48 protein-coding genes, 1 pseudogene and 1 riboswitch (1 of these 50 running past the window's edge) are annotated in these 57671 nt (G+C 70.9%); of the genes and pseudogenes, 27 read left to right on the top strand and 22 right to left on the bottom strand.

Annotated elements, in window-relative coordinates:
* From AB0I68_RS27300 to AB0I68_RS27280, 5 genes are all read left to right on the top strand, one after another.
* Window positions 1-1353, top strand: partial view of a copper resistance protein CopC gene (locus AB0I68_RS27300; RefSeq protein ID WP_363180019.1) — the 3' portion only. The gene continues 612 nt to the left of window position 1, outside the view; only the last 1353 of its 1965 coding nucleotides appear in the window; the start codon falls outside the window, past its left edge; the stop codon is at window positions 1351-1353.
* 5 nt (window positions 1354-1358) lie between these two features.
* The gene (efeB, locus tag AB0I68_RS27295; RefSeq protein ID WP_363180018.1) at window positions 1359-2633 is read left to right on the top strand and encodes an iron uptake transporter deferrochelatase/peroxidase subunit; all 1275 of its coding nucleotides are present in this window, start codon (window positions 1359-1361) and stop codon (window positions 2631-2633) included.
* Window positions 2634-2675: 42 nt separating this feature from the next.
* The gene (gene pheA, locus AB0I68_RS27290) at window positions 2676-3611 is read left to right on the top strand and encodes a prephenate dehydratase (protein ID WP_363180017.1); all 936 of its coding nucleotides are present in this window, start codon (window positions 2676-2678) and stop codon (window positions 3609-3611) included.
* A gap of 526 nt (window positions 3612-4137) precedes the next feature.
* Complete coding sequence (gene serS, locus AB0I68_RS27285; RefSeq protein WP_363180016.1) at window positions 4138-5415, top strand: serine--tRNA ligase; 1278 nt, start codon at window positions 4138-4140, stop codon at window positions 5413-5415.
* Window positions 5412-6224, top strand: a complete 813-nt coding sequence (locus AB0I68_RS27280; protein WP_363180015.1) for an HAD family hydrolase — start codon at window positions 5412-5414, stop codon at window positions 6222-6224. The genes serS and AB0I68_RS27280 overlap by 4 nt, the downstream gene beginning before the upstream one ends.
* A gap of 143 nt (window positions 6225-6367) precedes the next feature.
* Here AB0I68_RS27280 and AB0I68_RS27275 read toward each other — a convergent pair whose 3' ends face one another.
* The 5 genes from AB0I68_RS27275 to AB0I68_RS27255 all read right to left on the bottom strand — a co-directional run bounded on the left by AB0I68_RS27275 (window position 6368) and on the right by AB0I68_RS27255 (window position 10624).
* Window positions 6368-7036, bottom strand: coding sequence for a rhomboid-like protein (locus tag AB0I68_RS27275; protein WP_363180014.1), 669 nt, complete (start codon window positions 7034-7036; stop codon window positions 6368-6370).
* A gap of 85 nt (window positions 7037-7121) precedes the next feature.
* A complete protein-coding gene (locus AB0I68_RS27270) occupies window positions 7122-7841 on the bottom strand; it encodes an ABC transporter permease subunit (RefSeq protein ID WP_363180013.1) in 720 nt (239 codons plus the stop codon).
* A 14-nt stretch (window positions 7842-7855) separates the two neighbouring features.
* Window positions 7856-8767 carry an ABC transporter ATP-binding protein gene (locus AB0I68_RS27265; RefSeq protein WP_363180012.1) on the bottom strand — a complete coding sequence of 304 codons (912 nt, stop codon included), beginning with the start codon at window positions 8765-8767 and terminating at the stop codon, window positions 7856-7858.
* The gene (locus AB0I68_RS27260) at window positions 8764-9651 is read right to left on the bottom strand and encodes an ABC transporter permease subunit (RefSeq protein WP_363180011.1); all 888 of its coding nucleotides are present in this window, start codon (window positions 9649-9651) and stop codon (window positions 8764-8766) included. The genes AB0I68_RS27265 and AB0I68_RS27260 overlap by 4 nt, the downstream gene beginning before the upstream one ends.
* Complete coding sequence (locus AB0I68_RS27255; RefSeq protein WP_363180010.1) at window positions 9641-10624, bottom strand: ABC transporter ATP-binding protein; 984 nt, start codon at window positions 10622-10624, stop codon at window positions 9641-9643. The genes AB0I68_RS27260 and AB0I68_RS27255 overlap by 11 nt, the downstream gene beginning before the upstream one ends.
* Before the next feature lie 216 nt (window positions 10625-10840).
* Between AB0I68_RS27255 and AB0I68_RS27250 the strand changes: the two genes are divergently transcribed.
* From AB0I68_RS27250 to AB0I68_RS27235, 4 genes and pseudogenes are all read left to right on the top strand, one after another.
* Window positions 10841-11698, top strand: a complete 858-nt coding sequence (locus AB0I68_RS27250; protein ID WP_363180009.1) for a M24 family metallopeptidase — start codon at window positions 10841-10843, stop codon at window positions 11696-11698.
* A gap of 80 nt (window positions 11699-11778) precedes the next feature.
* The gene (locus tag AB0I68_RS27245) at window positions 11779-13551 is read left to right on the top strand and encodes an SDR family oxidoreductase (RefSeq protein WP_363180069.1); all 1773 of its coding nucleotides are present in this window, start codon (window positions 11779-11781) and stop codon (window positions 13549-13551) included.
* A gap of 2 nt (window positions 13552-13553) precedes the next feature.
* Window positions 13554-13946, top strand: a pseudogene (locus AB0I68_RS27240) (metal-dependent hydrolase); the annotation flags it as partial.
* 10 nt (window positions 13947-13956) lie between these two features.
* Window positions 13957-14895 carry a MerR family transcriptional regulator gene (locus tag AB0I68_RS27235; RefSeq protein ID WP_363180007.1) on the top strand — a complete coding sequence of 313 codons (939 nt, stop codon included), beginning with the start codon at window positions 13957-13959 and terminating at the stop codon, window positions 14893-14895.
* A 90-nt stretch (window positions 14896-14985) separates the two neighbouring features.
* Here AB0I68_RS27235 and AB0I68_RS27230 read toward each other — a convergent pair whose 3' ends face one another.
* Entirely contained in the window at window positions 14986-15840 is an 855-nt protein-coding gene (locus AB0I68_RS27230; protein WP_363180006.1) for an aquaporin, read from the bottom strand.
* 133 nt (window positions 15841-15973) lie between these two features.
* Between AB0I68_RS27230 and AB0I68_RS27225 the strand changes: the two genes are divergently transcribed.
* From AB0I68_RS27225 to AB0I68_RS27215, 3 genes are all read left to right on the top strand, one after another.
* Window positions 15974-16513, top strand: a complete 540-nt coding sequence (locus tag AB0I68_RS27225) for an RNA 2'-phosphotransferase (RefSeq protein ID WP_363180005.1) — start codon at window positions 15974-15976, stop codon at window positions 16511-16513.
* Window positions 16514-16742: 229 nt separating this feature from the next.
* The gene (locus AB0I68_RS27220; RefSeq protein WP_363180004.1) at window positions 16743-18617 is read left to right on the top strand and encodes an HSP90 family protein; all 1875 of its coding nucleotides are present in this window, start codon (window positions 16743-16745) and stop codon (window positions 18615-18617) included.
* Complete coding sequence (locus tag AB0I68_RS27215; protein WP_363180003.1) at window positions 18614-21649, top strand: tetratricopeptide repeat protein; 3036 nt, start codon at window positions 18614-18616, stop codon at window positions 21647-21649. The genes AB0I68_RS27220 and AB0I68_RS27215 overlap by 4 nt, the downstream gene beginning before the upstream one ends.
* 99 nt (window positions 21650-21748) lie before the next feature.
* On the opposite strand, the gene AB0I68_RS27210 is transcribed toward AB0I68_RS27215, so the two are convergent.
* On the bottom strand, window positions 21749-22654 hold the full coding sequence (locus tag AB0I68_RS27210; RefSeq protein WP_363180002.1) for an LLM class flavin-dependent oxidoreductase: 906 nt from the start codon (window positions 22652-22654) through the stop codon (window positions 21749-21751).
* A 147-nt stretch (window positions 22655-22801) separates the two neighbouring features.
* Between AB0I68_RS27210 and AB0I68_RS27205 the strand changes: the two genes are divergently transcribed.
* Entirely contained in the window at window positions 22802-23686 is an 885-nt protein-coding gene (locus tag AB0I68_RS27205) for a Cof-type HAD-IIB family hydrolase (RefSeq protein WP_363180001.1), read from the top strand.
* Window positions 23687-23705: 19 nt separating this feature from the next.
* Here the strand turns inward: AB0I68_RS27205 and AB0I68_RS27200 are convergent, their stop codons facing one another.
* From AB0I68_RS27200 to AB0I68_RS27185, 4 genes are read right to left on the bottom strand one after another with little or no spacing between them, the layout of a single operon-like run.
* Window positions 23706-25442 (bottom strand): GAF domain-containing protein, encoded by a 1737-nt coding sequence (locus tag AB0I68_RS27200; RefSeq protein ID WP_363179999.1) that lies wholly within the window; start codon window positions 25440-25442, stop codon window positions 23706-23708.
* 24 nt (window positions 25443-25466) lie between these two features.
* Window positions 25467-29018 carry a thiol reductant ABC exporter subunit CydD gene (gene cydD / locus AB0I68_RS27195; RefSeq protein ID WP_363179998.1) on the bottom strand — a complete coding sequence of 1184 codons (3552 nt, stop codon included), beginning with the start codon at window positions 29016-29018 and terminating at the stop codon, window positions 25467-25469.
* A gap of 43 nt (window positions 29019-29061) precedes the next feature.
* Window positions 29062-30063 (bottom strand): cytochrome d ubiquinol oxidase subunit II, encoded by a 1002-nt coding sequence (gene cydB / locus AB0I68_RS27190; RefSeq protein WP_363179997.1) that lies wholly within the window; start codon window positions 30061-30063, stop codon window positions 29062-29064.
* 18 nt (window positions 30064-30081) lie between these two features.
* Window positions 30082-31587 (bottom strand): cytochrome ubiquinol oxidase subunit I, encoded by a 1506-nt coding sequence (locus AB0I68_RS27185; RefSeq protein WP_363179996.1) that lies wholly within the window; start codon window positions 31585-31587, stop codon window positions 30082-30084.
* 189 nt (window positions 31588-31776) lie between these two features.
* On the opposite strand from AB0I68_RS27185, the gene AB0I68_RS27180 reads away from it, so the two are divergent.
* The gene (locus AB0I68_RS27180) at window positions 31777-32145 is read left to right on the top strand and encodes a cyclophilin-like fold protein (RefSeq protein ID WP_363179995.1); all 369 of its coding nucleotides are present in this window, start codon (window positions 31777-31779) and stop codon (window positions 32143-32145) included.
* A gap of 29 nt (window positions 32146-32174) precedes the next feature.
* Here the strand turns inward: AB0I68_RS27180 and hisC are convergent, their stop codons facing one another.
* On the bottom strand, window positions 32175-33257 hold the full coding sequence (gene hisC, locus AB0I68_RS27175) for a histidinol-phosphate transaminase (RefSeq protein ID WP_363179994.1): 1083 nt from the start codon (window positions 33255-33257) through the stop codon (window positions 32175-32177).
* A gap of 361 nt (window positions 33258-33618) precedes the next feature.
* Between hisC and AB0I68_RS27170 the strand changes: the two genes are divergently transcribed.
* The 3 genes from AB0I68_RS27170 (at window position 33619) to AB0I68_RS27160 (ending at window position 37101) form a co-directional block, all read left to right on the top strand.
* Window positions 33619-34734 (top strand): LacI family DNA-binding transcriptional regulator, encoded by a 1116-nt coding sequence (locus tag AB0I68_RS27170; RefSeq protein ID WP_363179993.1) that lies wholly within the window; start codon window positions 33619-33621, stop codon window positions 34732-34734.
* Between the two features lie 216 nt (window positions 34735-34950).
* The gene (locus AB0I68_RS27165) at window positions 34951-36126 is read left to right on the top strand and encodes a metallophosphoesterase (protein WP_363180068.1); all 1176 of its coding nucleotides are present in this window, start codon (window positions 34951-34953) and stop codon (window positions 36124-36126) included.
* Between the two features lie 150 nt (window positions 36127-36276).
* Window positions 36277-37101 (top strand): hypothetical protein, encoded by an 825-nt coding sequence (locus AB0I68_RS27160; RefSeq protein WP_363179992.1) that lies wholly within the window; start codon window positions 36277-36279, stop codon window positions 37099-37101.
* Window positions 37102-37226: 125 nt separating this feature from the next.
* Here AB0I68_RS27160 and AB0I68_RS27155 read toward each other — a convergent pair whose 3' ends face one another.
* Window positions 37227-38276, bottom strand: coding sequence for an aldo/keto reductase (locus AB0I68_RS27155; RefSeq protein ID WP_363180067.1), 1050 nt, complete (start codon window positions 38274-38276; stop codon window positions 37227-37229).
* 118 nt (window positions 38277-38394) lie between these two features.
* Window positions 38395-40182, bottom strand: coding sequence for a phosphomethylpyrimidine synthase ThiC (thiC, locus tag AB0I68_RS27150; RefSeq protein ID WP_030292556.1), 1788 nt, complete (start codon window positions 40180-40182; stop codon window positions 38395-38397).
* A riboswitch (TPP riboswitch) is annotated at window positions 40177-40322 on the bottom strand. (Overlaps the previous gene by 6 nt.)
* 72 nt (window positions 40323-40394) lie before the next feature.
* Here thiC and AB0I68_RS27145 point away from each other — a divergent pair.
* Window positions 40395-41804, top strand: coding sequence for a YibE/F family protein (locus AB0I68_RS27145; protein WP_363179991.1), 1410 nt, complete (start codon window positions 40395-40397; stop codon window positions 41802-41804).
* Between the two features lie 49 nt (window positions 41805-41853).
* On the opposite strand, the gene AB0I68_RS27140 is transcribed toward AB0I68_RS27145, so the two are convergent.
* From AB0I68_RS27140 to AB0I68_RS27125, 4 genes are all read right to left on the bottom strand, one after another.
* The gene (locus AB0I68_RS27140; RefSeq protein ID WP_363179989.1) at window positions 41854-42312 is read right to left on the bottom strand and encodes an SsgA family sporulation/cell division regulator; all 459 of its coding nucleotides are present in this window, start codon (window positions 42310-42312) and stop codon (window positions 41854-41856) included.
* Window positions 42313-42409: 97 nt separating this feature from the next.
* On the bottom strand, window positions 42410-43180 hold the full coding sequence (locus AB0I68_RS27135) for a helix-turn-helix domain-containing protein (protein WP_363179988.1): 771 nt from the start codon (window positions 43178-43180) through the stop codon (window positions 42410-42412).
* Window positions 43181-43443: 263 nt separating this feature from the next.
* Complete coding sequence (locus tag AB0I68_RS27130; RefSeq protein WP_363179986.1) at window positions 43444-43671, bottom strand: DUF5326 family protein; 228 nt, start codon at window positions 43669-43671, stop codon at window positions 43444-43446.
* 145 nt (window positions 43672-43816) lie between these two features.
* Window positions 43817-44134: a cupin domain-containing protein gene (locus AB0I68_RS27125; RefSeq protein ID WP_363179985.1), complete on the bottom strand. Its 318-nt coding sequence runs from the start codon at window positions 44132-44134 to the stop codon at window positions 43817-43819.
* Window positions 44135-44223: 89 nt separating this feature from the next.
* Between AB0I68_RS27125 and AB0I68_RS27120 the strand changes: the two genes are divergently transcribed.
* The 5 genes from AB0I68_RS27120 to AB0I68_RS27100 all read left to right on the top strand — a co-directional run bounded on the left by AB0I68_RS27120 (window position 44224) and on the right by AB0I68_RS27100 (window position 47953).
* Window positions 44224-44604 (top strand): phage holin family protein, encoded by a 381-nt coding sequence (locus AB0I68_RS27120; RefSeq protein WP_363179984.1) that lies wholly within the window; start codon window positions 44224-44226, stop codon window positions 44602-44604.
* Window positions 44605-44615: 11 nt separating this feature from the next.
* Window positions 44616-45107, top strand: a complete 492-nt coding sequence (locus AB0I68_RS27115; protein WP_363179983.1) for a low molecular weight protein-tyrosine-phosphatase — start codon at window positions 44616-44618, stop codon at window positions 45105-45107.
* The gene (locus AB0I68_RS27110; RefSeq protein ID WP_363179982.1) at window positions 45104-46315 is read left to right on the top strand and encodes a cystathionine gamma-lyase; all 1212 of its coding nucleotides are present in this window, start codon (window positions 45104-45106) and stop codon (window positions 46313-46315) included. The genes AB0I68_RS27115 and AB0I68_RS27110 overlap by 4 nt, the downstream gene beginning before the upstream one ends.
* A 178-nt stretch (window positions 46316-46493) precedes the next feature.
* Window positions 46494-47399 carry a LysR family transcriptional regulator gene (locus AB0I68_RS27105; protein WP_363179981.1) on the top strand — a complete coding sequence of 302 codons (906 nt, stop codon included), beginning with the start codon at window positions 46494-46496 and terminating at the stop codon, window positions 47397-47399.
* A gap of 74 nt (window positions 47400-47473) precedes the next feature.
* Window positions 47474-47953: an NUDIX hydrolase gene (locus AB0I68_RS27100; RefSeq protein WP_053785465.1), complete on the top strand. Its 480-nt coding sequence runs from the start codon at window positions 47474-47476 to the stop codon at window positions 47951-47953.
* A 75-nt stretch (window positions 47954-48028) separates the two neighbouring features.
* Here AB0I68_RS27100 and AB0I68_RS27095 read toward each other — a convergent pair whose 3' ends face one another.
* Together AB0I68_RS27095 and AB0I68_RS27090 are read right to left on the bottom strand one after the other, a co-directional pair.
* Entirely contained in the window at window positions 48029-49213 is a 1185-nt protein-coding gene (locus AB0I68_RS27095; protein WP_363179980.1) for a globin domain-containing protein, read from the bottom strand.
* Between the two features lie 140 nt (window positions 49214-49353).
* Window positions 49354-50004, bottom strand: coding sequence for an HAD-IB family phosphatase (locus AB0I68_RS27090; RefSeq protein WP_363179979.1), 651 nt, complete (start codon window positions 50002-50004; stop codon window positions 49354-49356).
* A 203-nt stretch (window positions 50005-50207) separates the two neighbouring features.
* Here AB0I68_RS27090 and AB0I68_RS27085 point away from each other — a divergent pair, with 203 nt between their 5' ends.
* The 3 genes from AB0I68_RS27085 to AB0I68_RS27075 are packed head-to-tail and all read left to right on the top strand — an operon-like array spanning window position 50208 to window position 52802.
* Complete coding sequence (locus tag AB0I68_RS27085) at window positions 50208-51095, top strand: GNAT family N-acetyltransferase (RefSeq protein WP_363179978.1); 888 nt, start codon at window positions 50208-50210, stop codon at window positions 51093-51095.
* Between the two features lie 15 nt (window positions 51096-51110).
* Window positions 51111-51572, top strand: coding sequence for a GNAT family N-acetyltransferase (locus AB0I68_RS27080; RefSeq protein ID WP_363179977.1), 462 nt, complete (start codon window positions 51111-51113; stop codon window positions 51570-51572).
* 54 nt (window positions 51573-51626) lie between these two features.
* The gene (locus tag AB0I68_RS27075; protein WP_363179976.1) at window positions 51627-52802 is read left to right on the top strand and encodes a winged helix DNA-binding domain-containing protein; all 1176 of its coding nucleotides are present in this window, start codon (window positions 51627-51629) and stop codon (window positions 52800-52802) included.
* Between the two features lie 71 nt (window positions 52803-52873).
* Here the strand turns inward: AB0I68_RS27075 and AB0I68_RS27070 are convergent, their stop codons facing one another.
* Window positions 52874-54259, bottom strand: coding sequence for a serine hydrolase domain-containing protein (locus tag AB0I68_RS27070; RefSeq protein ID WP_363179975.1), 1386 nt, complete (start codon window positions 54257-54259; stop codon window positions 52874-52876).
* Between the two features lie 9 nt (window positions 54260-54268).
* Window positions 54269-55732: a replicative DNA helicase gene (dnaB, locus tag AB0I68_RS27065; protein WP_363180065.1), complete on the bottom strand. Its 1464-nt coding sequence runs from the start codon at window positions 55730-55732 to the stop codon at window positions 54269-54271.
* A gap of 452 nt (window positions 55733-56184) precedes the next feature.
* Between dnaB and AB0I68_RS27060 the strand changes: the two genes are divergently transcribed.
* Complete coding sequence (locus AB0I68_RS27060) at window positions 56185-57522, top strand: MATE family efflux transporter (RefSeq protein ID WP_363179974.1); 1338 nt, start codon at window positions 56185-56187, stop codon at window positions 57520-57522.
* Window positions 57523-57671 lie beyond the last annotated feature (149 nt).

The raw sequence follows: 57671 nt of genomic DNA, 5'->3' as shown, positions 1-57671 counted from the left end.
GTCACGCTCACCGCCGCCACCCTCGCGATGCTGGTCCTTCGCAACCCGTACACCGGGTCGGGGAAGTTCGCCGACGCGCTGGACCTCGACGGCCTCAAGGCCGTTCTGGAGACCAAGCCCGGCGCCTCCCTCGTCTCCCGGCTGCTCCTCCTCGGTGCCGCCGCGTTGTTCATCGCCGTGCTGTTCGGCGCGTACGCGCGCAGGACAGCCGAGACCCGGGACGTCGGCAAGAACAAGAGCAAGGACAAGAACAAGGCGGCCGACAAGGAGGCCAACGACCTGCTCTTCGGCCTCGGCATCGGCGGTACCGTCGTCGCCGGCGGGATCGCCGCCACCTGGGCCCTGTCCGAACACGCCTCGACCGGCATCCAGCCCGGTATCGCCATGCCCGCCGACATCCTGCACCTGCTGGCCGTCGCCGCCTGGCTCGGCGGACTCACCGCACTGCTCGTCGCCCTCCACAAGGTCCCCGGGATCGAGCGCGAGGCGGTCCAGCGGTTCTCCCGGGTCGCGTTCGTCAGCGTCCTGGTCCTGGCCGTCACCGGCATCTACCAGTCCTGGCGCCAGGTCGGCAGCTGGTCGGCCCTCACCGGTACCAGCTACGGACAGCTCCTGTTGCTGAAGGTCGGGCTCGTCGCCGTCCTCGTAGGCATCGCCTATGTCTCCCGCTCGTGGACCGCACGGCTCACCGATGCGCCCGCCGGGAAGCCGGCCAAGATCGCCCGGCAGCGCGATGTTTCACGTGAAACACAGCCGGCCGCCGTCACCGTCCCCGAGGACCCCAAGCGCGCCGCCCAGCTCGCCCGGCAGCGTGCCGCCCTCGAGAGCGCACGCGAGAAGCAGGTCCGCGACGCCGATCCGAACCGGGCGTGCCTGCGCCGCTCCGTCCTCGCCGAGGCCGGGGTCGCCGTGGTCCTGCTCGCCGTGACCACCGTGCTCACCAGCACCGAACCCGGCCGGACCGCCGAGCAGGCGAGCGGGCGCGACTACGCGGCCACCGCCGTCCCCAACCGCGCCATCAAGATCACCCTGCCGTTCGACACCGGCGGCGAGAACGGCAAGGGATCGGTCCGGGTGGAGCTCGACCCGGGCCGGGTCGGCGCCAACTCGCTCCACGTCTGGGTCGACGACCCCGAAGGCAAGCCTCTCGACATCCCCGAGATCAAGGTCGCCTTCACCCTCTCCGCCAAGGACATCGGCCCCCTCCCACTCATCCCGGAGCGCGCGGCCCCCGGACACTGGAGCGCATCCGGCGTCCAGCTGCCGCTCCCCGGGGAATGGCGGATCGACGTGATCGTCCGTACCTCCGACATCGACCAGACGACCGTGCAGAAGAACGTGAAGATCGGCTGACCAGCGTGACCGAGATCAACCCCGACATCGAGATCTCCCGGCGCCGGCTGCTGGGCACCGTCGGCGCCGCAGGCGCCGCCGGGCTCGCGCTCGGCGCCACCGGCGGCGCCTTCGTGCACTCCGCACTCGCCGATTCCCCGGTCGGCGCTCCAGGCGCCGCCGGGAGCCTCGCCTCCCTCGGCGCCACCAAGGTCGCCTTCCACGGCGACCACCAGGCCGGCATCACCGCCCCCCTGCAGGCCAAAGGCCATGTCCTCGCCTTCGACCTGGCTCCCGGAGCCGGGCGCAAGGAGGCCGCCGCCCTGATGCGCCGCTGGTCCGACACCGCCCGCCTGCTGATGGCGGGCGAGGCCGCCTCGGCCGCGGACACCGGGATCGCCCTCGACGCGGGGCCGTCCTCCCTCACCGTCACCTTCGGCTTCGGGCACTCCTTCTTCGAGCGCACCGGGCTCACCGCCCGCCGCCCCACCGCCCTCGACCCGCTGCCCGACTTCTCCGCCGACCGGCTCGACGCCCAGCGCAGCAACGGCGACCTGTGGGTCCAGATCGGCGCCGACGACGGGCTCGTCGCCTTCCATGCCCTGCGCGCCCTGCAGAAGGACGCGGGGGAAGCCGCCCGCGTGCGCTGGCAGATGAACGGCTTCAACCGGTCCCCCGGCGCCACCGCCGCCCCGATGACCGCCCGCAACCTCATGGGCCAGATCGACGGCACCGGCAACCCGAAGCCCGCGCAGCCCGACTTCGACAAGCGGATCTTCGTCCCCGCCACCGGCCCCGGGCCCGCCGAACACGCCTGGATGGGCGGGGGCTCGTACGCCGTCGTACGGCGCATCCGGATGCTCCTCGACGACTGGGACAAGCAGTCCCTGGCCCAGCAGGAGCAGGTCATAGGCCGTACGAAGGCCACCGGCGCGCCCCTCACCGGCGGCACCGAGACCACCGAGATGGCCCTCGACAAGATCGGCCCCGACGGAAAGCCGGTCATTCCCTCCAACGCGCACGCCCGGATCTCCGCCCCCGAGCAGAACGGCGGGGCCGCCATGCTCCGGCGCCCCTTCTCCTTCCACGACGGGATCGCCGCCGACGGCACTCCGGACGCCGGGCTCCTCTTCATCTGCTGGCAGGCCGATCCGCTCCGCGGTTTCGTCCCCGTCCAGCGCAAGCTCGACCGCGGAGACGCCCTGTCGGAGTTCATCCGGCACGAGTCCAGCGGCCTGTACGCGGTGCCGCCCGGCCCCCGCGACGGGGAGTACGTGGGGCAGCGGCTGCTCGAAGGATGAACAGCACCCCGGCGGTCGGGGACCCGGCATTAGGCTGATCACATGTCGGCCACCCGCTTCACCTATCTCGGTCCCGAGGGCACCTTCACCGAAGCCGCCCTCCGCACACTGCCGGAAGCCGCGACCCGGGAGCTCGTCCCGATGGTGTCGGTCCCGGCCGCCCTGGACGCCGTACGCAACGGGGAGGCCGCGGCCGCCCTGGTGCCGATCGAGAACTCGGTGGAGGGTGGGGTCACCGCCACTTTGGACGAGCTGGCCTCCGGCGAACCGCTGATGATCTACCGCGAGGTGCTGCTGCCCATCGCGTTCGCGCTGCTCGTGCGGCCCGGGACCAAGCTGTCGGACCTCAAGACCGTCACCGGGCACCCGGTCGCCCAGCCCCAGGTGCGCAACTGGCTGCGGGCGAACCTGCCCGACGCGGTGTGGGAGTCGGCCGCCTCCAACGCCGACGGTGCCCGGCTGGTCCAGGAGGGCCGCTTCGACGCCGCCTTCGCGGGCGAGTTCGCGGCCGCCACGTACGGGCTCGTCCCGCTGGTCACCGAGATCCACGACGCGGAGAACGCCGAGACCCGGTTCGTGCTCGTCGGGCGCCCCGCCCGGCCCGCCGCACCGACCGGCGCCGACAAGACCTCCGTCGTGCTGTGGCTCGGCGACGACCACCCCGGTGCGCTGCTCGAGCTCCTCCAGGAGTTCGCCGTCCGCGGGGTCAACCTGATGCTGATCCAGTCCCGGCCGACGGGCGAGGGCATCGGCAACTACTGCTTCGCCGTCGACGCGGAGGGCCACATCTCCGACCGGAGGGTCAGCGAGGCGCTCATGGGGCTCAAGCGCACCTGCCCCCAGGTCCGCTTCCTCGGCTCCTACCCGCGGGCCGGCGTCGCTCAGGGTGACGTGCGCGCTCCGCGGCCCGGTACCTCGGACGGTGACTTCACGGCCGCTTCCGACTGGCTGACGCGCTGCCTCGACGGCCGGGCGTAGCTCTTTCTCCACTGTCCACAGAGTTATCCACAGGCCGAGATGGGGACCTGTGGACTAGTCGACATCGCGGCGCGACAAGGTCGACAAATCGGTCGGCGGGCCCAGGTTTCGCGCTGGGGAGCGGGAGGTGAACGGCGTCACCCCCGCATCGCCGATCAACTCTTTGGAGCGAGTCATTCCCACCCGAATGAGTGTGTGAGGGTGGTTTGAACCTTGATTCATCCGGACGCGGCCCCGGTGGGGATTGATCTCATTCCGTGTCCACAGATCCGGCGCACAGCCTGTGGAAAAGTCCCCGCGGTGGACAATTCCTGTGGACAAGGAAGGCCTTCCCGCCCTGCTCAGGAGGCGCCCGGATACCCCGGTTGCGCCCCTTTTCATGGAATGGGCCACTTTTATTGACCGCCCGGCAAGGGCCACTTCCGGCCAGTCGGCCGGAGTTTTCCATTCTCCGCAATTAGGACATAGCGACACGCAGCGTGATATCGGTGTGAGTCCAGGAAGCCCAGCCCGGTAGCCTGGAGGGGTGATTGACCTCCGGCTGCTCCGTGAAGACCCTGACCGTGTCCGCGCCTCGCAGCGCGCCCGTGGAGAGGACGTCGAACTCGTCGACGCACTGCTCTCCGCCGACGAGCGCCGCAGGTCCTCCGGCATGCGCTTCGACGAACTGCGCAACGAGCAGAAGTCGCTCGGCAAGCTCATCCCCAAGGCCTCCCCGGATGAGCGGGCAGAGCTGCTGAAGAAGGCCGAGCAGCTCAAGTCGGACGTCAAGGCGGCCGAAGCCGAGCAGAACGAAGCCGACGAGGCCGCCAAGCGACTGCTGCTCCAGCTCGGCAACATCGTCCACGAGGACGTCCCGGTCGGCGGCGAGGAGGACTTCACCGTCCTCGAGACGCACGGCACGATCCGCGACTTCGGGGCCGAGGGCTTCGAGCCCAAGGACCACCTGGAGCTCGGCGAGCTGCTGGGCGCCATCGACGTCGAGCGCGGCGCCAAGGTGTCGGGCTCGCGCTTCTACTACCTGACCGGTGTCGGCGCCCTGCTGGAGCTCGCCCTGGTCAACGCGGCGATCGCGCAGGCCACCGAGGCCGGCTTCATCCCGATGCTGACCCCGGCGCTGGTCCGCCCGCGCGCCATGGAGGGCACCGGCTTCCTCGGCCAGGCCGCGGAGAACGTGTACCACCTCGAGAAGGACGACTACTACCTGGTCGGCACCTCCGAGGTCCCGCTCGCCGCGTACCACATGGACGAGATCATCGATGCCGACAAGCTGCCGCTGCGGTACGCCGGCTTCTCGCCGTGCTTCCGCCGCGAGGCCGGTACGTACGGCAAGGACACCCGCGGCATCTTCCGCGTCCACCAGTTCGACAAGGTCGAGATGTTCTCGTACGTCGCGCCGGAGGAGGCCGAGGCCGAGCACCAGCGTCTCCTGCAGTGGGAGAAGCAGTGGCTGACCAGCCTGGAGCTGCCCTTCCAGGTGATCGACGTCGCCACCGGTGACCTGGGCTCCTCCGCCTCGCGCAAGTTCGACTGCGAGGCGTGGATCCCGACGCAGGGCAAGTACCGCGAGCTGACCTCCGCTTCGAACTGCGACGGCTTCCAGGCCCGCCGCCTGTCGATCCGCTACCGCGACGGCAAGAAGACCGCGCCGCTCTCGACGCTGAACGGCACGCTGTGCGCCGTACCGCGCACGATCGTCGCGATTCTGGAGAACCACCAGCAGGCCGACGGATCGGTGCGGGTGCCCGCGGCGCTCCGTCCGTACCTGGGCGGCCGCGAGGTCCTGGAGCCGATCACCAAGTGAGCCCGGCCCCGTTCCCGTACAAGCTCGTCGCGACCGACCTCGACGGCACGCTGCTGCGTGGCGACGACACTGTTTCGGAACGCACCCGTGAAGCGCTCACCGCAGCCACCGCCGCGGGCGCGGCGCACATCATCGTCACCGGCCGGGCCGTGCCCTGGACCCGGGGCGTGCTGGACGATCTCGGCTACAAGGGGATCGCGGTGTGCGGGCAGGGCGCGCAGGTCTACGACGCGGGGGCGCACCGGCTGCTGACCTCGGTGACGCTCGACCGGCAGCTGGCCGGCCTGGCGCTGTCGAAGCTCGAGGCCGAAGTGGGTCCGCTGGCGCTCGCGGCCAGCCGGGACGGGGTGGACGGCGATGTGCTGTTCGGGCCCGGCTACCAGGTGCAGGAAGGCCTGCCGGCGCTCTACCTGGAGGACACGGCGGCGGTGTGGACGGCTCCGCTGAACAAGCTGTACATCCAGCACCCGGAGCTCGGCGACGACGCACTGGTGAAGGTGGCCCGGGAGACGGTGGGTTCCTTGGTGGACATCGTCATGGCCGGCCCGGGCATAGTGGAGATCCTGCCGCTGGGGCTGACGAAGGCCACCGGCCTCTCGCTGGCCGCGCGCCGGCTGGGCGTGAAGGCTGCGGAGACGATCGCTTTCGGCGACATGCCCAACGACATCCCGCTGTTCGGCTGGGCGGCGCACGGAGTGGCGATGGCCAATGCCCATACGGAGCTGAAGGCGGTGGCCGACGAGGTGACGACCTCCAACGAGGAGGACGGCATCGCGGTGGTGCTGGAGCGCCTGCTGGGCGCTGCCTGACGGCTCCGCCCGAGAACGGGGAAGGCCCGGAACAGCCCGCGCCGCAAGGCGCGCTCGAAGTGGCTGCTCCGGGCCTTTTTGTTGCTCCCCGCGCGACTCACTCTGCCCGGGGCGCACGTCCCGTACCAGTGAATTTCCCTGCATCAGCCGTGGTCGGCGCGGTGCTCTGTTTCACGTGAAACATTCCCGGGGTGGGGGTGGCGGGTCAGCGGCCAGGCGAGCAGGCCGACGGAGAGCGAAATGGCGTGCCCGAGGTCGGTGAAGGTGCCTCCGGTGAGGAGAGGGAGCCCGAAGAAGGCGACGACACAGGCGAGGTAGAGCCAGCGCAAGGGGTTCGGGAGCCGGTAGGTGAGGACCCCGATCGAGGCCGCGAGTCCGTAGCTGACGCCGACGTCGACGACGTGGACCATGCTGTGCGGGGCTCGATGGTCCTGAATGGCCATCAGGACCACCTTCTGGCTGATCAGGGTGGCCGTGATGTGGGCGGTCGCGACGATGGCGAGCCAGCGCAGGGTGCCGAGCCAGCGTTCGACGGGGGCGTGGAAGAGCTCGAAGAGGACGGCGTACAGGGCGAGCGAGGCCGGGTTCTCGATCCAGAAGGCGCTGGAGAGCAGGGCTCGCACGGGGTGCCGGGTGAGCTCGTGGATATTGCTGCTGTGGCGGTGGAGCAGGACGTGCTCGAGGTGGTCGGGCGCGATCACGACGATGATGCTCGTGATGGCGATGATCAGCAGCCATATGTGCGTACCGGGCGAGGAGCGTATCCAGGACCGTACGGGCCTGGACGGCTCGGGCTCGGTGTGCTCGATCATGCACTGATTTTGCCCCGTACGACGGTGCCCCGCCTGGCCGGTGGGCCGGGCGGGGCACTGGACGCGGGGCCGGTGCGGCAGGGGCTTACTCCTCACCCGCCAGGGTGAGGCGGCGCAGCTTCTGGCCGGCGTAGACGGTGGCGCCGACGGTGACCACCGAGAGCAGGATCACCGCGGTGGGCAGGCCGACGGTGGCGTCGACGTAGCCTTGGCCGGCGACCTTCTCGGCGAGGGCCAGGGCCCACTGCTGGACGCTGAGGGTCTTCGCCCCGGAGACCAGGCTGCCGAAGAGCGACTCCCAGATCAGGGCGTAGACCAGGCCGAAGACGACCGCGTGCCGGCTGATGGTGCCCAGCAGCAGGAACAGGGCGCTGTAGGCGATCGAGGCGACGAGGGCGGCGACGGTGTAGGCGACGGCGATCTGCTGGCCGTTGCCGTTGAGGATGAAGCCGGCGATCAGGGTCGGGATCGCGGAGAAGGCCATGGTGACGGCGATCGCGACGATCAGCTTGGTCATGATGATCGTCGGGCGCTTCACCGGCTTGGAGAGCAGGTAGACGATCGAGCCGTCGTCGATCTCGGGGCCGATGGCGCCAGTGCCGGCGATGACACCGATCAGCGGAACCATGGTGGCGAGGGCGAAGCCGCCCAGGAGGTCGGCGGCGACCTTGTCGTCCAGACCGGTGAAGGCGCGGACGGCGAGGGAGATGACGATCAGCAGGGCGGGCAGCGCGAAGAGGATCAGCGCGCGGCGGCGGCCGAGCAGCGCGCGGTAGGTGAGCCGGGCGACGGTGGGGTTGTACATGGGTGCCAGCTCCTTCAGGCCGCGACGAGGTAGGAGAAGACCGACTCGAGGGACTCGTCGGAGGGCGAGACCGTCAGCAGCCGGATGCCGTGCGCACGGGCGACCCGCGGCAGCAGCTCGGTGAAGCGGCCGAAGTCGACGGCCTGGATGCGCAGGGCGCCTTCCTTGAGGTCGATCTCGATGCCTGCGGTGGAGGGGTCGGCGATCAGGGCCGCGGCAAGGGCCCGGTCGTCGGAAGAGCGGACCACGTAGCGGTGCGGGCGGTCCGTCATCAGGCGGCGGATCTTGCGGAAGTCGCCGGAGGCGGCGTGCCGGCCGGCGACGACCACCTCGATGTGGGAGGCGAGCTGTTCGACCTCCTCCAGGATGTGGGAGGAGAACAGCACGGTGCGGCCGTCGTCGCCCATGCGCCGCAGCAGGTCCATGAGCTGCATGCGCTGACGCGGGTCCATGCCGTTGAACGGCTCGTCGAGGAGCAGCACGGACGGCTCGTGGACGAGGGCCGAGGCCATCTTCACGCGCTGCCTCATGCCCTTGGAGTACGTGGAGATCTTGCGGTCCTGGGCGTACTCCATCTCGACGGTGGCGAGCGCCCGCTGGGCGGCCGCGTCGTCGAGGCCGTGGAGCTCGGCGTTGGCGACGACGAACTCCCGGCCGGTGAGGAAGTCGTACATGGCCTCGCGCTCGGGCACGACGCCGATCTGCTTGTAGACCTGCTCGTTCTGCCAGATCGGCGCGCCGTCGAGGGTGACGGTGCCCGTGGAGGGGGCGAGGAAGCCGCCCATCATGTTGATGAGGGTGGACTTTCCGGCGCCGTTGGGGCCCAGGAGCCCGGTGACGCCGGGGCCGATACGCATGGTCACGTCGTTGACGGCGACGACGTTCCCGAACCAGCGGGAGGTGTGGTCGATGTCGATGGTGGTCACAGCCCGGCCTTCCGGTAGCGGGCCATCAGGGCGGCGTAGGAGCCGGCGATGAGGGCGAGGACGACGAGCAGGTAGACGAAGCCGACACCGGCCGAGGGGCCGTCTCCGCCTGGGAAGGCGGAGGTGCCGCCGAGGAACGCGGACTGGACCCCGTCGATCAGGCTGACCGGGGAGAACAGGCCCATCCACTCGATGGCACCGGTCGAACCGGTGTTGTACGCGATGCCCTGGACGGCGGTCACCGCGCCGTAGGGGATCAGGAGCACGGCGATGATGGCGGCGACGCCGAAGCCGCGGCGCGGGGTGAGCGCGGCCATGATCAGGCCGAGGCCGGCGAACAGCACCGAGAGCAGCAGCACGGAGACCAGTCCCTGGGCGAACCCCTTGGTCTGGTCCGCGAAGTCGAATTTGGCCAGCAGCGAGCCGATCCACATGATCAGCAGCGGTGTGGCGGTGAGGATGAACAGGGCCGAGGCCATCGCCGCGAACTTCGCGAGGACGTAGTCGACGCGCTCGATGGGCCGCGAGAAGTAGAGCGGCACGGTCTTGAAGCGCAGGTCCCGGGAGACCGACTGGGGCGCCTGCGAGGCGAGGTAGAGGCCGATGACCACCTGGGTGGTCAGGGCGTACGTCGTGTACTTGATCGGCAGGCTGGTGGAGCCGGGCACCGCGATGGCGATCGCGACGATGATCAGCGCGGGGACGCACATCACCGCGAAGAGGATCATCGGGAGGACCTTGGACTTGGCGGACCGGCCGAGTCCGTAGGCGCCGCGCAGGGACTGCGAGAACAGCGAGGTGCGGGCGTAGGCGCGGCCGAGCCGGGCCCCCTCGTAGGACCGGTAGCCGATGTTGTGGATCTGGGTCGAGGTGTCAGGCGCCATCGGAACCGGCTCCCTTCCGGACGAGCTGCTGCTGGTCGTTGTCGCGGAAGACCTCCGCGATGTGGTGGCGGCGCTGTTCCATGCGGACCAGGCCGAGGCCGAGGTCGGCGACGGTGTCGCGCACGGTGTCGTAGGTGTCCTCGCCGGTGGCCTCGACGAGCAGGATGTGGCCGGCTCCGGGCAGGCCCTGCTCCTCGCCCGCGTGCAGGGTGATGCCCGCCTCGGCGAGCGCCTTGCGCAGGACGGCGGTGCCGTCCGGGTGGGCGTCGGTGTCGGTGACCTCGACCGCGAGGGTCGTGGTGATCTGCGTGAAGTCGCTGGTGGAGCTGGAACGCAGCAGCTTGCCGCCGTCGACGACCACGACGTGGTCGCAGGTCCGCTCCAGCTCACCGAGGAGGTGGGAGGTGACCAGGACGGAGATGCCGAAGTCGGTGTAGACGCGGCGGATCAGGCCGAGCATCTCGTCGCGGCCGACGGGATCGAGGCCGTTGGTGGGCTCGTCCAGGAGGACCAGCTGGGGGTCGTGGACGAGCGCTTGGGCCAGCTTGACCCGCTGCTTCATGCCGGTGGAGTAACCGCCGATGGGGCGGTAGCGCTCCTCGTACAGGCCCACGTGGCGCAGGGTGTCGGCGGTCCGCTCGCGGGCGGCGGTGGGCGGGAGCCCGGACATGCGCGCCATGTGCACGACGAACTCGGTGGCCGAGACGTCGGGCGGCAGGCAGTCGTGCTCGGGCATGTAGCCGACGCGTTCACGGATGGCGCTGCCATGGGTGGCGACGTCGAGTCCGAGCACGGCGGCATGGCCCTCGGTGGCGGGGGACAGTCCAAGCAGGATCTTGATGAGCGTGGACTTGCCGGCTCCGTTGGCACCCACGAGGCCGGTCACTCCGGGCCCGATGTCCAGGGAGAGCCGGTCGATTGCGGTCACTCGGGGGTACCGCTTGCTCAGGCTTTCGGTCGCGATGACAGTCACGGCTTCGACGTTAGTGGCGCGGGTCGCGCGGATCGTCAGACCTGGAGCGTCATCCCGTCTCCGCCTTCAGGACTACGGACCCTGACGAAAGGCTGATGCGGACCGGACAAGTTTGTCCACAGGTCCGTGCACGGCCCTTGACGTGATCTCCGGTCATTGTCACATTCATCAGTGTCAAGTTACGGGCGCGTACGGTTCTACGGACGGACGGCTGTCATGGCTGGGGACACCAGGCAACGCACCGCGCAACTCTCTGCGGACCTGCGCGGGTTCAGGGAAGTGCAACGCCTCTCGTACGAGTGCGCGGAGACCGTCGCGGCGCAGCTGCGGCCGGGGATGACCGAGCGCGAGGCGGCACGGATGCAGCGCGAGTGGCTGCGCGAGCGCGGGGTGCGGGACTGGTTCCACCTGCCGTTCGCGTGGTTCGGGGACCGCACCGCGTTCGCGAACTTCAAGATCCCCCTGCAGTTCTTCCCGACGAACCGGAAGCTGGAGCCGGGGATGCCGTTCATCCTCGACATGGCCCCGGTCTACAAGGGGTACGCGGCCGACATCGGGTACTCGGGCAGCCTCGGGCTGAACCCCGTACAGGACCGGCTCATGTCCGATCTGCGCGTGCACCGCGAGCTGATCCTGGAGCAGGTCCGCGAGCGCCGCCCGCTGCGCGAGATCTACGAGAACGTCGAGCGGCTGATGATCCGCCAGGGGTACGCCAACCGGCACCGCGCCTACCCCTTCGGTGTGATCGCCCACAAGATAGACCGGGTCAGGGAGCGGCGCTGGTCACCGACCGCCTTCGGGTTCGGGACGCAGTCCCTCAAGGGGCTGGCCTCCGACGCCCTGCGCGGGCACCGCGAGGGCTGGTCCCCGCTCTGGAGCCCGTACCGCTTCTCCGACCACCCGCCGCAGCCCGGCCTGTGGGCGATGGAACCGCACCTGGGCTTCCGGGGCACCGGCGCGAAGTTCGAGGAGATCCTGGTCGTCACCGGCTCGCGGGATCCCGAGGAGAGCGCGTTCTGGCTGGACGACGATCTGCCGCACGTGCGGCGCTGGGCCGAGGAGAAGGCAGCATGAGCGGCATGAGCGGAGCGGACGGCATCAACGGGACGGGCCTCGGCGGGGCGGCCCCGGGCGGAGTGGGCCCGGGCGGGGCGCTGGAGGGCACGGGCCTCGCGGGGGCGCGCGAGCGCCGGGTGAGCACCGGCGGCATCGAGCTGTGCGTCGTCGAGCTCGGCGACACGGACCGGCCGACCGTGGTGCTCGTGCACGGGTACCCGGACAGCAAGGAGGTCTGGTCGGAGGTCGCGGAGCGGCTGGCGGCCCGCTTCCACGTGGTGCTCTACGACGTACGCGGCCACGGGCGCTCCACGGCGCCGGTGCCGCTGCGCGGCGGCTTCACCCTGGAGAAGCTGACCGACGACTTCCTGGCGGTGGCGGACGCGGTCAGCCCGGACCGGCCGGTGCACCTGGTCGGCCACGACTGGGGCTCCGTACAGGGCTGGGAGTTCGCGACCGTCGCCCGCACCGAGGGCCGGATCGCCTCCTTCACTTCGATGTCCGGCCCCTCTCTGGACCACTTCGGGCACTGGATCAAGAAGCGGATGTCCCGGCCCACCCCGCGCCGGGCCGCGCAGCTCCTCGGCCAGGGCGCCAAGTCCTGGTACGTGTACCTGCTGCACACCCCCGTACTGCCGGAGCTCGCCTGGCGCGGGCCGCTCGGCAAGCGGTGGCCGGGCATCCTGGAGCGAGTGGAGAAGGTCCCGGCCGGCTCCTACCCCACGGCCTCGCTGCCCTCCGACGCCGCTCACGGAGCCTGGCTCTACCGCGACAACGTACGGCCCCGGCTGCGCCGGCCGCGCCCCGACGCGTACGCGCACGCACCGGTCCAGCTGATCACCCCGACCGGGGACGCCTTCCTCTCCGAGCGGCTCTACGACGAGCTGGAACTGTGGGCCCCCGACCTGGTGCGGCGCACCCTGCCCGCCAAGCACTGGGTGCCGCGGACCCGGCCCGACCAGCTGGCCGCGTGGATCACCGAGTTCGTCACCGCCCGGGAGGAGCCCGCGACCCGGGCGCCGGAGCAGAAGGCTCCGGGCCGGTACGCCGACCGGTTCGGCGGCCAGCTGGTGCTGGTCACCGGAGCCGCCAGCGGCATCGGACGGGCCACCGCGTTCGCGTTCGCCGAGGCCGGGGCCCGGGTGGTGTGCGTGGACCGGGACGCCGAGGGCGCGGCGCGCACGGCCGACATGGCGCGGCTCGTCGGGGCCCCCGAGGCCTGGGGCGAGTGCGTCGACGTGAGCGACGAGCAGGCGATGGAGAAGCTCGCGGCGAAGACCGCCGCCGAGTACGGAATCGTGGACGTCCTGGTCAACAACGCGGGGATCGGCCTGTCGGGGCCGTTCCTGGAAACCACCTCGGAGGACTGGAAGAAGGTCCTCGACGTCAACCTGTGGGGCGTCATCCACGGCTGCCGGATCTTCGGCCGGCAGATGGCCGAGCGCGGCCAGGGCGGGCACATCGTCAACACCGCCTCCGCCGCCGCCTACCTGCCCTCCAAGACCCTGCCCGCGTACAGCACGTCGAAGGCCGCGGTGCTGATGCTGAGCGAGTGCCTGCGCGCCGAGCTCGCTTCGCAGTCGATCGGGGTCTCGGCGATTTGCCCGGGCATCGTCAACACCAACATCACCGCCACCTCGCGCTTCGCCGGGGTGGACGCGGCGGAGGAGAAGCGCCGCCAGGAGCGCTCCTCGCGGCTGTACGGGCTGCGCAACTTCCCGCCGGAGAAGGTCGCCGACGCGATCCTGCGAGCGGTGGTGCGCAACGAGGCCGTGGTGCCGGTGACACCGGAGTCCAAGGGCGCCCTGTGGATGTCCCGGTTCGCGCCGGGCGCCCTGCGGCGACTCGCGAAACTGGAGCCCCGGCTGTGAGCGGGGCGGCGGAGGTGGAGCACCGCTCCGTCGCCTTCGACATGTACCAGCACTGCGGCGGCACCGGCCTGCCCCGGTACGCGCGGCGCGTGGAGGGCATGGCGGTGGTCGCCCCGGTGCTGGCCTGGCTGTGGGTGTGGGGCGCCGCGTACCTGATCCGCCACGACCCGGAACCGGCCGGGCGGCTGCGCTATTCGCTCCGCGCGCACAACCGGGCCGTGGCCAAGGGGCTGCTGCCGGCGTGGAGAGAGCTCGGCACGGCCATACCCCGCTACTTCCGGCGGTCGTACCATCCCTCGCAGGAGGGCTCGCTGCGCAGGGCGGTCGAGTACCTTGCGGCTTCGCCTGCCGCCCGGGCCGCGGCGGCCGCGGTCGGCCGAGCCGCCATGTCGTAGGGAGCCGGGATTGTCAGAACAGGCGGTGGCCGAGTACCGGATCGAGGATCTCGCGCACCACAGCGGGGCGACGGTGCGCACGATCCGGGCGTACCAGGACCGCGGGCTGCTGCCGAAGCCGGAGCGGCGGGGCCGCTCCAACGTCTACCGGGACACGCATCTGGCGCGGCTGCGCCAGATCGCCGACCTGCTGGACCGCGGCTACACCCTGGCCTCCATCAAGGAGCTGCTGGAGGCCTGGGATGCCGGGCGCGGGCTCGGCGGTGTGCTGGGACTCGTCGCCGAGGTGCACGGACCGTGGACCGACGAGGAGGCCGCCCGGATCAGCCGGGCGGAGCTGAACGAGCGGTTCGGCGGCCGGCCCGACGACGACGCGGTGGGCGAGGCGTGCCAACTGGGGGTGCTGGAGCGGATTCCGGGGCGCCCGGACGAGTTCCTCGTGCCCTCCCCGCAGGAGCTGGCGGTGGCTGCCGAGCTGCATGCGGCCGGGGTGCCGCTGTCGGCGATCACCGGGCATCTGCGGGAACTGCGGGGGCAGGTGGAGCACATCGCCTCGCGGTTCCTGGAGTTCACCACCGAGCATGTCTTCGCCCGTTACCTCGGGCAGGTGCCGCCGACGGACGCCGACGCGACGGAGGCGGCGGCGATGGTACGGAGACTGCGGCCCCTGGCCCAGCAGACCGTCGATGCCGAACTGGCGCGGGCGATGCGGCTGTTCGCCACCCGGCATCTGCAGCGCCACTTGGGGGCTGCCGGGGCCCCGCAGGCGTCGGGGCCCGCGTCGGTGCCGCTGCCGGCGGAGACGGTACGGGCGGTGCAGGAGCTGGTCGGTGCCGAGCACGTCGGGGAGTTCGTCCGGGCCGCGACGGAGCGGGAGCTGCAGGCCCGGACGATGAACGAGCTGGCACGACGGGGCGGCGGGCAACGGCCGGCGGCATCCGGTCAGTAGTCCACAGGGCGGATCACCCGTTTGCTGCCAAATCCTGCTCAACCGGCTGTGGACAAGTCGGGGAGGCCTGTGGACGACTCTGTGGACAAGTCAACCGACGGTCCCGTAGGCGGGGTTTGCGGGGCTGGTGGTGCTGGTGGTACCGGTGGCGTCGGCAGCGCATCTTGCGGGGTCGGCCGGGCCGACGAACGCCGGGGCGTCGGCCGCGGGGGTGGCGGCAGGGGTGGCCGCCGGGGTGGCCGGCGCACCCTGCGTGCCGACCCGGGTGCTCCCGTAGAGGAGTGCGGCGAGGGCCAGGCCCAGGACGCCGCCGACCAGCTGGGCCGCGACGAATCCGGGCAGGGACTGCGGGGCGATCCCGGTGAAGGAGTCGCTGAAGGCGCGCCCGATGGTTCCCGCCGGGTTGGCGAAGGAGCCGGACGAGGTGAACCAGATCGCGGAGGCGATGTACGCGGCGACCGCGGCCGGGATCAGCTTCGGGCGCCCGATGCGCTCCAGGCCCTGGATGACGAGGACGAGCCCCGCGGTGGCGACGACCTCGCCGACGAGCAGATGGCCGCCGCCGCGGATCCGCGTGGAGAACGTGCCGGGGGCGTGGCCGAACATCAACTCGGCGAGGACGGCGCCGCCGATGGCCCCGGCGGTCTGGGCCGCGGTGTAGACCAGAGCCTCCCGGCCGCCGAGCCCCTCGCCGCCGGTCCGACGCGCCCACCAGGAGGTGAGGGTGACGACCGGGTTGAGGTGGGCTCCGGACAGCGGTCCGAAAAGGGTGATGATCAGCCCGAGGCCGATGGCCGAGGCGAGCGAGTTGGCGACGAGGGCGACACCGGTGTCACGGCTGAGGCCGGCGGCCTGGATGCCGGAACCGATCACCACCACGAGAAGGCCGGCGGTGCCGATGAGCTCGGCGACCGCACGGCGCGGCAGAGAAGCGTGGATTGTCATGGGTTCTCCCCCTGGGCAGACGTTCAGCGGAAAATGTATTCCGTATCTTGGAAACGCGATAGAGGGTGTCCGTGTTCAATGGAGCGACGGAAAATCGCTGCTGGACCCCGGCTCGACCCGGCAAGCTGGGGCCATGGACGACAGACGCACCGTGAAGGTGTCCAAATACGTCTCGAAACATCTGCGACATCAGCCGGAACGCATCGGACTGGTGCTCGATACCCAGGGCTGGGTGGAGATCGATGATCTTCTCCGCGCGGCCACCGCCCACGGTTTCCCCGTCAGCCGCGCCGAGCTCGACCACGTCGTCGCCGCCAACGACAAGCAGCGGTTCGCCGTCGACGGCACCCGCATCCGGGCCAACCAGGGCCACACCGTTCCCGTGGACCTGGATCTGCCGGAGGCGGAGCCGCCCGCGTACCTCTACCACGGCACCGTCGCCCCCGTCCTGGCCGCGATCCGCGCCGAGGGCCTGCGCCCCATGGCCCGCCACCACGTGCACCTGTCCCCCGACCGGGAGACCGCGACCCGCGTCGGCGCGCGCCGTGGCCGGCCGGTCGTGCTCAGCGTGGACGCGGGGGCGATGCACGCCGCCGGGCACGTCTTCCGGATCAGCGCCAACGGGGTGTGGCTGGTGGATGCCGTACCGCCGCAGTTCCTTCGCTTCCAGTAGCGCCCCGGACACCGCTCGGCGGCTCGGGGCGCTCGGCGGCGCAATCGGCGAAGCGATCGGCGAAGCGATCTCCGTGGCGGAATCGGCAAAGCGCTCGACGACGCGCTCGACGACGGAATTCCCGAAGAGATTGTCAGATCATCCCCCTACGCTGTTCCTCATTCCGATCCGTGAGGGGGGTACCTCGCGATCGCCGAATCATCCATGCGAGTACGCGAGGTGACGCCCTGTGACGTCCACATCCCCTTCCCGCTCCCACTCCGCCGACCACTCCGACCCCTCGGCCAACAGCTTCCAAGTCGATCTGCGCGGCCTGGTCGACCTGCTCTCCCACCACCTGTACTCCAGCCCGCGCGTCTACGTCCGCGAGCTCCTGCAGAACGCGGTGGACGCGGTCACCGCCCGCCACACACTCGACCCGGAGGCGGAGATCCGCATCCGCCTGTCGGCGTCCGGGGGCCGCGTGACCATCGAGGACAGCGGCATCGGCCTGACCGCCGCCGAGGCCCACTCCCTCCTCGCCACCATCGGCCGCAGCTCCAAGCGCGGCGGCGACCACGGCCTCGAGACCACCCGCCGGGAATTCCTCGGCCAGTTCGGTATCGGCCTGCTCGCCTGCTTCGTCGTGGCCCGCCAGATCCGCGTCATCACCCGGTCCGCCCGTGACCCCCAGGCCGCGCCCGTCGAATGGCTGGCCACGGACGACGGCTCGTACACCGTCCGCGAACTGCCCGACGACGCACGCCGGGAGCCCGGTACCACCGTCATCCTCCAGGCCCGCCCGGGCGCCGAGGAGTGGACCGTCCCGGCCAAGGTCGAACAACTGGCCCGCGACTACGGCTCGCTGCTCCCCTACGACATCACCTTCGACGACGGCGAAGGCGGCGAGCCGCGGGCCGTCACCGACCGGCCCGCCGTATGGGACCGTCGCTTCCCCACCCCCGCCGCGCGACACGTCGCGCTGGCCGGCCACTGCGCACAGCTCTTCGGCTTCACCCCGCTGGACAGCATCGACCTCGACCTGCCCGTCGCCGGGGTGCGCGGAGTGGCGTACGTCCTCCCCGAGCCGACCAGTCCCGCCCACCGGGCCGGACACCGCGTCCACCTCAAGGGCATGCTGCTCACCGACCACGCCGACAACCTGCTGCCGGACTGGGCGTTCTTCGTCCGCGCGGTCATCGACACGGACACGCTGCGGCCCACCGCCTCGCGGGAGAACCTGTACGACGACGAGACCCTGTCCGCCGTGCGGGAGGCCCTCGGCGCCCGCGTCCGGGCCTGGCTCGCCGAACTCGCAGCGAGCGAACCGGAGCGCCTGGCCGCCTTCTTGGGCGTCCATCACCTCGGCGTGAAATCCCTGGCCCGGCACGACGCCGAGCTGCTCGGCCTGATGCTGCCCTGGCTGCCGTTCGAGACCAGTGACGGCTCGATGAGCCTCCAGGAGTTCACGGCCGCGCACACCGAGATCCACTTCACGCGCACCGTCGAGGAGTTCCGCCAGATCGCCCCGATCGCGGCGGCCCACGGCCTCGGCGTCATCAACGCCGGATACACCTACGACGCCGACCTGCTCGCCCTGCTGCCCGCCGTACGGCCGGACCTCAAGGTCACGGAGCTGGACGCCGGAGCCGTCACCGAGCGGCTGGACCCGGTCCCGACCTCCGCCGAACTGGCCCTCGCGCCGTTCCTGTCCACGGCGCGCACCCGGCTGGAACCGCAGGGCTGCGACGTGGTGCTGCGCGCCTTCCAGCCCGTCTCGGTCCCCGCCCTCTACCTCGACGACCGCCAGGCCCGCCAGGAGCGCGACCGCACGACGGCTCTGAACAGCGCCGACTCGCTGTGGACCGGAATCCTCGGGGCACTGCGCGGCTCCGCGCCGCGCGCCCGCCTGGTGCTCAACCACAACAACCCGCTGATCCGCCGGATCTCGGCTCTGCCCGACGAGGCCCTGACCGGCACGGCCGTCGAATCGCTGTACGGGCAGGCGCTGCTGATGTCCCAACGCCCGCTGCGCCCCGCCGACTCGACCCTGCTCAACCGGGCCTTCCTCGGGCTCCTGGAATGGGCGACCCACTCCACCGATTCCCCGGAGGGACAGAAGTGACCACGCTGACGCGCGAGGAGATCGAGCGGGGCCTGGAGGAGAACCGCGAGGCTCCGAACGGGGCAGCGCGCAACGCACATGCCGAGCTGCTGGTGGGCGCGGCGGAGGCGAGCGGTGACGGTGCGCTGTTCCGCAAGGCGCTGGACAACCTGATCAACGCCTGTCTCTGGAGTGCCGAGTCCTCGAAGATGCTGGTGCCGTTCGCCCGGCTGCTCCAGGAGTACGACAAGGACCCCGGCGCCTTCTCCCAGGGGAACGCCCACTCGCTGTTCTGGCAGTTCAAGTGGGTGGCCACGGCCATCAGCGATTCCCCCGAGATCCCGCTGGAGTCCGCCACGGGCTGGCTGGACGAGATGGAGCGCCGCTACCGGATCGCGGGCTACAGCGAGCGGCCGGTACGCGAGGCCGAGCTGTGGCTCGCCGACGCGATCGGCGAGGACGACCGGGCCGAGGCGGCGTACCGCGCCTGGCTGGCGGCCGACCGCGACAGCATGAGCGACTGCCGGGCCTGCGAGCTCAACGGCCAGGGCGCATACGCCCTGCTGCGCGGGAACGACGCCCGGGCCCTGAAGGTCTGGCAGCCCGTGCTGGCGGGTGAGCGGATCTGCGCCGAGGAACCCCACCGGGTGCTCGCCACCTCACTGCTGCCGCTACTGCGCCTCGGCCGTTTCGACGAGGCCCGTTCGCACCACCTGCGCGGCTACCGCATGGCCCGGGGCAACGAGAGCCTGCTGCCCTCGGTCGGCAAGCACATCGAGTTCTGTGCATTGAGCGGCAACGAGTCGCGCGGCCTGGAGATCCTCGCCGAGCACTCCGTCCACGTCGCCCCGCTCGCCAACGTCGACGACCAGATGGCCTTCCACGGCGGCATCCTGGTGCTGCTGCGCCGGCTGATGGACGTGGGCCACGGCCAGAGCCCGGCCGTCCCCTACGAGGGCGTACCGCGCACGGTCTCCGAGCTGTACGAGGTGCTGCGCGCGAGCTCGCTCGAGATTGCACGGCGGTTCGACGCCCGCAACGGAACCAGCCGGGTCTCGGACCGCTTCCTGACCCGGATCGGGCGGGAGCCGCTGGTCGACGTGCTGCCGCTGGGGGTGCGCAGCTCGGCCTTGCCGCAGACCCCTGCACCCGCAGCCGCAGCCGCGACCGCCCCCGCGGCTGCGCCCGTGCCGCCCGCAGCCGACCTCGAGGAGTTGGTGGAGCGGGCCCGGCAGGCCCGCGACCAGGGGCATCCGGCCTCGGACGCGCTCTGGGCCGAGGTCGGCGTACGGGTGGACGCGCGCCCGGAGGGCGAGGTGGACCCGCTGGTCGCCGCCGATGTGGCGGACCACCGGGCCCTGACGGCCGCGCGCGGCGGAGCCGGGAACGCCGCCGAGCTGCTGAATGCGGTCCGCGACGGCTACCGGGCGCTCGGGCAGGCGGAGCGCGCCGCGCTGGCGGAGCTGCGGCTGGCGAGCGAGGCCGCGCAGTCCGGAGCCGAGCCTGAGCGGATCCGGGAGCTGCTGGCGGTGGCCACGCGGGCCGCCGAGGCGCTGGATGCGGACGAGCCGCTGCGCGGGCGCCGGATCGCGCTGGCGGAGCTGTCCTCGATCCGCGTGGAGTCGTACCTGCGCTCGCTGGAGGCCGGCCCGGAGCACGACCACGTCCACGGCCCCGGGCAGGACCACGGGCACGGGGAGCTCGCGGCCGAACTCGGCGCCTTCGTCGCAGCCCACGCGCGGGATCTGCCCGACCTGGTGGCGGAGGCCGAGGAGATGCTGGGCCGCGTCGCCCTGTCCCAGGGCGACCCCGAGCGGGCCCTGCCGCTGCTGGCCGCGTCCGCGGCGCGCGCGGTGTCGGCGGACCGGCCGTGGCAGGCGGTGGATCCGCTGGTGCTGCGGGCCGGTGTGCTGATGTCGCTGGGCCGGCCCGAGGAGGCGGAGGAGGCGGCGCGATCCGCGCTGGAGGACTCCGCGGAGGTGACCGAGGCCGAGACGCACGGCGTCGTACGGCTCACCCTCGCGGACATCCTGCTGCACCGGGCCGACGGAGCGGCGGAAGCCGCCGAGCACGCCCTCACCGCGGCGCACTGGTTCGACCAGGCCGCTCTGGCCGCCGACGGAGGGGCGCAGGCCCGGCTCGTACTGGCCCGGGCGTATGCGCGGGACGGCCGGAACGCCGACGCGGCCGAGGTGTTGCAGTCGACGCTGCCGGATCTGCTGGAGCACGGCGAGGGGCAGGCCGTGTCCGCACGGGAGTTCCTCGGCGATCTGCTGCGGCAGCTGAACGACTCGCGTGCGGCGGCGGAGCAGTACCTGCTCGCGGCGGAGGTCGCCAAGGGCTGGGAGGACACCCGCCCGCAGGCCGCACTCGCGCAGGCGGCCGCGGAACAGCTTGCCGCCGCACGGCTGAACCAGGAGGCGGTCGCCGCGTACGGGCGGTCCCTGGAGCTGTACCGGGTGACGGGGGACGACCCGATCGCCGAGGTGCGGATCCTGCGCTCGCTGGCCTGGCTGGCGCCGCGGGAGAAGGTCACCGCGGCGGCATGGGCGCAGGCACGGGACCTGATGAACCAGGCGGCCGGGGTCGTGGAGGCCGCGCTGGTCGAGCACGGGGAGTCCCCCGGGGCCCCGCAGCTTCGGGCCGAGCTCGCCCAGACCTGGCTGCAGCTGGCGCAGGTGCTCGACTGGCGTGTCAATTCGCACGAGCAGGCCTACGAGGAGGACGACGCAGACAGCGAGGCCGGCGAGGACTCCCGCCGCGCCGTCGTGGACAGCGACGCGGAGATCGAGGCGCTGAGGCTGGAGGAGATCGGGCTGAGTGAGCGGGCCGCGGCCCTCTACGCGGAACTGGGGCCGGACCATCTGGGGGACCGGCTCCAGTGCGTGCAGTACGCCGCCTGGACCGAGCGCGAGATTGGTCGCAACGAGGCGGGAGCCGCTCGGCTCTCGGCGCTGATCGACGATCTCCGGGCCCGGCCCGAGGAGGTTCCGGACGATCTGCTGGAGCGCGCCCAGTCCTCCTTCGACAGCCTGAGCTCTTCGACAGCCTGAGCTCCTGACCGCGATGCCCCCGTTGCCCGGCGGCGACGGGGGCATCGCGGTCGGCAGCCGGGGCCTGCGCCCGGGCCTCTCCTTGTGCCAGGCCTTGAATCAGCTGTTCAGCTGGGCCAGGCCCTCGGTGGCGATCTCCTCGAAGACGTCCTCGTCCGCCGCGAACTCGGAGTCCGGGATCGGCGCGTGGATCACGATCTCGGTGATGCCGAGTTCCCGGTGGCGGCCGGCGAAGTCGACGAACGCATCGACGGAGTCCAGCATCGTGTTGCGGTCCGGGGTGAAGCCGGTCAGCAGGATCTTCTCCATCGGCTCCGGCGCGCGCCCGATCTCGGCGAGTGCCTTGTCGAGCCGGGCCAGCTGGCCGCGGATGGCCTCCAGCGACTGCTCCGGCGTGCCCTCCTCGAAGAGCTTCGGATCGCCGGTGGTCACCCAGGCCTGGCCGTGGGCGGCGGCCAGCTTCAGGCCCCGCGGGCCGTTCGCGGCGACGGCGAAGGGCAGCCGCGGCTGCTGCACGCAGCCGGGGATGTTGCGGGCCTCGTCGGCGGAGTAGAAGGTGCCGCGTCCGCTGACCGCGGCCTCGGTGAGCAGCCGGTCGAGCAGCGGCACGAACTCTGCGAAGCGGTCCGCGCGCTCACGCGGGCTCCAGGGGTCCTGTCCCAGCGCCGTCGCATCGAACCCGTTGCCGCCGGCGCCGATCCCGAGGGTGAAACGGCCGCCGGAGATGTCGTCCAGCGACATGAGCTCCTTGGCCAGCGTCACCGGGTGCCGGAAGTTCGGCGAGGTGACGAGCGTGCCCAGCCGCATCTTCTCGGTGGCGGCGGCCGCTGCGGTCAAGGTCGGGATCGCGCCAAACCACGGCAGGTCGCGAAAGGACCGCCAGGTCAGGTGGTCGTAGGTGTAAGCGGTGTGAAACCCGAGTTTCTCGGCTCGTACCCACTGGTCACGGCCGCCCTCACGCCACGGGCGTACCGGGAGGATCACAGTGCTCAGACGCAGACTCATGCATTCGAGACTACGGCCCTGCCCATGTTTCACGTGAAACGTCATCCGCCCCGGTGCCACTGAGGGGTACCTCCCGGCGGGCGCTGGGGGAGAAACAGCGCCATCCGGCGCGGGCCGGGCCCCGCTCTGGTCCGCGGCCGCAGGGCCATGGGCGAAGATGGGTCCGTGACCTCGGCTCTCCAGCGCCCGGACGGGCCAACGCCCACGCCCCGGCTCATCGCCACCGATCTCGACGGCACCCTGCTGCGCGACGACAAATCCGTCTCGCTCCGCACGGTCGCCGCACTCGCCGCCGCCGAGGAGGCCGGGATCGAGGTCTTCTTCGTCACCGGCCGCCCGGCCCGCTGGATGGACGTGGTCAGCGCCCACGTCCACGGCCACGGCCTGGCGATCTGCGCGAACGGGGCCGCGGTGGTCGATCTCCACGCGGGCCGGAAATTCGTGCAGGTCCGGGCACTGCCTCGGGCCACGGCGCTGACGGTCGTGGACACCCTGCGCGCGGCCGCCCCGGGCACGTCCTTCGCGGTCGAGATGACCAGCGGTATCAACTACGAGCCGCTGTACCCGCCCGTCTTCCAGGACCCGGGCGCCCATGTGGCCACCGCCGAGAAGCTGCTGGAGGAAGACGCGGACGACACCTCCGCTCCCGTCCTCAAGCTGCTCGCGCACCACCCCGAGCTCGCCCCGGACGAGTTCCTGGCGCTCGCCCGCTCGGCCGCCGGCGCCTACGCGTCGATCACCCGCTCCAGCCCGACCGCCCTGCTGGAGATCAGCGCGCTGGGCGTCTCCAAGGCCACCACCCTGGAGCTGTGCTGTGCCGAGCGCGGTATCTCCCCCGCCGAGGTCGTCGCCTTCGGGGACATGCCGAACGACGTGGAGATGCTCCGCTGGGCGGGTACCTCATACGCGATGGGCAACGCCCACCCGGACGTGATCGCGGCCGCCTCGGGCCATACGGTCGCCAACAACGAGGACGGCGTCGCCGTCGTCATCGAGCGCATCATCGCGGAACGCACCGCGCAGCAGCAGTAGACACCAGCGGTAGGGCTGGTCAGAGCGGGGCCTCCCACACCAGGGTGGTCCCGCTGCCGTCGTCTGCGATGCCGGGGCCGTACGAGCTCGACCCGCCCAGCGACTCGGCCCGCCGGCGCAGATTCCGCAGCCCGCTGCGCCGGCCGCCCTCGGCAATGCCGACTCCGTCGTCGGCGACCTCCAGCCGCACCCCGGGCCTCCCGTCGGCCAGCGTGGCGGTGCAGTCCACGACCACCTCGATCCGCGACGCCTCCGCATGCCGGAAGGCATTCGACAGGGCCTCGCGCAGCGCAGCGATCAGGTTCTTGCCCACCAGCTCGCCGACCACCGCGTCGATCGGGCCGAGGAACCGGTGCGCCGGCTTGAAACCCAACGGCACCGCGGCCATGTTGATCTCTCGCAGGACCCGGGTGCGCAGCCCCGACGGAGCCTCGGCAGGTCCCTGCTGGAGCGCGAAGATCGCGGTGCGGATCTCCTGGATCGTCACGTCCAGCTCGTCCACGGCCTTGCCGACGCCGTCGACGACCTCGGGTACGACGGACCGCCGCTGGGCGCCCTCCAGCATCATCCCGGTGGCGAACAGCCGCTGGATGACCAGGTCGTGCAGGTCCCGGGCGATCCGGTCACGGTCCTCGAACACCGCGAGCCGCTCCCGGTCGCGCTGCGCCTCGGCCATCATCAGCGCGAGCGCCGCCTGGGAGGCGAACTGGGTGGCCAGGGTCCGCTCAGACTCGCTGAACGGCCTTTTTCCGCAGGCCCGCAGGGCCACCAGTGCGCCCAGCACCCGACCGCCACTGTGCAGCGGCAGCATCATGCAGGGCCCGTACTGGCTGGTCAGCCGACTGCTCGTGCGGGGGTCGGAGGCGGCGTCGTCCACGAAGACCGGCTCGCCCTGGAGCAGCTTGGCCACCACCGGGCTCTCGGCCGGGATCACCAGGCCCAGCGAGGTGGCCGGATGCCCGGCGGAGACGGCGACGATCTCCATCCCGCCCTCCTCGGCCGGCAGCATCACGATCCCGGCGGCGGAGTCCGCCAGATGGCGGGCCTGCTCGGCCACCACCGCCAGGGCGTCGTCCGCGTCCCCGCCCGAGAGCAGAGCGGTCGTCACGGCCACCGAGCCGTCGATCCACCGCTCCCGCTGGGTGGCGGCCTCGTACAGCCGGGCGTTGCCGATGGCGATCCCCGCCTCGGTGGCCAGGACCCGGACCATGTGAACGTCGTAGTCGTTGAACTGGCCGCCGCCGTTCTTCTCGGCGAGGTACAGGTTGCCGAAGTTCTCCCCCTGCACCCGGATCGGGACGCCGAGGAAGGTCTTCATGGGCGGGTGGTGCGGAGGGAACCCGGCCGAGCGCGGATCCTTCGTCAGATCGGAGAGCCTCACCGTGTCGGGGTGCGAGATCAGCGCGCCGAGCAGGCCCCGTTTCCCGTCCGGCCGGTGCCCGATCTCCCTCGCCAGCTCGGCGTTGATGCCGAAGGTGACGAAGTCCGACAGCCCGCGGCCCTCGGTGTCGACGACGCCGATCGCCGCGTACCGGGCGTCGGCGAGCTCGGCCGCGGTCTCGCAGATGCGGTCGAGAGTGGAGTGCAGTTCGAGGCCGGTGCCGACCGAGCGCATGGCCTCCAGCAGTTGCGGCACCCGGGCAGTGAGCTCGGTGGAGAGGCCCTGCAGACTCCGGGTGGCCTGGGTGGCTGCCTCCAGTGGGTCAGGTGTTCCGGATGGTGACTCCGGCGGTTCCTGCGACTCCTGCACTGACATGCCCTTGAGACTAGTTAGTCCCTTTTACCGGGGAAAGCCGGCCAGGGCCCCGTCGGCCGCCCGCTCCCGCTCCAGCAAGTTCTGCAGCGGGCCCTCGGCTGCGGACAGCTCCGCGTACGTGCCGCGCTGCACGACCGCTCCCCGATCCAGTACGAGCACCTCGTCGACCGCCTCCAGGCCGGCCAGCCGGTGCGTGATCAGCACAGTGGTGCGGCCCTCGGTCGCGGCGAGCAGGTCCGCCGTCAGTGCGTCCGCGGTCGCCAGGTCCAGGTGCTCGGCCGGCTCGTCGAGGACGAGGACGGGGAAGTCGGCGAGCAGTGCCCTGGCCAGGGCAAGGCGCTGGCGCTGGCCGCCGGAGATCCGCTCGCCGTGCTCGCCGATCAGGGTGTCCAGCCCGTCGGGGAGGCCGTCGGCCCATTCGAGCAGCCGGGCCGCCGCCAGGGCCTGCCTCAGCTGCTCCTCGCTCGCTCCGGTCCTGGCCAGCCGCAGGTTCTCCCGCACCGAGCTGTCGAAGAGGTGCGCGTCCTGGGCGCACAGGCCCACCATCCGGCGCACCTCGTCGCTGTCGAGCGTGCGCGCATCGGTCCCGCCCAGGGTGTACGAGCCTTCGTGCGGGTCCAGGAACCGCAGCAGGACCTGGGCCAGCGAGGTCTTGCCCGCACCCGAGGAGCCGACGACGGCGATCCGCCGGCCCGCCTCCAGGGTCAGGTCCAGCCCGTGCAGCGCGTCGTGCTCCTGCCCGGGATGCCGGGCGGCGAGTCCGGTGAGCCGCAGCGGGAACGGGGAGGCGGGTGCCTCGGCCGGCCGCTCCGGCTCGGCGACCGGGACGGGAGCGTCGATGACCTCGTAGATCCGCTCGGCGCTGCGGCGTACCCGCTGGCGGTACTGGACGGCCTGCGGAAGGCCGTTGACCGCCTCGAAGGCGGCGAGCGGGGTCAGCACGGCAACGGCCATGGCCACCCCGGACAGCCGGCCGTCGTGGACGGCGTTCGCGGCCACGGCCGCGGCGACCACCACGGTCAGCCCGCACACGAGGGCGGAGAGCCCGCTCCCGAGCCCGGTGGCGGCGGCTCCCCGTGCGGCGATGGCGGTCAGTGTCCGGTCGCTCTCCTTCGCGGCGTCCTTGCGTCCGGCCAGTGCGCCGGCGACGGTCAGCTCGGCGGTCCCGGTCAGCAGATCCGCCACCCGCGTGGCGAGCTCTCCCCGGGCCGGCGCCAGCCGCCGCTCCGCACGCCGGGCGCAGGCCCCGCTGACCAGCGGCACCCCGACCCCGGCGGCGAGCAGCCCGGCGGCGAGTGCCACCCCTGCCCCGGGCAGCAGCCAGGCGGTGAAGGCGACCGATCCGGTGCCGACGAGTACCGCGGTGCCGACCGGCAGCAGCCAACGCAGCCAGTAGTCCTGGAGGGCGTCGGCGTCGGCCACCAGGCGGGCCAGCAGGTCTCCCCGCCGCTGCTCCCGCAGCCCGGCGGGCGCGATGCGCTCCAGCCGCCGGAACACCGACACCCGCAGGTCTGCGAGCATCCGCAGTACTGCGTCGTGGGAGACGATCCGCTCCGCGTACCGGAAGACGGCCCGCCCGATCCCGAAGGTCCGGGTGGCCGTGACGGCCACCATCAGGTAGAGCACCGGCGGTTGTTCCGAGGCCCGCGAGATGAGCCATCCGGAGACGGCCATCAGCCCGACACTGCACCCGACGGCCAGCGCCCCGAGCAGCAGACCGAGCCGGAACCGCCCCTGCCAGGCCTTGGCCACCGCGCGCACCCGCCGGAGCGGATCGCCCCCGCCCGAGTCGGCCCCGGCAGCCTTGGCCGCCCGCTCGGGGGCGCTGCCGAGAATCCACTCCCCGGGGCCGGACGGCCCCTTGCGCTCCCCGCCGAGGCCGCCGGACGTCCCGGGCGCCGCCCCCGGCCGGGCAGGGGAAACAGATGTCAGGAGCCCCGCAGAGCCCACCGGCACCACGCGGTCGGCCACGGCCAGCAGCGCCGGCCGGTGGACGACCAGCAGCACGGTGCGCCCCACCGCGAGGCGTCGTACCGCGTCGACCACGGCCGCCTCGGTCTCCCCGTCAAGCGCTGCGGTCGGCTCGTCGAGCAGCAGCACCGGCCGGTCCGCGAGGAACGCCCGCGCCAGCGCCAGCCGCTGACGCTGTCCGGCGGACAGCCCGACTCCGCCTTCCCCGAGCTCCGTGTCGATGCCGCGCGGCAGCGCGGCCACGAACTCCCATGCCCCGGCGTCCTTCAGCGCCTCGGACACCGCGTCCGCGGAAGCATCCGGCCGCGCGAGCCGTACGTTCTGCGCGATCGTCCCGGCGAACAGGTGCGGCCGCTGTGGCACCCACGCGATCCGCTCCCGCCACTCCTCGAGCGACAGCGAGGCGAGGTCCACGCCCGCGACCCGCACCCGCCCCGCGGCCGGCGCCACAAAGCCCAGCAGCACCTGGAGCAGTGTGGACTTGCCCGCCCCGCTCGGCCCGGTGAGGGCGACGCACTCCCCGGGTCCGACCGCCAGCGAGACCGGTCCCGGCGAGTCCTCGCCGCGGCCCTCGTAGCGGACGGCGACCCCGTCGATCTCGATCCGCAGCCCCGCGGCCGGCACCGGGGCCACGCCGCCCGAGGCGGCGACCGGGGTCTGGAGCACCTCGAAGATCTCCTCGGCGGCCGCCAGTCCCTCGGCGGCCGCGTGGTACTGCGCCCCGACCTGGCGCAACGGCAGATACGCCTCGGGCGCCAGGATCAGGATGACCAGCCCGGTGTACAGATCGAGGTCCCCGTGGACCAGCCGCATGCCGATGGTCACGGCCACCAGCGCCACCGAGAGCGTGGCCAGCAACTCCAGTGCGAAAGACGAGAGGAAGGCGATGCGCAGGGTCCGCACCGTCGCCTGACGGTAGTCATCGGTGATCTTGCGGATCGACTCGGCCTGCGCCTTGGCCCGGCCGAAGACCTTCAGCGTCGGCAGCCCGGCCACCACGTCCAGGAAGTGACCCGACAGCCGGGACAGCAGCCGCCACTGGCGGTCCATCCGGGACTGGGTGGCCATGCCGATCAGCACCATGAACAGCGGAATCAGCGGCAGCGTGACCACGATGATCGCAGCCGACACCCAGTCCTCGGTGACGATCCGGGCGAGGACCGCCACCGGGACGACCACCGCGAGGCCCAGCTGGGGCAGATAGCGGGAGAAGTAGTCGTCGAGGGCATCGACGCCCCGGGTGGCCAGCGCCACCAGCGACCCCGTCCTCTGGCCGCTCAGCCAGCCGGGCCCCAGATCCGCGGCCCGGTCCAGCAGCCGGCCCCGCAGCTGCGACTTGACCGCCGCACTGGCCCGGTGGGCAGCGAGCTCCGTGAGCCAGGCGAGCAGGCCTCGGCCCAGGGCCACTGCCGCGAGCAGAAGCAGCGGCGTCCGCAGCGCCTCGCCGTCCAGTCCCTGCTCGAAGGCGCCGACCACGATCTCGGCGATCAGCATCGCCTGACCGACGACCAGCCCCGCCCCGGCAAGTCCCAGGGCCACCACGGCCGCCAGGAAGAGGCGGGTGGAGCGGGCGTACCGAAGCAGGCGCGGGTCGATCGGTTTCACGTGAAACATCCCCCAGAGCAGGGTCAGGCAGAAGGGTCAGGGATCAGTGCGCATCGACGATGTGCTGCGTGCCGATCCGCTTGCGGAACACCCAGTACGTCCAGCCCTGGTAGAGCAGGACGAGCGGTGTGGCCACTCCCGCACACCAGGTCATGATCTTCAGGGTGTACGGGCTGGACGAGGCGTTGGTGACCGTGAGGTTCCAGGCGTCGTTCAGCGAGGAGGGCATCACGTTCGGGAAGAGCGTCAGGAAGAGCATCGCGACCGCGGCCGCGATGGTGATCCCGGACAGGGCGAACGACCATCCCTCGCGACCCGCCAGGTTGAAGGCGAGGGCTCCGACCAGTGCCGCGACCGCGACGGCCATGGCGATCAGGCTCTTTCCGTCACCGCGCGAGACCTGGGTCCAGATCAGGAAGACGAGGGCCAGCACGGCGGTGACCGCACCCAGCCGGGTCGCCAGAGTGCGCGAGCGCTCCCGGATGTCCCCGACCGTCTTGAGCGAGGTGAACACCGCTCCGTGGAAGGTGAAGAGGGTGAGGGTGACGAGGCCGCCGAGCAGGGAGTAGACGTTGAGCAGGTCGAAGAGGCTGCCGACGTACTCCTTGTGCTCGTCGATCTTCACGCCGCGCACGATGTTGGCGAAAGCCACGCCCCACAGGAACGCGGGGATCAGCGAGGTCCAGAAGATCGCGTGTTCCCAGTTGGTCTGCCATCTGTCCTCGTCCCGCTTGTGCCGGTACTCGAAGGCCACACCGCGGACGATCAGGCAGATCAGGATGACCAGGAGCGGCAGGTAGAACCCGGAGAAGAGGGTGGCGTACCACTCGGGGAAGGCGGCGAAGGTGGCACCGCCGGCGGTGAGCAGCCAGACCTCGTTGCCGTCCCACACGGGCCCGATCGTGTTGATCAGGACCCGCTTCTCCGTGCGGTCGCGGGCGAGCAGCTTGGTCAGTACGCCGACTCCGAAGTCGAAGCCCTCCAGGAAGAAGTAGCCGGTCCACAGGACGGCGATGAGCACGAACCAGACGTCATGGAGTTGCATGGTGTGGTCCCCTCAGCCTCAGTAGGAGAAGGCCATCGGCCGGTCGGGGTTCTTGTCGTCCCCGCCGATCTTGGTGGGCGGGTTCAGGTCGGCCTCGGTGAGCTCGGGCGGGCCGAGCTTGACGTACTTCACCAGCAGCCTGACCTCGATCACCGCGAGCACGGCGTACAGGAGCGTGAAGCCGATCATCGAGGTGAGCACCTCGCCCTGGGAGACGTGGGGCGAGACCGCATCGCGGGTGCGCAGGACTCCGTAGACCACCCAGGGCTGGCGGCCCATCTCGGTGAAGATCCAGCCCCATGAGTTGGCGATGAGCGGGAAGCCCATGGTCCAGAGGGCGACGATCCAGTACCACGTGGTGAACCGGGGGCTCAGCGCCTTCTTGAAGAGGACCAGGTGCGGGACCTCGTCCTCGCCGGTACGCAAGGACGGCGGCAGCATGAACTTCTTGCGGGTGAGCCAGAGCCCCAGCACTCCGATGCCGAGGGAGGCCATCCCGAAGCCGATCATCCAGCGGAAGCCCCAGTAGGCGACCGGGATGTTGGGCCGGTAGTCGCCGGGCCCGAACTTCTCCTGCTCGGCCTTGTTGACGTCGTTGATGCCGGGGACGAAGGAGGTGAAGTCGTCATTGGCCAGGAAGGACAGCAGGCCCGGGATCTCTATCGCGACCTTGTTGTGGCCCTTTTCGACGTCTCCGTAGGCGAAGACGGAGAAGGGCGCGGGCGCCTCGCCGTCCCAGAGCGCTTCCGCGGCGGCCATCTTCATCGGCTGCTGCTTGAACATCACCTTTCCGAGCAGGTCACCGCTGATGGCGGTGCCCATGCCGGCGATGATCAGGGTGACCAGGCCGAGCCGCAGCGAGGTCCGCATCACGGGGATGTGCTTCTTGCGGGCCAGGTGGAAGGCGGAGATGCCGACCATGAAGGCGCCGCCGACCAGGAAGGCCGCCGTAATGGTGTGGAAGAACTGGGTCAGCGCGGTGTTCTGGGTGAGGACCAGCCAGAAGTCGGTGAGCTCGGCCCGGCCCCGCTCCTCGTTGATCCGGTAGCCGACCGGGTGCTGCATCCAGGAATTGGCCGCGAGGATGAAGTACGCGGAGAGGATGGTGCCGATCGAGACCATCCAGATGCAGGCCAGGTGGATCTTCTTCGGCAGCTTGTCCCAGCCGAAGATCCACAGGCCGATGAAGGTCGACTCGAAGAAGAAGGCGATGAGCGCCTCGAAGGCCAGCGGGGCCCCGAAGATGTCACCGACGAAGCGCGAGTAGTCGGACCAGTTCATGCCGAACTGGAACTCCTGCACGATGCCCGTGACGACACCCATGGCGATATTGATCAGGAAAAGCTTGCCCCAGAACTTGGTGGCTCTGAGGTACTTCTCTTTCCCCGAGCGCGCCCAGGCGGTCTGGAGACCCGCCGTGAGCGCGGCGAGAGAGATCGTCAGCGGGACGAAGAGGAAGTGGTAGACGGTGGTGATGCCGAACTGCCAGCGCGCCAACGTCTCTGGCGCCAAAGCTACGTCCACGTCGTCGTCTCCTTCGGTGCGCCGTGGTCACTGCCGCAGTTTGTCTGGCGTGCCCTACCCATTTCAGGACGAAGCAGGGCGCGCTTGTGAACGCGTTCACATTCACAAGCATTATGTCGTACCGCTCCCGGCGCCTTTCAGGCGGGGTCCCCCTGGCCAAGACATTCAACAGATTGTTGAATGTCGCTCATGAGGATTCGAATCTCCTGGCCCGCGGGCCAGCTCACGGCAACCCTGGACGAGACCCTGACCAGCAAGGCGCTGGCCGAGGCCCTTCCGATCTCCGCCTCCGCCAACACCTGGGGCGAGGAGGTCTACTTCGACACCGGCGTCTCCGTGGCGCTCGAGCACGACGCCCGGCAGGTCGTCGACCCGGGCACGGTCGCGTTCTGGACCGAGGGCGACGCCCTCGCGCTCCCCTACGGCCCCACGCCCATCTCGCGCGGAGGCGAGAGCCGCCTGGCGAGTCCGTGCAATGTGCTCGGCTCGTTCGACGGCGACCCCCGCCTGCTGTCCACCGTCCGCGACGGCGACCCGATCCGCGTGGAACTCGCGTAGCACTTGCGAACTCGCGTAGTCCCTGAGGGCTACATCTCCTTGAAGAACGCCTCCGCCGTGTGCAGGAAGAGGTCGTTCGCCTCGGTCTCACCGATCGTGACCCGCAGGCCCTCGCCCGCGAAGGGCCGGACCACCACACCGGCCTTCTCGCAGGCCGCCGCGAACTCGGCGGTCCGCTCCCCGAGCCGCATCCACACGAAGTTCGCGTGCGTCTCCGGCACCACGGTCCAGCCCTGGCCGAGCAGCGTCTTGTAGACCCGCGCACGCTCTCCCACCAGCGCCCCGACGCGTCCCATCAGCTCGTCTTCGGCGCGCAGCGAGGCGACCGCCGCGTCCTGGGCGAGCTGGCTGACGCCGAAGGGCACCGCCGTCTTGCGCAGCGCGGCCGCCACCGGCTCGTGCGCCACCGCGAAGCCGACGCGCAGGCCGGCCAGCCCGTACGCCTTGGAGAACGTACGCAGCACGCAGACGTTCGGGCGGTTGCGGTAGAGCTCGATGCCGTCCGGCACCTCGACGTCGCGGACGAACTCGCGGTACGCCTCGTCCAGCACCACCAGGATGTCCGAGGGCACCCGGTCCAGGAACCGCACCAGCTCGGCGCGGCGCACCGCGGTGCCGGTGGGGTTGTTCGGGTTGCAGACGAAGATCAGCCGAGTCCGCTCGGTGATCGCGTCGAACATCGCGTCGAGGTCGTGCACGTCCCCGTCCGTCAGCGGGACCCGCACGGACGTGGCACCCGAGATCTGCGTGATGATCGGGTAGGCCTCGAAGGACCGCCATGCGTAGATGACCTCGTCGCCCGGGCCGGCCGTCGACTGGACCAGCTGCTGGGCCACGCCCACCGAGCCCGTGCCGGTGGCGATGTGCTCCACCGGCACCCCGAACCGCTCGGCGAGCTCGTTCACCAGGCCCGTGCAGGCCATGTCGGGGTAGCGGTTGAACTGTCCTGCCGCCGCGACCGCAGTCTCCAGCACCCCGGACAGCGGCGGGTACGGGTTCTCGTTCGAGGACAGCTTGTACGCGACGGGCCCGCCCGCAGCAGCGGGCTTCCCGGGCTTGTACGTGGGAATGCCGTCCAGCTCGGCGCGCAGCTTCGGGCTCTTCTCGCTCACCGCAGGTCCTCCTCGACCGTCCCGTACGACGTCGCCGCCGACTCAATACTGCTCACCTTATGAGGATTCCGCTCTTCCGAAAATGGCAGCGCCGGGATTGCGGGGGAGCGCACGCATATATGCACACGCCGGTAGCCCACGCCGTGGCGCGCATCCCTCGTACAGGTGAGTTGAGACCGGCCCGAGACCACACCGTTTTGGCATGCTCGTACCCGCCGACAAACGCCCCGCTTACTCTCCACTCGCAAATGCCTTTATTTCCAAGGTCATTGGTGGTGGCGAACCATGCAGAATCGTGCCTGTCAACGCGTGCATATGCACCCGGACCACCCACCCCACCGAGCCCTACTATCGGCTCGCCATGACAGCAGCAGGGAAGCATCAGGTGAGCCGGACCGAGACCACCCGGCGGGCCGCCGGCCGACAGGGCCGGGCCGGCATCAGGGACGTGGCCGCCGCGGCGGGCGTCTCGATCACAACCGTCTCCGACGCGCTCAATGGCAAGGGACGGCTGCCGGACGCCACCCGCCGCCACGTTCGCGAGGTCGCCGACCGGCTGGGCTACCGCCCCTCCGCCGCGGCCCGCACCCTCCGTACCGGCAAGTCGGGCCTCATCGGCCTGACCGTGACGACGTACGGGGATGAACCTTTCACCTTCACCGAATTCGCATACTTCGCCGAGATGGCCAGGGCCGCCACCTCCGCCGCGCTCGCCCGCGGCTACGCCCTGGTCATCCTCCCCGCCACCTCCCGACACGACGTGTGGTCCAACGTGGCCCTCGACGGCACCGTCGTCATCGACCCCTCCGACCACGATCCCGTCGTCAGCGAACTGGTCCGCCAAGGCCTCCCCGTCGTCTCCGACGGCCGTCCGGCCGGCTCCCTCCCCGTCACCGCCTGGGTCGACAACGACCACGAGGCCGCCGTACTCAACCTGCTCGACCACCTCGCCGCCGCCGGCGCCCGCCGCATCGGGCTGCTGACCGGCACCACCACCGACACCTACACCCGGCTCTCCACCACCGCCTACCTCAACTGGTGCGAGCGGGTCGGCCAGGACCCCGTCTACGAGTCCTACCCCGCCCACGACCCGTGCGCGGGCGCCGTCGCCGCGGACCGGCTGCTCGCCCGACCCGACCGGCCCGACGCCGTCTACGGGCTGTTCGACCCCAACGGGACCGACTTGCTCGCCGCTGCCCGGCGCTACGGCCTGCGCGTCCCCGAGGACCTGCTGCTCGTGTGCTGCAGCGAGTCCACCGTGTACGCCAACACCGAACCGCCCATCACCACCCTGTCCCTCAAGCCGCGCCGCATCGGCACCGCCGTCGTGCAGCTGCTCATCGACGCCATCGAGGGAGTCGACACCGGGCGTCCGGTCGAACAGGTGGTCCCGACCGAGCTGATCGTCCGCACCTCCTCGCAGCGCAGGCAGCCCCGTACGACCATCAGCCCGCCCCGGTCACCGGCCAAGGACTGACCGCCACACCGCGAAACCGGCGGGGCCGACGGCCCCGCCGAAGATTTCAGAAACACCCATTTCGGTAGTAAGCGGCAGGAACTATTGGTTCCGCCCAGGATTCACCACCCCTGGTGCGTCACAGAGCGCGAGCCGCATTCCTATGATGGGCGCACGACATCACGGCCCCTCCGCCCCGGAGGTCAGGAGGGTCCGCAGGTGTACGGCAGCGCGACGGTGGTGGAGGGGTCGATGACTCAGGGGGCCGGTCAGGGACCCGCGATGCGGACGGACACGCTGCGGGACTTCCGAGTTCCGGTCACCGAGACCGCCCCGTACGGCGTGCCCGGCGCGCTTCCCGACGAAGCCCCGGTGTACGGCAAGTACCCCGCGTACTACGGGGAGGGCGCTCCCGTACCCCCGCCGCCGCCCGTGGGCCAGGCACCCGCCACGAGCGGACCGGCCGACGAGGACGAGGCCGACGAGGGCTACACCCCCACCTACCGCGATCTGCCGGTCATCAGCCTCGGTGGGCCGGGCGACACCGTCCAGGTCCAGTACGTCCCCCAGGAGTCCCCGGCCGCGGGTCCGGGACCGCTGTACGTCGTCGGCGACGTCCACGGCTATCTGGACGAGCTCGTCGCCGAACTCCAGGCCCAGGGCCTCATCGACACCGACCGCCGCTGGTCGGCCGGCAACGCCCGCATCTGGTTCCTCGGCGACTTCACCGACCGCGGCCCGGACGGGATCGGCGTCATCGACCTCGTCATGCGGCTGTCCGCCGAAGCCGCCGCCTCCGGCGGCTACTGCAAGGCCCTCATGGGCAACCACGAACTGCTGCTCATCGGCGCCAAGCGGTTCGGCGACACTCCAGTCGTCTCGGGCGCCGGCACCGCCACCTTCCAGGCCGCCTGGCTCCTCAACGGCGGCCAGCGCACCGACATGGAGCGCCTGGAGGACGTACACCTGCAGTGGATGTCACGGCTGGACGCAGCCGTGCTGGAGGACGGGCACCTGCTGCTGCACTCCGACACCACCGCGTACCTCGACTACGGCGACTCCATCGAGGACGTCAACGACACCATCCACGAGCTGCTCAACCGCAACGACGCCGACATCACCTGGGACCTCTTCCGCAAGTTCACCAAGCGGTTCGCCTTCCGCGACGAGGAGACGGGCCCGCAGGCCGTGCGCGAACTCCTCGACACCTACGGCGGCGGCCGGGTCGTGCACGGGCACAGCCCGATCCCGTACCTGCTGGGCGAGGTGGGCACCGAGGACGGCGACGAGTCCCGCGGCCCGGAGGCAGTGACCGGCCCGCACGTGTACGCGGAAGGGCTCGCCATCGCCATGGACGGCGGGGTCACGATGGCCGGCAAACTGCTGGTCGTACAACTCCCGCTGAGCGACTGAGGGTTATCAGAAGCGGGGTAATTTCAGGAAAGCCCCTGTCACCGCGTGGCATGGGCGCTCTACCATCGCCCTATCCGTAGCAGGCTCTCCTCCGTTTGTGCCGGCGCCCGGGTCTACGCGGGCAAACCGGCCCCCACGGAGCATCGGGGGATGCACATGAACAGCGCTCCGCACCTGCTGACCGAAGACCGACCCGAGTTCGATCGGCTCCTCGACGAGGCGCTGCGCACCGCACACGAACGGCCCGAGCTCGCCGCTCTCGGCGAACGGCTGAACGCCGAACAACTGCGCACGATGGCGATCGGGGCCAGCGCGCTGCTGACGGCCGCGGCCGCGGCCGAGTACGACCACTACGTGAAACTCCGCGGGGAACGACGCGACGGCGCTCTGTCCGCCCCCGGAGCGGCGGGGGACAGGAGTGCCGGGCAGGAGGAGGACGACGACGGGGCGGGCGTCAGCGCCGTGGTCGCGGTGCTCGCGCCGGTCCTGGCGGGCGCCGCCATGCTGATCTTCCTCCTGGTGGGCTACACCCTGAAGGCGATCGAGCCCGAACCGGCCTTCGCCGACACGATGCTGACGGCGGGTTGGCTGTTCGGCGGGCTGACCGTGATCTCCCTGCTGTTCGCGGTGATCGGGCTGCTGGTGACGGCTGTCCGCAACCGCGCGACCGAGGTGGTGGCCGAGGACGAGGGCGGGGCGATATCCGACGAGCTCGCGCAGGCCCGCGAGGCCTGGCGGCACGCCCTGCTGGAGCGGGGCATCCTGCCGTTCCTGCGGGACGCACTGGCCGATCCGAGCGCAGGGCCGGCGTATCCGGCCCCCCGCACACCCAAGGCCGGGCGCATCCCCAACCTCGGATACACCCGGCCCGACTTCACCAGTCCGGGATCCTCGTCACAGGGACCCCGGCCCGGCTACACGCCTCCGGACTTCACCAGCCCCGACTTCGGCGGCCCGGAGACCGAGTCGCCATAAGGGCCGCTCGCTTCCGCTCTCCGCGCCGTGGGCAGTCCGTCCCTGTTTCACGTGAAACATCGCGTCCCACGGGGTCTAGGGGGTGCCAGGCGGCCCGGGCCCGGCCGTGATCCGCCGGACACCCCCTAGACCGCGGCCCGGTCCCCCGGCGCCCGGCGCCGCTGCGCGGTGTCGGCCAGAGCCGGCGGGCGCCACACGCCGTCCGGGTGGTACAGGTTCGTCCCCGGCGGCACGATCTCGTCGATCCGGTCGAGCGCCGCGTCGTCGAGGGCCAGTCCGGCCCCCTTGAGCAGCGAGTTGAGCTGGTCCATGGTCCGCGGACCGATGATCACCGAGGTGACTGCGGGATGCGCCATCGGGAAGGCGACGGCCAGCTCGGGCAGGGTGCAGCCGATGCCGTCGGCGAGCTCGACGAGCTGTTCCACGGCCTTCAGCTTCGCGACATTGCCGGGGATCGCCGGGTCGAAGCGCGCGGGCGTCAGAGCCGCCCTCCCCGAGCCCAGGTCGACGGGCCCTCCGAGCCGGTACTTGCCGCTCAGGAAGCCGGAGGCGAGCGGACTCCAGGTCAGTACGCCCATCCCGTACCTCCGGGCGACCGGCAGCACCGCGGCCTCCACCCCACGCGCGAGGATCGAATACGGAGGCTGCTCCGTCCGGAACCGCGGGAGGGCCCGCCGCTCGGCGACGTGGTGCGCCTCGACGATCTCTTCCGCGGGGAACGTGGAGCAGCCGAAGGCCCGGATCTTGCCCGCGCGCACCAGGTCGCCGAGGACCGAGAGGGTCTCCTCGACGTCCGTCGAGTGGTCGGGCCGGTGCACCTGGTAGAGGTCGATCCAGTCGGTGTCCAGCCGCCGCAGACTGTCCTCGACGGCCTGCACGATCCACCTCCGCGAGTTCCCGCTGCGGTTGCGCCCTTCCCCCATCCGGAAGTGGACCTTGGTGGCGAGCACGACATCGTCGCGCCGTCCCTTGAGCGCCTTGCCGACGATCTCCTCGGACTCTCCGGCGGAGTACATGTCCGCGGTGTCGACGAAGTTGATGCCCTGGTCGAGCGCGGCGTGGACGATCCGCGCGCACTCCTCGTGATCCGGGTTCCCCACCGCTCCGAACATCATCGTGCCGAGGCAGTGCGCGCTGACCTCTATGCCGGTCCCGCCCAGACTGCGGTATCTCATGGTCATGGGCCAGCACTGTAGGAGTTGGAGTGCGCTCCAGCGCAAGCACTCCGTGCCGGGACGCTGCTCTGGGGTGCCCCCTCCTTCTCCCCAGAGCAGCGCCACCGCGACGGTCGGGTCAGTCCGCCAGCGGGAGGTACACCCGGTTGCCGCTCGCCGCGAACTCGGCGGACTTCTCCGCCATCCCCGCCTCGATCTCATCGGCCTTCAGGTCGCCGCCGTGCTCACGGCGGATGTCCTGGGAGATCTTCATCGAGCAGAACTTCGGACCGCACATGGAGCAGAAGTGCGCGGTCTTGGCGGGCTCGGCCGGGAGCGTCTCGTCGTGGAACTCGCGGGCCGTGTCCGGGTCGAGGGCCAGGTTGAACTGGTCCTCCCAGCGGAACTCGAACCGCGCGTCCGACAGGGCGTCGTCCCACTCCTGGGCGCCCGGGTGGCCCTTGGCCAGGTCCGCCGCGTGCGCAGCGATCTTGTACGTGATGACGCCGGTCTTCACGTCGTCACGGTTGGGCAGGCCCAGGTGCTCCTTCGGCGTGACGTAGCAGAGCATCGCGGTGCCCCACCAGGCGATCATCGCGGCGCCGATGCCCGAGGTGATGTGGTCGTACGCCGGGGCGACGTCCGTGGTCAGCGGGCCGAGCGTGTAGAACGGCGCCTCCTCGCAGATCTCCTGCTGGAGGTCGATGTTCTCCTTGATCTTGTGCATCGGGACGTGGCCCGGGCCCTCGATCATGGTCTGCACGTTGTGCCGCTTGGCGATCGTGTTCAGCTCGCCCAGCGTCTTCAGCTCCGCGAACTGCGCCGCGTCGTTGGCGTCCGCGATGGAGCCGGGGCGCAGGCCGTCACCCAGCGAGTACGTGACGTCGTACGTCGCGAGGATCTCGCAGAGCTCTTCGAAGTTTGTGTAGAGGAAGTTCTCCTTGTGGTGCGCCAGGCACCACGCGGCCATGATCGAGCCGCCGCGCGAGACGATGCCGGTCTTGCGGCGGGCGGTCAGCGGCACGTACGGCAGCAGCACGCCGGCATGGACCGTCATGTAGTCGACGCCCTGCTCGGCCTGCTCGATGACCGTGTCCTTGTAGATCTCCCAGGTCAGGTCCTCGGCGCGGCCGTCGACCTTCTCGAGCGCCTGGTACAGCGGCACGGTGCCGATCGGCACGGGGGAGTTGCGCAGCACCCACTCGCGGGTGGTGTGGATGTTGCGGCCGGTCGAGAGGTCCATGACCGTGTCGGCGCCCCACTTGGTCGCCCAGGTCATCTTGTCGACCTCCTCCTCGATGGAGGAGGTGACGGCGGAGTTGCCGATGTTGGCGTTGACCTTCACCAGGAACCGCTTGCCGATGATCATCGGCTCGATCTCCGGGTGGTTCACGTTCGCGGGAAGCACCGCGCGACCTGCGGCGATCTCCTCGCGCACGACCTCGGGGGAGACGTTCTCGCGGATCGCGACGTACTCCATCTCCGGGGTGATCTCGCCGCGGCGGGCGTACGCGAGCTGCGTGACGGCGGCGCCGTCACGGCCGCGGCGGGGCTGGCGGGGGCGGCCCGGGAAGACCGCGTCGAGGTTCTTGAGGCCACCGCGCGGCGAAGTGTGCTTGATGCCGTCGTCCTCGGGGCGCACGGGGCGGCCCGCGTACTCCTCTGTGTCGCCTCGGCCGATGATCCAGTTCTCCCGCAGCGGCGGCAGGCCGCGCCGCACGTCGGTCTCGATCTGCGGGTCGGTGTACGGCCCGGACGTGTCGTAGAGCGTCACGTCCTTGCCGTTGGTGAGGTGGACCTGGCGGACCGGCACCCGGATGTCGGGGCGGGAGCCCGCCACGTAGCCCTTGTGCCAGCCCGGCTGGCGCTCGGTCTGGCCGTCGGCGTCCTGGCTGACGGCAGGCGTGCGTGCGTCCTGAATGGTCATGAGACCTGATCTCCCTACGCCGGCATTACCCGGTAACAGGTTCGGCGGTCGACGCAGCCTCTTCCCGTACGCATGTGTGCTGCGCGTACGGTGATCAGCGCCCTCTCAGCCCGGTGCTCCGAGCTCCCGCGTTGTGCAAAGGTGACCCCACGCTAGCGTCATTTGTGGCGTGCTGAACAGTGGGCCCCCTCAACTCTTGCGATGATCTGCCGGTGACGTCCTCGCCGCAGCCCCCCACCACGCCCACCGAGCCCACGGGTCACACCGACCACGCACACGTGGGCCCCGGGCATGACCACGGCCCCTCCCACATCCCGCCCCAGGGCCACTCCCATGGTCATTCCCACGGCCACGGGCCGGCGGCCCCCGTCTCGAAGCACCTACGCAAGGTCATCGCGGCCGTACTGATCCCCTTCGCCGTCGCCGTCTTCGCCGGCATGGTGGTGCTCTGGCCCGGCGGCGCCCCCGCACACGAGCGCTCCGGCGTGGGCTTCGACCGGCAGACCCAGCAGGGCCGGGTCGTCGCGCTCGAGCAGGTCGACTGCAAGTCCGTGAACGCCTCGCAGGTGCCGCCCACCGGCAACACCTCCACCCCGGAGGGCCGCGAGGCCAAGGTCGCGCAGACCGGCGAGTGCAAGAAGGCCACCATCGAGGTCGCCACCGGATCCGACAAGGGCCGCACGTTCTTCGAGATCGTCCAGCCGGGCGCACCACGGCAGCTGAAAGACGGCCAGGAGGTGGTCGTCGCGTATGCGCCGGACGCGCCCCGGGATCTCCAGTACTCCGTGGTCGACGTGAACCGCAAGCTGCCCTTGGCGGTGCTGGCCGCCATCTTCGCGGTGGCAGTGGTCGTCGTCGGCCGGATGCGCGGCCTGTTCGCGCTGATCGCGCTGGTCGTCAGCTTCGGCGTGCTGACGCTCTTCATCCTCCCGGCGATCCTGCAGGGCTCGAACCCGCTGGTCGTCGCGGTCGTCGGCGCCAGCGCCATCATGCTCATCGCGCTCTACATGTGCCACGGACTGAGCGCCCGTACCTCCGTCGCCGTTCTGGGCACGCTCGTCTCGCTGCTGCTGATCGGGCTGCTGGGCTCGGTGTTCGTCGACTGGGCGTTCCTCAGTGGCAACACCGACGACAACACCGGTCTGATCCACGGGCTCTACCCGGACATCGACATGAGCGGCCTGCTGCTTGCAGGCGTGATCATCGGGTCGCTGGGTGTGCTCGACGATGTGACGGTCACCCAGACGTCGGCCGTCTGGGAACTCCACCAGGCCGACCCGTCGATGGGGTCCCGCGCCTTGTACCGTGCGGCCATCCGGATCGGCCGCGACCACATCGCGTCGGTGGTGAACACCCTGGTACTGGCCTACGCGGGCGCGGCGCTGCCCCTGCTGCTGCTGTTCTCGATCGCGAACAGCAGCATGGGTTCAGTGGCGAACAGCGAGCTGGTCGCGGAGGAGATCGTACGGACTCTCGTCGGGTCGATCGGCCTGGTGGCCTCGGTCCCGGTGACGACGGCGCTCGCCGCGCTGGTGGTTTCTGCCGACCGGCCGGGCTCCCCGGCCGGAGCGGCGGCCTCGGAGCCGGTCCGCGGAGGCCGGGGACGGCGGCGCAAGCGCTGAGAGACCCGGGAGGCTCGGGGGCCCGGGGCGGCTCGGCGCTCCGGGCCGCTCAGCCCGCGTTCTGCTCGTTCTGCTCGTTCTGCCGTGACTCGGCCAGGATCCTGTCCAGCGCTTCGTCCAGGTCGACCTCGAAGCCACCGAGGTTGCGCTCCTGACCGAGCGGAACAAGCCGGTCGGTGCGGTCGAGGAACGCCACGAGCGGCGCCGCTCCGGCGCGGAACAGGGCCCGGTCGCAGCCGACCTGGAGCCGGATGTGGACATCGGACAGCTCCTCGGGATCGGTGGGGGCGATGTGCACATCGCCGTCACCGCACGGCTTGTTGATGCCGTCGAGGAGGAGCTCCCGGCCGAATGCCCAGGTCACGGGCGCGTCTCCGGGAAGGTGGAAGGTCAGGCGCACTGCGTAGGGGTCACGGGTGTCGTACCGGAGTTCCACCGGGATCCGGAACGAGAGCTCCTCGGAAACGAGGAAGCTCATCATGACCTCTGCCTGTACCGACTCGCGCATTGACTACCCCGCTGTAGTGGAAGTGGCCAGGAATGATCCCCGAGGGCCCTCTTGACAAGGGTGGTGGACGCGCTTGCAGATCACAAGGAGTGAGTTTTCAGATACTGATAGAGAACGAGAGGGTGCTCAACAGCGCGCCTACTTCACTCCGTAGCCTATCGACTACACAAAGCAATCGTTCCTCTTGGTGCAAAGGGAGGGAAATCGCCATGGTTGCGACAGTATCGCCGGCGGTGATGGGGATGGCGGCACACACCGTGCCCAGCGCGTACTCCTGACGTTCCGTAACCGGCTGCATGCGTTTGAGGGACCCGATCCGGCGCTCGAGGGCACGCTGATCGCGGACGGTGTACTGGGTGACGGCCTCGACCGGGTGCCGGTCGTAGTAGTCCTTGCGCGTCTCCTCGTCGAGCTGGGCCAGCAGGCACTGCCCGATGGCATGCGCATGGCCGGTCGCACGGAAATCGGCCCACTCCTCGACGGCAGGGCTGGCCGGGGTGTCCGAAACGCCGACGAGCTCGATCTCACCGTCGCGGAACACCGCGAAATAGACGGGGGCCCCGACCGCGTCGCGGAAGTGGGCGAGTGAGTCGAGGATCATGCTGCGACGTTTCTGCTGCAGTCCGCTGACCGCCAGCCGCCCTGCGGCGGCACCGAGAACGAACACTCCGCCCTCGCGCCGCAGATAGCCCTCGTGCGTGAGGGTGCGCAGCAGGTGGTACGCGGTGGGGAGCGGGAGCCCGGCCTCGCGCGCCAGCTGTTTCGCCGGAGCTCCCTCGCTGTGGGAGCCCACTGCTTCGAGCAGCCTCAACGCCCGCTGCACCGAACCGATCAGCGTTGGCACACCGGCATTGTGAACCGTGGACAAAGCTCACCCCCAGGCGTGGCGCGGGCCTCGGGAGGGCCCGCCCTGCGGGGGGCGCCCCCGCACATGCCGCGGTTCCTGGGGGGTCATGCTCGGCTGGCACTTCGGACAACCGCAGGTCAGGGCGGCGCTACGGCCTTCGGCACCCAGGGAGCGGCACAGATTGCCACTCTATCCGCCGATTCCCGTGGTGTGGGCGGTTTGCCACCTCATGTTCCCCCGCCCGGGTTACTCCCCGGGCTTGACCCAAGGGGTGTGCCAGGGGTCTACCAGTCGCCGGACGAGGACTTCGTACCGCTGCCGCTGAACTTCTTCACGAGGAAGACCAGGCCGGCGACGAGGCCGACGAACAGCAGCACCTTGAAGGCGAACCCGATCAGGGTGCTCAGGATGCTCGTGATGGCGCCGCCGAAGACGAAGAGCACCAGAAGCGGGATCGCGACCCACTTAACCCACCAGGGCATGCCTGCGAATGTCTCTCGGATGCCGTCCATGTCCTCAACCTCTTCCTGATCCGTGACTTCCTGCACTCGATGCTAGGAGGCCACGCACCCGGCCGGGGGCTCCCGAGCCCCCGGACTCCCCTGATCCGCCCCCTAGGGGGATCAGGGGGCCGACCCTCGGTTCGGGGCCTGCCGGCTATGCCTCCGGCGGGGAGAACACCACCAGTACCCGCAGGTCCTCGGTGATGTGGTGGAACCTGTGCACCACCCCGGCCGGGACGTAGACGACGCTGCCGCGCGCCACCGTCGTCGTCTCCTCCCCGACCGTGATCGAGGCGCGGCCGCTCACCACGAAGTACACCTCGTCCTGGCGGTGCGGCTGCTGCGGGTCGCCCTGGCCGGCGTCGAGCGCGTACAGCCCGACCGACATGTTCCGTTCGCGCAGGAACTGCAGATAGGCGCCGTCGTTCGCGAGCCGCTCCGCCTCGAGCTCGTCCAGCCGGAAGGCCTTCATCGTCGTTGTGCCCCTTGCTCTCTCGCGTTTCCTGGCATCCGCTGATCTGCCGATGTCCCACCAGGATCTTCTCTGCCACGATCAGACACATGACGAATTTCGTAGTCAAGACGCTCGCGAACGCGGCAGCCCTGGCCGTCGCCATCTGGCTGCTCGCCGGCATAACGCTCGACGACCAGAGCTCCCTGGGGCGCAGGACCCTGACGCTGATCCTTGTCGCACTGGTCTTCGGCCTGGTCAACATCATCGTCAAACCGGTGGTCAAGCTCTTCTCGCTGCCGCTGTTCGTCCTCACCCTGGGACTGTTCACCCTCGTCGTGAACGCCCTGATGCTGCTGCTGACCTCCTGGCTGGCCACGCAGCTCGACCTCAGCTTCCACGTCGACAATTTCTGGACCGCGCTGGTCGGCGGCCTGATCATCTCCGTCGTCTCCTGGGCCGTGAACATGGCCCTGCCCGAGAAGAACTGAGCGGACCGCCCATGTACCGCGTGTGCTTCGTCTGCACGGGCAACATTTGCCGCTCGCCCATGGCCGAGTCCGTCTTCCGCGCCCGCGTCGCCGAGGCCGGACTCGAGGGCCTGATCGAGGTGGACAGCGCCGGCACCGACGGCTGGCACGAGGGGGACGGCGCCGATCCGCGCGCCGTCACGGTCCTGGAGGCCGCCGGTTACGAGCAGAGCCACCGGGCCCGGCAGTTCCGGGCCTCGTGGTTCGGCGGCCTCGACCTCGTCGTCGCACTCGACGCCGGGCACATGCGGCACCTGCGGGCGCTCGCACCCACCCCCGAGGACGCCGCCAAGGTGCGGCTGCTGCGGTCGTACGACCCGGCGGCCACGGCCGCCGGGGGCGACGTACCGGATCCCTACTACGGCTCCCTCGACGGGTTCGAGCAGTGCCTGGAGCTCGTCGAGGCGGCGAGCGCGGGCCTGTTGGACGCCGTCCGCGAGGCAGTGAAGGAGCACACCGCATGAACCACCATGCCGACGAGGCAGCCGCAAGAGCGGCGGCGGACTCAGCGGCCGGAGCCGGAGCCGGGGCCGCCCTGCCGGACGGGCTCGGCGACGGCACCCGGGCCGTGCGCGCCGGACTGCCCGAGCCCGTCAAGAACGAACCGCCCCTGCCCGGCCCCGTCTTCGCCGCCCACTTCCACCTCCCCGGCGACGTGGAGGGCCCGTACACCTACGGCCGCGACACCAACCCCACCTGGACCCTGCTGGAACGGGCCATCGGGGAACTCGAAGCCCCCGGCCAGGACGGCGTGGACACCATCGCCTTCGCCTCCGGCATGGCCGCGGTCTCCGCCGTCCTGCTCTCGCAGGCCCGTACCGGGGACACCGTCGTCCTTCCCGACGACGGCTACCAGGCGCTGCCGCTGGTCCGCGAGCAACTGGAGGCGTACGGGATCCACGTCCGCACCGCCCCGACCGGCGACGACGCGCAGCTCGGCGTCCTCGACGGGGCCAGGCTGCTGTGGATCGAGACCCCGTCCAATCCCGGCCTCGACGTGTGCGACATACGGCGCCTGGTCGAGGCCGCCCACGCGGGCGGCACCCTGGTCGCCGTCGACAACACCCTCGCCACCCCGCTCGGTCAGCGGCCCCTGGAACTCGGCGCGGACTTCTCCGTCGCCAGCGGCACCAAGGGCCTCACCGGCCACGGCGACCTCCTGCTCGGCTACGTCGTCTGCCGCGACCCGGAGCTCGCCGCCGCCGTCCGGCGCTGGCGCAAGATCGTCGGCGCGATCCCGGGCCCGATGGAGGCCTGGCTCGCGCACCGCTCCCTGGCCACCATCCAGCTGCGCGCCCAGCGCCAGTGGGCCAACGCCCTGGCCGTCGCGGGGGCGCTGGCCGACCGTACGGACGTGACCGGGCTGCGCTACCCGGGGCTGCCCGCGGACCCGTCGCACAAGACGGCCGCCCGGCAGATGCGGGGCTTCGGATCCGTCGTCTCCTTCACCCTGCCGGACCGCGCGCACGCCGAACGCTTCATGGCCGCCCTGCACCTGGTGGAGGACGCCACCAGCTTCGGCGGCGTACGGTCCACCGCGGAGCGGCGCGGACGGTGGGGCGGCGACTCCGTCCCGGAGGGGTTCATCCGCTTGTCCGCCGGGGCCGAGGACACCGAGGACCTGGTCGCAGACGTGCTGCACGCCCTCGACGTCGCTGCGGGCGACGCCTGAGCAGCCGGGGACATGGGCAGTCCGAGCCTCCCCCCTAGTGGCTCGGACCGCCCCGGGTTCCGCGCGCGAAGAACCACGCGGACAAGGCTAATTGACCCAGCGTCAGAGTCCAATCACGGTAACGACAGGGGCCTATCGGCATATTTATAGTTGAAGGCCCCCACCGAGAGGGGCCTTCATGGACCTGGCCCTGCTGCGCACCTTCGTCGCCGTGCACCGGGCGGGCTCGTTCACCCGGGCCGCCACGCTCCTCGGGCTGTCCCAGCCCGCCGTCACGTCCCAGATCCGCACCCTCGAACGCCAGCTGGGCCGACCGCTGTTCCACCGCAGGGCCCGCGGGGTCACCCCCACCGCCGTCGGCGACGAACTCGCCCACAAGGCCGCCCCGCACCTCGACGCCCTGCTGCAGATCACCGAGGCGGAGCGGGAGGCCGCCGGCGCGTTGCGCACCCTGCACCTCGCCGGTCCCCCCGAGTTCCTGTGCCTGCGCGTCCTGCCCGCCCTCGCACCGCTCGTCGGCCAGGGGCACACCCTGCGCACCGTCCTGCAAACCGGCGCCGAGGAGACCCTCGACGGGCTCGCCGCCGGCCACCACGACCTCGTCGTCACCACCGCCCAACCACGCGGCGGACTGTTCAGCGCGACCGCCCTGTGCGACGAGGAGCACGTCCTGGTCGCCGCGCCCTACTGGGCCGCCCTCGTCGGTCCGGACCGGCTGCGCGAGAGCGGCCCCGGCGCCCTCGACGGCATTCCGCTCGTCGAGGTCCACGAGACCCTGCCGCTCGTCGCCCGCTACTGGGCCGCGGTCTTCGAGACCCGCCCCGGCACCCGGCCCGATGCCGCCACCGTCGTCGCCCCCGACCTCAGAGCCGTACTGGAATGCGTCCGGGCCGGCGCAGGACTCGCCGTCCTGCCTCGGTATCTGTGCCAGGACGCCCTCGACCGCGGACAGATCGTCGCCCTGCTCGAGCCGCCCGTACCGCCGCTGCGCACCTGGTTCCTCGTCGTACGGGCCGGCAGCCTCGCCCTCGCGCACCTCGCCCGTGCGCACGACCGGCTGCTGCGTGCCGCCGCGCACTGGTGAGCCTCCGCTTCCGGCGTGCGGCGCGTTTCGCCGACACGCGTTTCAGACACCGCAGTCTGGGCCACTCTTCTCCCATGACCGAACGTCCCGTGGTCAAACGCACCGCCCGCGCGATCCTGCTCGACGGTGACGACCTGATCCTCATCAAACGCACCAAGCCCGGCGTCGACCCGTACTGGCTCACTCCCGGCGGGGGAGTGGAGTCCTCGGACGCCACCGTCGTCGACGCCCTCCACCGAGAGATCCACGAGGAACTCGGCGCGAAGATCACCGATGTGGTGCCCTGCTTCGTCGACACCGTCGAGCACATCGCCGACGGAGGAGTGACCGGCGTGAAGGTGCAGCACTTCTTCGTCTGCCACCTCGAATCCATGGACCCCAGTCAGCGGCACGGGCCCGAAGTCGACGAGCCCGAGGGCGAGTACGAGATCGTCCGGGTGCCCTTCAGCCGGGTCGGCATCGCCGCCGTCCATCTCGTCCCGCTGTCCCTGCGCCACTACCTCGACGGCAACATCGAGGGCGTGCGCGCCATGCACGCCCCTGACCTGGGCTGACCCCGACCTCGGGTGCCCTCGGCCCGGGCCGGCCCGGCTCGGGTCGCGTCGGCCCGGGTCGCGTCGGCCCGGGTCTCAGCCGGCCGCGCCCACCAGCTCCTCGACCGCGTCGAAGCGGATCCGGTCCCCGGGTATCCCGATCCGCTTGAGCTCGTCGACACCGCTGCGGATCATCGCGGGCGGCCCCGATATGAACGCGTCGTACGAGCTCCACGGCCCGTGCTCGCCGACCGCCTGGGGCAGCTGCCCCGCCAGGCCGTCGCAGACCACCGGGCGCACCGAGAGCCACGGATGGGAACGCTGCAGCCCCAGCAGGGTGTCCTTGTCGTACAGGTCGCCGTCGCTGCGCGCCCCGAAGAACACCTCCACCGGGCGGCGCTCACCGTGCACCGCCACGTCCTCGATCAGCGCCTTGATCGGGGCGATGCCGGTACCGCCGCCCAGGCACAGCATCCCGTTGTCGGTGGTGTGGTCCACCACCATCGACCCGGCCGGCGGTCCGAGCCGCAGTACGTCGCCGGGCCGGGCGTGCCGTACCAGCGCATTGGATACCCAGCCCGCCGGAACGGCCTTGACGTGGAAGGACAGCAGTCCGTCGGCGCGCGGCGCCGAGGCGAACGAGTAGTGCCGCCACACCCGGGGCCACCACGGGGTCTCCAGGCTCGTGTACTGGCCCGCCAGAAAGGAGTACGGCTGGTCGGGGCGGACCGTCAGCACCGCGATGTCCGGGGTGCGCAGATCGTGCGAGACGACCTCCGCGTGCCACCACGCGGGGGTCTTCACCTCGTCCTCGGCCGCCGCGTCGATCATGATCTGGGACATCGCGGTGTAGGCCCGCACCCACGCGGCCTGCGCCTCGGGGCCCCAGGTGTGCTCCGCGTACCGGGCCAGCGCGCCGATCAGGGCCTCGCCCACCACCGGATAGTGTCCGGCCGCCGTGCCGTACTTGCGGTGCCCGGTGCCGAGTCGGCGCAGATAGGGCACGAGCACGTCCGGGTTGTCGATGTGCTCGGCCGCGGTCAGCAGCGCCTTCAGCAGCCGGTCTCGCTGTGCGTCCATGGCTGCCGGGAACATGCCCCGCACCTCCGGGTGCCCCGTGAACACCAGGGCGTAGAAGTACGAGGTCACCTTGTCGGCGATCGGTGCGATCTCCGCGAGGGTCCGGCGGATGAGCAGCGCGTCCGGGGAGGGCTCGACCGCACCGCCCCCGGACGGTATCCGGGCCGTCCATCTGGCCGATCTGGGGGGCGGAGCGTCCATGCGGTGCCTCGCTTCGAACATCTCGGTCGGTAAGCACGCCACGGCCTTCGAATCCGTGGTTCCGGGCCTCAAAGCCTGCCAGCCGCCCCAACTACTCGCGGGGAAACGCGGAAAATCCGCGTTTCGAACCCGCTTCCCCCTTAGGATGCTCCGACTTCCGAGCGCCCCACCCCGACCAGCTGATACGCCTCTCGCAGGTCTCGCCCCTCGTAGACATACGTCGCCCGCTCCGCCAGACAGGGCCGCGCGTTGACTGCCACCGACACCGAAACGGCCTCGAAAAGCACCGCGTCAGTCGACGAATCCCCGTACGCAACACAGTCGGCCCGGCCCACCCCGAACTGCGCACACAGCCGGTCCGCCACCGTGACCTTGCCCTCGGGCGTCAGGATCCCGGTCGCCTCCACGGGCCGGGTGAAGGGCACCTCCGGGAACACCGAGCCGTGCGCGGCATGCGCGCCCCACTCCAGCAGCAGTTCCACGAAGAACGACGGCGACAACGAGATGACCGCGCAGTAGTCCCCGCGCTCCCTGATCTCACGCCACACCTCACGAATCCCCGCCAGCCACGGAGCTCCGTCGAACGCCGCACGGACGTGCGCGGGCGTCAGCCCCGCCCACAGCGCATGTGCCGCCACCGAGAATTCGTGCGGCCCGATCTCCCGCGCGGCGAACGATCGCTCCAGCTCGGCGATCTCCGCGCTCAGGCCGAGCTGTCGCGAGATCTCGACCGGCGCCGCCGAGCCGTACATCAGCGTCCCGTCGAGATCGAAGAGGTGCAGGAGGGTCATGGCAGTCGAGGCTAGCCCGTTCATTTCACCGGGGGCACCTCCCGGCGGCAGCCGGGGCAGAAACAGCGTGTTTCACGTGAAACATCGCCTGGTCTCACCGGGAGGCCCCGCGCGGTACTCGAGGGAGACAGCGCGATGTTTCACGTGAAACATCCACCCCAAATCCTCTGGACGCCCTCCATCTGATGATCCACTCTGGGCCCGTGACACCACCACACCTCACCGACCTGCCGATCCGTGCGCTGACCGTGGACGACCTCCGACACTGCGCCGACCTGTCCGAAGACCGCGGATGGCCGCGCGAGGACCACAAGTGGGGGCTGCTCATCGCTGCGGGCAACGGCTACGGCATCGATGCCCCCGACGGACAAGGGCTCGCCGCCGCCTGCATCGTCACCTCGTACGGCCACAGCCATTCCGGCCCGGAACTGGCCGCCATCGGAATGGTCCTCGTCGCCGAGCGCTATGCCCGCCAGGGCCTGGGCCGCCGCCTGATGACGTACATCTGCGACGACCTCTTCAAGGGCGTCCCCCTCACCCTCCACGCCACTCCCTACGGCCGCCCGCTGTACGAGGAGCTCGGTTTCGCCACCATCGGCCGCGCGGAAATGCTCCGGGGCACGTTCCGCAAAGACCCTGCGGAGCCGGAGCCGGGCTCCGTGGCGGTCCGGCCGGCGGCCGGCGAGGACATCCCGCGGATCCTCCGCCTGGACACCGAGGTCTTCGGTACCGACCGGACCCACATGATCACGCGGCTTCCCGCCTTCGCGGACCGGCTGCTGGTCGCCGAGGACGGCCGGGGCGAGCTCGTCGGCTACGCCGCGATCTGGCCCAACATGGAGACCCACGTCATCGGCCCGCTGATCGCGCGCGACACGGCCGGCGCCCAGGCACTCGTGACCGCTCTCGCCGCCGCCACCGACCGGCCGCTGCGGACCGACATCGACGTACGCCACGAGGAACTCCTGACCTGGCTCAAGGAGCGCGGCCTCGGCTCCGTGGCCTTCAACGCCGTCATGACCCGCGACATCCCCGGCCTCCCCGGCGACTGGACCCGCCGCTGGGCCCCGCTCACCGTGGCAGCGGGCTGAGAAAGGAGCGTCTCCATGACCAACCCCGCCGAGCCTGCGATCCGCCCCGCCACCGAGGAGGACCTGCCCGCCATCGTCGCCCTGCTCGCGGACGACCCCCTCGGTGCCACCCGCGAATCCCCCGACGACCTCACCCCGTACATCGCGGCGTTCAAGCGCCTGGCCGATGACCCCCACCAGCACGTGTTCGTAGCGGTCCGCGAAGGTCGCGTCGTGGGCACCCTCCAGCTCACGATCGTCCCCGGACTCTCCCGCAAGGGAGCCACCCGCTCGATCATCGAAGGCGTACGAGTCCACGCCGACGAACGCGGCAGCGGCCTGGGCACCCGGTTCGTCCAATGGGCCATCGACCGGTCCCGCCGGGAGAACTGCCAACTCGTCCAGCTCACCTCGGACGTGACCCGCACCGACGCCCACCGCTTCTACGAGCGGCTCGGGTTCACCGCGTCCCACGTCGGGTTCAAACTCTCCCTCTGATCGCCCGTAGGACAGGCCGGGCCGGGGTCGGTGGCCCGGCCTACGATCGGGAGGATGAGCCCCAGCCTCCCCCTCGTCACCACCGCCGAGCGTCGCCACCGGCTCGGCCGCAGGCACCGTCTGGCCCCCTCGGCGCATGCCGCCACAGCCGCCGAGGCTGCGGACGCCGTCGTCGCCCTGCACGCCACCGACGCCGCGACCGTGTTCCTCTCCGCCCGCGCCCGGCTGGCGGAAGGCGGCCCCGCCGTCGTCGAGCAGGCGCTCTACGAGGACGTCTCCCTCGTCCGGCTGCTCAGCATGCGCCGTACGCTCTTCGCCGTTTCCACGGAACTCGCCCCGTACGTGGACGCCTCCACCGCCCGGGGAATCGCCGTCAAGGAGCGCCGCGCCTTCCTCAGACACCTCGACGAGGACGGCCAGGGGCTCGATGCCGACTGGCTGGCCCAGGCCGAGGCCGCCGCGCTCGACGCCCTCGATACCGGAGGCCCCTGCACCGGCAGCCAGCTCTCCGAGGCCGTGCCCGCACTGCGCAAGAAGATCACCATCGGCCGGGGCAAGAAATACGAGACCGTGACCGGCGTCGCCACCCGTGTGATCCGGCTCCTGGCCGCCGACGGCCGGATCCGCCGTGACCGGCCGCGCGGATCGTGGACCTCCAGCCAGTACCGCTGGGTGCACACCGAGCCCTGGCCCGCTGTACCCGCAGCCGAGGCCCGCGCCGAGATCGCCCGTCGCTGGCTGTACGCCTACGGTCCGGCCACGGAGGCAGACCTCAAGTGGTGGACGGGCTGGACCCTCACCGACGTCCGCAAGGCCCTCGCCGTCGTCGGCCCCGACCAGGTCCGCCTCGACGACGGCAGCACCGCCCTCGTCAGCCCCGGCGACACCGCATCCGAACCCGCTCCGGAGCCCTGGGCCGCGCTGCTGCCCGGCCTCGACCCCAGCGGCATGGGCTGGGCCGACCGGGGCTTCCACCTCGATCCTGCCCTCCGGCCCGCGCTCTTCGACTACGCCGGCAACATCGGCCCGACGGTCTGGTGGAACGGCGAGATCGTCGGCGGCTGGGCCCAGCGCGCGGACGGCGAGATCGTCTGGCGACTGCTGGGCGACCCCGGCCGCGCCGCCGAGGAGGCGGTCACGGCCGAGGCGGCCCGCCTCGCCCGATGGGTGGGCGACGCCCGGATCACCCCGCGCTTCCGCACCCCGCTGGAGCGCGAACTCGTCGCCTGAGCCTGCCGGCCGATGCGCTGGTGCTGGGACCGGAAAGGTTCACCGGCCCGGCAAACCTTCCGCTCACCGCACTAGCCGATGCCCCGCCAGCCCTGCGGGTCCACCCCGCCGGGCACCGGGGCCTGGGCGTCGTACGGCTCCCTCGTGAACACGAACGAGCCCAGATCGAGGTGGCTCACCGAACCGTCCTCGCGCCGGACCGCCCGCAGCGTCTCCCCCGCGTAGTAGCCGGAGAGGCCGGTCCAACTGCCGTCGGGCTCCGCCCGGAACCGGGCCGAGCGACCCGTCGCGCCCACCGGGGCGAGCTCCAGCAGCCCGTCCGCCTTCAGCCGCAGCACCTGCGCCGACGTACCCCAGTACCAGGGGCCGCACAGCTCGAGGGCGACCGGGTCGGTCTCCCGGAACGGCCGCCACGGCTGCGGGAATCGCGGCTCCGCGTCCGCGACGATCGCCACCAGGTCCGCGGCCACCGCCGAGGCGGGCAGGCCCGACGTGCAGTTCGCCAGTACCACGGCCGCCACGTCGTCCGCCTCGCTCAGCCACAGCCCCGCGACGAACCCCGGCAGCGAACCGCTGTGGCCCGCCAGCCTGCGCCCGCAGCTGTCGGTCAGCTGCATGCCGAGCCCGTAGCCGAGCTCGGCGAGGCCGGGCTCCGGCGGAGAGGCCGGCGTCCGCATCTCCCGTACGGTCTCCGCGCTCAGTACCCGCTCGTCGCCACGCGCGAGGAAAACCGCGAACCGCGCCAAGTCGCGTGTCGTGGACCAGAGTTGTCCGGCCGCAGCCATCAGCCCCAGATCCTCCAGCGGCTCGGGCATCATCACGTCGGCCCACGGATGCACCGCCCAGCCACCCGCGTGCGGAGCCTGCGGTTGCGCCGCCGTGCGGTCCAGAGCCAGCGGCTCCAGCACCTCGGCCCGGAGCACCTCTTCCCACGGCTTCCCGCGTACGGCCTCCACGAGCGAACCCAGCAGCGTGTAGCCCGGGTTGGAGTAGTGGTGCCGCCGACCCGGCTGGAAGCGGAACGGCTCCTCGCCCAGCACGTCCGCGAGTTCGGGCCGCAGCGCCGCGGGCGTGCGCTCCCACCACTCACCCGGCGTCTCCGCCGCCAACCCGCCGCTGTGGGCCAGCAGCTGGGCGATGGTCACCTCGCCGGCGCCTGTCCCCGGCAGGTGCTTCTCCAGCGGGTCCTCGAGCCGCAGCAGGCCCTCGTCGCGCAGGCGCATCACCAGAACAGCGGTGAACGTCTTGCTGATCGAACCGATCCGGTACTGCACGTTCCCGTCGGGCCCGTGCCCCTCGGCGGAGGTCCGGGAGCCCTCCCAGACCACCTCGCCGCCGCGTGCCACGGCCGCCACCACCGACGGCGCCCGTCCCTCGCTCTGCGCGACGGCGATCCGGTGCCTCAACGCACGCCGGGTCGCGGGGAGCAGATCCAGATCTTCCGATACGGCATCCATGATCGGATGCTACGTGTTGGCCATGTCCACGAACCGCGAATAGTGGCCCTGGAAGGCGACCGTGATGGTCGCCGTGGGGCCGTTACGGTGCTTCGCCACGATCAGGTCCGCCTCGCCCGCGCGGGGCGACTCCTTCTCGTACGCGTCCTCGCGGTGCAGCAGGATCACCATGTCGGCGTCCTGCTCGATCGAGCCCGACTCACGCAGGTCGGAGACCATCGGCTTCTTGTCGGTGCGCTGCTCGGGACCACGGTTCAGCTGGGACAGCGCGATCACCGGCACCTCGAGCTCCTTGGCCAGCAGCTTGAGGTTTCGGGACATGTCCGAGACCTCCTGCTGGCGGCTCTCGGGTCGGCGCGAGCCGCCCGACTGCATCAGCTGGAGGTAGTCGATGACGACGAGCGAGAGGTCGTTGCGCTGCTTGAGGCGCCGGCACTTCGCCCGGATCTCCATCATCGACAGGTTCGGGGAGTCGTCGATGTAGAGCGGGGCGGCGGAGACGTCGGGCATCCGGCGGGCCAGCCGGGTCCAGTCGTCGTCCGTCATGGTGCCCGAGCGCATGTGGTGCAGGGCCACCCGGGCCTCCGCCGACAGGAGGCGCATCGCGATCTCGTTGCGCCCCATTTCCAGGGAGAAGATCACGCTCGGCAGGTTGCTCTTGATGGAACAGGCACGCGCGAAGTCCAGCGCGAGCGTGGACTTACCCATGGCGGGACGGGCCGCGATGACGATCATCTGGCCCGGGTGCAGGCCGTTGGTCAGCGAGTCGAGGTCCGTGAACCCGGTCGGGACGCCCGACATCTGGCCGCTGCGCGAGCCGATGGCCTCGATCTCGTCGAGCGCGCCCTCCATGATGTCGCCGAGCGGCAGGTAGTCCTCGGAGGTCCGCTGCTCGGTGACGGCGTAGATCTCGGCCTGGGCGCTGTTGACGATCTCGTCGACGTCGCCGTCCGCCGCGTATCCCATCTGCGTGATCTTCGTACCGGCGGCGACCAGGCGGCGCAGCACCGCCCGCTCGTGGACGATCTCCGCGTAGTACTCGGCGTTGGCCGCGGTCGGGACCGACTGGACGAGGGTGTGCAGGTACGAGGCCCCGCCGACCTTGCTGATCTCACCGCGGCGGGTCAGCTCGGCGCCGACCGTGATCGGGTCGGCCGGCTCGCCCTTGGCGTACAGGTCGAGGATCGCCTGGTAGATCGTCTCGTGCGAGGGCCGGTAGAAGTCGTGGCCCTTGATGACCTCGACCACGTCCGCGATCGCGTCCTTGGACAGCAGCATGCCGCCGAGCACCGACTGCTCGGCGTCGAGGTCCTGCGGCGGGACGCGCTCGAAACCGCCGCCACCGCCGTCCCAGGAGCCGCCCTCGCGGCCCCGCTCGTGCTGTTCGCCCCCGCGGCCCCGGCTGTCGCTGTTACGGCGCGGACGGGCGGGCAGACGGTCACCTGGACCGCTGTCGGCCCAGGGGTCGTCCATGGGCTCGGGCATGCTCACCGGGCCGCCTCCTCCCGTCCGCAACGCGGACCTCGCCGTGCCACTCTTTCTATGACACGGCTCTGACATTTGGGGCACCCGATTCCGCTGTCGGCAAGTCGGGCAACGAACAACGGTAGGGCCGAGAGCGACGTCAGCCAATCTTGTTATCCACAGGCTGTGTGGATGAGATGTGGATGACCGACCCAATGCTGTGGGTAAGTCGCCGGAAGCTGTGCACGGACCGGGGGACGGTGCTGTGGACAAAATCACCTGCCCTCCCCACACACCCACACTGACCTGCAGTTTCTTCCTCCACCGGCTGTGGGGGAGAAATTTCTTGGCCCTGGTCCCGAGAACGCCTCCAACGGGGTGCCGAGAACGCCCAAGTCAACTCACCAGTAAGGACTCAATCACAGTTGCGTCTATTACCTGTGGAAGATTAGATTGAGCGCATGACACAGGTGCTCGCCCCGGTGGAGGCTGCCCCGAGACGGCACGACCGCGAGATACTCGCCCTCGCCGTCCCGGCCTTCGGCGCACTCGTCGCCGAACCCCTCTTCGTGATGGCCGACAGTGCCATCGTGGGGCACCTCGGCACCCCCCAGCTGGCCGGCCTCGGCGTCGCCGCCGCCCTGCTCACCACCGCCGTCAGCGTCTTCGTGTTCCTCGCCTACGCGACCACCGCGGCCGTCTCCCGCCGGGTCGGCGCGGGAGACCTCCCGGCAGCCATCCGGCAGGGCATGGACGGCATCTGGCTCGCCCTTCTGATCGGCGCCGCCGTCGTCGCCGTCGTGCTGCCCACGGCGCCCTTTCTGATCTCCCTCTTCGGAGCCTCCGACACCGTCGCCCCGTACGCGGTCACCTATCTGCGGATCTCGGCCCTGGGCATCCCGGCCATGCTGATGGTGCTCGCCGCCACCGGCGTCATCCGCGGCCTCCAGGACACCCGTACCCCGCTCTACGTCGCCGTCGGGGGCTTCGCCCTCAACGCGGCCCTGAACGGCGCCCTCGTGTACGGCGCCGGCTTCGGCATCGCCGGTTCCGCCTGGGGCACGGTGATCGCCCAGTGCGCCATGGCCGGTGCCTATCTCGTCGTGGTCGTCCGCGGAGCGCGTACACACGCGGCCTCCCTGCGCCCCGACCCCTCGGGCATCCGGGCCTGTGCCCAGGCCGGCGTACCGCTGCTGGTGCGCACCCTGTCCCTGCGCGCCGTCCTGATGATCGCGACCGCTGTGGCCGCGCGGCTCGGCGACGCGGACATCGCAGCCCACCAGATACTGCTCTCCCTGTGGAGCCTGCTCGCCTTCGCTCTCGATGCGATCGCCATCGCCGGGCAGGCCATCATCGGCCGCTACCTGGGCGCCGACGACACCGAAGGAGCCAAGGCCGTCTGCCGCCGCATGGTGCAGTGGGGCATCGCCTCCGGGATCGTCCTGGGCGCACTGGTGGTCGCGGCACGCCCGCTGTTCATCCCGCTCTTCACCGGCGATCCCGCGGTCGAGGACGCCCTGCTGCCCGCCCTGCTGGTCGTGGCCCTCTCCCAGCCGGTGTCGGGCATCGTCTTCGTGCTCGACGGGGTTCTGATGGGCGCGGGAGACGGCCGCTACCTCGCCTGGGCGATGCTCCTGACGCTCGCCCTGTTCGCCCCGGCCGCCCTGCTCGCCCTGACCGCGGGCGGCGGCCTGACCGCTCTCTGGTGGGCCATGACCCTGATGATGCTGGTCCGGATGGTCACCCTCCAGCTGCGCGCCCGCTCCGGCCGGTGGCTGGTCGCGGGGGCGGCCCGCTGATCCGCGACCCGCTGTTTCACGTGAAACAGGACCCGCTGTTTCACGTGAAACAGCGGGGGCAGGTACCCGTTGGGGAGCGGCCCGCGGTGGGCCGGCAATGGGAAGGGCCGGAGGCCGACGGGGGGGGGGGCGGCCTGGGCAGGCGGTGG

It is taken from the genome of Streptomyces sp. NPDC050448, from assembly GCF_040655295.1.
GTDB lineage: Bacteria > Actinomycetota > Actinomycetes > Streptomycetales > Streptomycetaceae > Streptomyces.
Note: the sequence above shows the minus strand (reverse complement) of the source record. Positions and strands in the feature narration are given on the sequence as shown.

What these genes read in the sequence shown, in the direction of transcription:
- pheA (WP_363180017.1), top strand. Translation starts at nt 2,676, where the DNA reads ATGTCGGCCACCCGCTTCACCTATCTCGGTCCCGAGGGCACCTTCACC.
- AB0I68_RS27275 (WP_363180014.1), bottom strand. Translation starts at nt 7,036, where the DNA reads ATGATCGAGCACACCGAGCCCGAGCCGTCCAGGCCCGTACGGTCCTGG.
- AB0I68_RS27270 (WP_363180013.1), bottom strand. Translation starts at nt 7,841, where the DNA reads ATGTACAACCCCACCGTCGCCCGGCTCACCTACCGCGCGCTGCTCGGC.
- AB0I68_RS27260 (WP_363180011.1), bottom strand. Translation starts at nt 9,651, where the DNA reads ATGGCGCCTGACACCTCGACCCAGATCCACAACATCGGCTACCGGTCC.
- AB0I68_RS27250 (WP_363180009.1), top strand. Translation starts at nt 10,841, where the DNA reads ATGGCTGGGGACACCAGGCAACGCACCGCGCAACTCTCTGCGGACCTG.
- AB0I68_RS27230 (WP_363180006.1), bottom strand. Translation starts at nt 15,840, where the DNA reads ATGACAATCCACGCTTCTCTGCCGCGCCGTGCGGTCGCCGAGCTCATC.
- AB0I68_RS27225 (WP_363180005.1), top strand. Translation starts at nt 15,974, where the DNA reads ATGGACGACAGACGCACCGTGAAGGTGTCCAAATACGTCTCGAAACAT.
- AB0I68_RS27210 (WP_363180002.1), bottom strand. Translation starts at nt 22,654, where the DNA reads ATGAGTCTGCGTCTGAGCACTGTGATCCTCCCGGTACGCCCGTGGCGT.
- AB0I68_RS27205 (WP_363180001.1), top strand. Translation starts at nt 22,802, where the DNA reads ATGGGCGAAGATGGGTCCGTGACCTCGGCTCTCCAGCGCCCGGACGGG.
- AB0I68_RS27200 (WP_363179999.1), bottom strand. Translation starts at nt 25,442, where the DNA reads ATGTCAGTGCAGGAGTCGCAGGAACCGCCGGAGTCACCATCCGGAACA.
- cydB (WP_363179997.1), bottom strand. Translation starts at nt 30,063, where the DNA reads ATGCAACTCCATGACGTCTGGTTCGTGCTCATCGCCGTCCTGTGGACC.
- AB0I68_RS27180 (WP_363179995.1), top strand. Translation starts at nt 31,777, where the DNA reads ATGAGGATTCGAATCTCCTGGCCCGCGGGCCAGCTCACGGCAACCCTG.
- AB0I68_RS27170 (WP_363179993.1), top strand. Translation starts at nt 33,619, where the DNA reads ATGACAGCAGCAGGGAAGCATCAGGTGAGCCGGACCGAGACCACCCGG.
- AB0I68_RS27160 (WP_363179992.1), top strand. Translation starts at nt 36,277, where the DNA reads ATGCACATGAACAGCGCTCCGCACCTGCTGACCGAAGACCGACCCGAG.
- AB0I68_RS27155 (WP_363180067.1), bottom strand. Translation starts at nt 38,276, where the DNA reads ATGAGATACCGCAGTCTGGGCGGGACCGGCATAGAGGTCAGCGCGCAC.
- thiC (WP_030292556.1), bottom strand. Translation starts at nt 40,182, where the DNA reads ATGACCATTCAGGACGCACGCACGCCTGCCGTCAGCCAGGACGCCGAC.
- AB0I68_RS27140 (WP_363179989.1), bottom strand. Translation starts at nt 42,312, where the DNA reads ATGCGCGAGTCGGTACAGGCAGAGGTCATGATGAGCTTCCTCGTTTCC.
- AB0I68_RS27130 (WP_363179986.1), bottom strand. Translation starts at nt 43,671, where the DNA reads ATGGACGGCATCCGAGAGACATTCGCAGGCATGCCCTGGTGGGTTAAG.
- AB0I68_RS27125 (WP_363179985.1), bottom strand. Translation starts at nt 44,134, where the DNA reads ATGAAGGCCTTCCGGCTGGACGAGCTCGAGGCGGAGCGGCTCGCGAAC.
- AB0I68_RS27120 (WP_363179984.1), top strand. Translation starts at nt 44,224, where the DNA reads ATGACGAATTTCGTAGTCAAGACGCTCGCGAACGCGGCAGCCCTGGCC.
- AB0I68_RS27115 (WP_363179983.1), top strand. Translation starts at nt 44,616, where the DNA reads ATGTACCGCGTGTGCTTCGTCTGCACGGGCAACATTTGCCGCTCGCCC.
- AB0I68_RS27110 (WP_363179982.1), top strand. Translation starts at nt 45,104, where the DNA reads ATGAACCACCATGCCGACGAGGCAGCCGCAAGAGCGGCGGCGGACTCA.
- AB0I68_RS27105 (WP_363179981.1), top strand. Translation starts at nt 46,494, where the DNA reads ATGGACCTGGCCCTGCTGCGCACCTTCGTCGCCGTGCACCGGGCGGGC.
- AB0I68_RS27100 (WP_053785465.1), top strand. Translation starts at nt 47,474, where the DNA reads ATGACCGAACGTCCCGTGGTCAAACGCACCGCCCGCGCGATCCTGCTC.
- AB0I68_RS27095 (WP_363179980.1), bottom strand. Translation starts at nt 49,213, where the DNA reads ATGGACGCTCCGCCCCCCAGATCGGCCAGATGGACGGCCCGGATACCG.
- AB0I68_RS27090 (WP_363179979.1), bottom strand. Translation starts at nt 50,004, where the DNA reads ATGACCCTCCTGCACCTCTTCGATCTCGACGGGACGCTGATGTACGGC.
- AB0I68_RS27080 (WP_363179977.1), top strand. Translation starts at nt 51,111, where the DNA reads ATGACCAACCCCGCCGAGCCTGCGATCCGCCCCGCCACCGAGGAGGAC.
- AB0I68_RS27075 (WP_363179976.1), top strand. Translation starts at nt 51,627, where the DNA reads ATGAGCCCCAGCCTCCCCCTCGTCACCACCGCCGAGCGTCGCCACCGG.
- AB0I68_RS27070 (WP_363179975.1), bottom strand. Translation starts at nt 54,259, where the DNA reads ATGGATGCCGTATCGGAAGATCTGGATCTGCTCCCCGCGACCCGGCGT.
- dnaB (WP_363180065.1), bottom strand. Translation starts at nt 55,732, where the DNA reads ATGGACGACCCCTGGGCCGACAGCGGTCCAGGTGACCGTCTGCCCGCC.
- AB0I68_RS27060 (WP_363179974.1), top strand. Translation starts at nt 56,185, where the DNA reads ATGACACAGGTGCTCGCCCCGGTGGAGGCTGCCCCGAGACGGCACGAC.